We start from the raw sequence: 57,272 nt of genomic DNA, 5'->3' as shown, positions 1-57,272 counted from the left end.
CCTTCATCTTCCTGGCTCCCCTGTTCCTGGCCGGCTGCATCAGCGAAACGGCCAGCTACGCCATCGACGACCGCCAGCACGCCCTCATCGTGCGGATCGACCAGGACTATTTCTGGAGCAAGCGGGCCAGCCTGCGCCTGATCGTCTCGCGCATGCCGGACTGCCAGCGCCAGATGGAACTGGGCGAAGTGCGCCTGCCCGGCCTGGAAATCGAGCTGTTCGACAACGGCAACGGCACCTATACCCTGCGCGCCGACGACGAGGCCTGGCAGGTCGAGACGCGCGGCTGCACCCGGCTGGAAGCCCCCGAGGCCGACGCCGTCACCGGCCAGGCGCTGGGGGTGTTCCACCTCGACGCGGACAAGAAGCTGGTGTTCGAGAAGCCGGAAGAGTAAAGCAGGCCCGCGCCGCTATTGAAATTAGTTAGCTTAAAGACCGTCGCCCCGGGACTCGGCGTCCCCCTTGGCCGGGGCCCAAGTTTGGCGTCTCGGTAACTTTGCGGAACTTGGGTTCCGGCCTCCGCCGGAACGACGTGTGAATGCTAACTAAATATAGTTAGGGCACGCGTCCCGCTCAAGGCCGCAGCCAACCGCGCCCGATCGGCAGCGCCAGCACGCGCCGGTACAGCGTTTCGAGCGCCGGCAGCAGGCCTGCGCAGGCGGCGCGGGCGGCCGGCGTATGGGCCAGAAAGGCCATCGTTCCCGAGACCAGCAGCGCACCGGCCATGTCCTTCGGCCAGTGCACACCCAGGTAGATGCGCGACCAGGCCACCACCAGGGCCAGCGGCAGCAGCGCCAGGCCCAGGCGGCGCGCCAGCGGCACGGCGCTGAAGGCCAGCACCAGCGCCACCGAGAAGATGCTGGTCGCGTGGTCGCTCGGGAAGGAGCTGTCCGGGTCGTGGAACAGGAAGGTATGCCCCGCCCCGGCCACGAAAGGACGCGCGCTGTACCACAGCTGGCCGATCAATCCGTTGAGCGCCAGCGCGCACACCGCGGCCAGGCAGGCGCGCAGCGCCACTTCGCGGCCCGCGCCGCCGCCCGCCCACAGCAGCACCAGCGACAGCGGCATCAGGAAAATCAGCCACTCGGCGGCGAACACCGCGCCCAGCAATTGCCAGCCGCTCAGGCCGGCGTGCGCGTTCAGCGCGGAGTATGCGATCAGGTTCCAGTGCTCGACCATGGCTTTTGCTAACAATTTGACAAGTATCTTGTTAGCTTAGCTCAAGTGTTCCAGCGAACTTTGCGAAAAGTGCAACAGAGTGTGACAGAAATATTACATCTTCGCCGACTGCATCAAGTCACTGAATGACGCTGCAGCAGCTTGTGCAGGTGAGACAGTTCCTGCTCGCGTCCGAGTTGCATCAGCACCTTTTCCAGCAGGGTGAGCTGGCCCTCGCGCAGCATGTTCCACTGCGTGAAGTATTCATGCACGGTGCGCCAGGGCGGGAAGCCGGGCGGCAGGCTGCGCCAGGTCGCCCCGGTCTGCAGGAAATACAGCACCGCGCAGAACACGTCGTAGAGGTCGTGCTTGCGCGGCCGGGTCTTGCGCCGCGCCGCCTCGAGCATGCCGCGGATGCTGTCGAACTCGTCGCGCGAGATGTCGCTCGGGTATGCAGGGCGGTCCATGGCAGCAGCCTCCAAAACATCTTGGAGGGCCGTGATATGGAACAGGTTCCCGGTTGAGGCGGGGATGCGCCGCGGCCGGGCGGCCGGCGCCGCGGGAGGCGAAAGTGCGCCGGCAGTTCGCGATTACGCGCCGCGGTCGTCGCGCGCCAGCGACAGGAACTCGGTGCGCAGCGCCAGGTTCGGCTGCAGTTCGCCAAGCATGGCCGAGGTGATGGTTTCCTCGCCAGGGGTGCGGATGCCGCGGCTTTCCATGCACATGTGCCGGCACTTGATGACCACGCCGACCGCCTTCGGCTCCAGCACTTCCATCAGCGCGTTGGCGATCTGGATCGTCAGGCGCTCCTGCACCTGGAGGCGCTTGGCATAGATGTCGACCAGGCGGGTGAGCTTGGACAGGCCGACGATCTTCCCGTTCGGCAGATAGCCGACCGTGGCGCGGCCGAAGAAGGGCGCCAGGTGGTGTTCGCAATGGCTGTAGACCGGGATGCCGCGCACCACGATCAGCTCGTTGTACTCCTCGGCGCCGTCCTCGAAGGCCTTCAGGACTTCCACCGGGTTCTGGTCGTAGCCGGAAGTCCAGTGCTTCCAGGCTTTGGCCACGCGCGCCGGTGTTTCATGCAGGCCCGGGCGGTCGGGATCCTCGCCAAGGCTGGCGAGCAGGCGGCGCCAGTCGTGTTCGGTGAAAGCTTCTTTGTCAGACATGGTAAATCCTAGAAAATCGATTGCCGCAAGTATATAGAAAATGCGGGTAGCCGACCCGCTCCTGCCAATTTCTTGAGCACGATCAGGTCAGCAATACCACAAGCGGCGTAGCGTGGAGGACGGTTCCTTTCGGGAGAAGCGCCATGTTCGGCAGCACCGTCCTCGAAGTCGCCATCGGCCTGGCGTTTTGCTATGGCACCCTGGCCCTGGTCGTCAGTACATTGCAGGAAGCGCTCGCGGCGGCATTCAGCCTGCGTGCGGGCATGCTACAGGAAGGCGTCAAGCGCATGCTGGCCGACCCGCGCTTCGACGCGCTGGCGCGCATGCTGTACGAGCACCCGCTGGTCAATCCCCAGGGCGCCGGCACGGTGCGGCGCGGCGCGGAACACGGGAGCATGGAACCCGGACGGGCGCCCGAATCCAGGCTGGCGCGCCCCGAACCATCCTACATCGAACCCAATCACTTCGCGATCGCCCTGGTCGACAGCATCCGCCATGGCGACATGCCGGTCGGCGCCGCCATCGCCGCCGTCGACGATCCGCAGCTGCGGCGTACGCTGCAGGCCCTGTATGCGCAATCGGGCGGCGACCTGCAGCGCTTCCAGAACTGCATCGCCGGATGGTTCGTCAGCGCCATGGAAAGACTGTCGGGCGTCTACAAGCGGCGCCAGCTGCTGGTGTCCTGGCTGCTGGCGCTGCTGCTCGCGATCATGTTCAACATCGACAGCATCCACCTGTTCCGCACCCTGTGGCAGCATCCGGCGCTGGCGGCCCAGATCGGCGCGGCGCCCGGCGCGCTGGATTCCGCCGCCCTGCAGCAGCTGTGGACACTGCCGATCGGATGGAGCAGCTTCCCTCCGGTGCTCGATGCGGGCTTCGTGCTGCAAGTGGCCGGCTGGCTGGTGACCGCCAGCACCACCCTGTTCGGCGCCCCCTTCTGGTTCGACCTGCTGCAGCGCGCGATCAACCTGCGCAGCACAGGGGCCAAGCCGGCGCCCGCCACGGCGCCGGCATCCGCCGCCGGCATCGTCCGCACGCGCGAAGTGCAGGCGCAGGCGGAGACAGACCCGGTTTAGTCCTGGCGCCCTGGCGGGCGGTGGGCGTCGACCAGGACGCTCGAGATCGACACGTGCGGCACGCGTTCCGGCCACTCGTCGTCGGGGCCGAACCAGCGCGCCTCGGCGATCTCGGACGTGTCGACGCGGATCTCGCCGTCCACGTAATCGGCCGTGAAGGCCAGCATCAGCGAATGGGGGAAGGGCCAGGACTGGCTGCCGAAGTAGCGCAGGTTGGTCACCCGCAGCCCGACCTCTTCGTACACCTCGCGGTGGACCGCCTCTTCGACCGATTCGCCCGCCTCCAGGAAACCGGCCAGTGGCACGAAGCGCTTGGTGGGCGAGGCCACATGCATCGCCAGCAGCACCGCATCGCCCTTGCGGATCAGGACCATCATGGCCGGCGAGATGCGCGGGTAGGCCATGTGCCCGCAGTTCACGCACTTGAAGCAGCGTTCGCCCGCGGCCAGCACGGTGCCGCTGCCGCATGCGCCGCAAAAACGGTGCGTGCGCGCCCATTCGGCCACCTGGGCCGCGCGCGCCGCCAGGCCCACCAGCTGCTCATCCATCTCGCCGAACAGCGAACGCAGACCGCGCCAGCCATAGCCGGGCGGCGGCACGAGCTCCTCGTCAAGCCAGCCGGCCTGGCAATACCGTTCGCCCAGCAAGCCGAGCGGCTGCAGGTTCGCTTCCGGCACGCCAAGCTGCGCGAGCAGGGCGGCCTGCGGCAGCGCCAGACTGTCTTCGCGCACCAGCAGCCGTCCCTGGTAAAACAGGAAGCTCAGGGGTTCCGGATCAGGGTGCGGAGCGAACAGCGGCTGGAAGGAGACGGGTGTCTGGAGCATGATCGGTAAGGTCGGGTTGGCGATAGTCGATGATACCGTCTTTCGCCGCCGTGCTCAGGGCGCCGCCGGTATGCAAGGTTTCTCTGCCGCGAAGGCAAGAACACGCATGCCGGTGCAAGCAGGGCCGACAGGACGCAGGCCACCCGGAAACGACAACGCAGACGGTCCCTGCGGACACGTCTGCGTTGCTTGCGGCCGGGCCGGGCCGGGCGGCAGGATTACTTCAGCAGGCGGGTGCGGCTGGCCACCAGGGCAATCACCAGCGACAGGCCGCCGACGTAGCCGATGGCCGCCTGCATGCCGACGTAGTGGGCGACGGCGCCGATCACCGGCGGGCCCATCAGGCTGCCGCTGTAGGCCATGCTCGCCACACCGGCCAGGGCGATCGGGCCCTGGGCGCCGGCGGCGCTGAACACGAAGGGGAACAGCAGCGACAGGCCGAGGCCGGCGATGGCGAAGCCGCCCAGCGCGAAGTAGGCGTTCGGCGCCATCACCGCGAAGAACAGGCCGCTTGCCGAGACCAGCGCACCCAGGGTCACCAGGCGCTGGGCGCCGAAACGCACCTTCAGCTTGTCGCCGACCATGCGCGACATCAGCATCATCACCGAGAACGCGGACAGGGCCAGCGGCGCCAGGCCGTCCGACGCGCCGAAATGCTCTTTCAGGAACACGCCGCTCCAGTCGGCAATGCTGCCTTCCGACATCGAACCCAGGAAGCCCAGCAGACCCAGCAGTGCCAGCGGGCCGCGCGGCAGGGAGAACGACTTCTTCTCGACCTTTTCCACGCTGTCGTCGGCCTCGAGCATCGAGAAGCCCATCCACAGCACCACGGCCAGCGGTGCGGCCAGCATCAGGAAGTGGGTGGCCGGAGCGATCTTCATGCTTGCCATCAGGCTGCCCAGGGTCGCGCCCGCCAGGCCGCCGGCGCAGCCAAGGCCGTGCAGCCTCGACAGTTCCGACTTGCCGGTCTGCTTTTCACGCTTGGTCGCGGCCGAGTTGATCGCCACGTCGAAGGTGCTGGCGGTGATGCCCAGGCTCAGGACCGCCATCATCAGCAGCGGCACGGTCGGCGCCATGCCGATCGACACCAGCACGGCCAGCAGGGCCAGGCCCGAGACCAGCAGGGTCTTGCGGGCGCCGACGCGGCCCATCAGGAAGGACGAGATCGGATACGACACCACGGCGCCGAGGCCGCCGCACAGCAGCACCATCGACAGCGCCGAGTGGGAAACCTGGACACGCTCGGCCAGGGCCGGAATGCGGCCGGCCCAGGAACCCATGATCACGCCAAACAGGGTGAACAGGACAGGGAGTGCGTATTGCTGGAGGTGCGCAAGCGAAAAAGTGGTGTTACGCGAAATGGAGGCAGTCGTTTGCATCGGCGGAAAATTGTTAAATATTTTGAGGGTTAAAGCTTTTGCCAACTTGGCTAGGCAGCCCTAACACGGTTTAAAAATTGCCGTCAGGAAGCTGATGGACGGCAATTCTAAACACCTCAAAAGCGCTTTCGTTTTCCGCGCGGAAAAAATTTTTGGAGCGTTGTATCGTGTCGACGCAAGGATGGCAACTTCCTTGTCACGTCGTAAAAATGCGTTATCAGCCACTCAAATACATGGCAGCAAAATGCATTCAAATAGGCCCAGATCGCGTTATTTACCGCATAGATAACGCATATATGAAAACGTGATCGCTCCCCTTCAGGGAGCTTGATTTTTGGATTTGGCAAAAAAATCCCATCCCCACGAGCTGCTTTCGAAAGCACAGAAATGGCTCAGGCAACAAGAAAAAAGCCATGAAAATTGACGAACGGCCGCGCTGTGGCGGCCGTTATCTTTTTCATTACAATGTGAACTCAGCGTGCCGAAAGCAGGCACGACTGGTGCGAGCAAGCCGCCCATCGGCGGCAAGTGCCTTTAGCTGCTTATACGAGCTGCAGGGTCACGTTGATGTTGCCGCGGGTGGCGTTCGAGTACGGGCACACGATGTGGGCGCGGTCGATCAGGGTCTGGGCTTCCTCGGCCGGCACGCCCGGCAGGCTGATGTTCAGTTGCACCTCGATGCCGAAGCCGGCCGGCAGAGGGCCGATGCCGACTTGGCCTTCCACTGCGACGTCAGGAGAGATCTTCAGCTTGTCGCGGGCCGCGACGAACTTCATGGCGCCCAGGAAGCAGGCCGAATAACCGGCTGCGAACAGCTGTTCCGGGTTCGTGCCTTCCAGGCCATTGCCGCCGAGTTCCTTCGGGGTGGTCAATTTGACGTCGAGCACACCGTCCGACGAGACGGCGCGGCCTTCGCGGCCACCGGTTGCTTTGGCGCTTGCACGGTAGAGGACTTTATCGATTGCCATGGTAAGACTCCTTTTCAAATTTTCATAAAACGCTATTAGATAGCGCGCTATTTAAATGATCGCCGCTCCTGAAACGGCGCTTCCTTGCTGCAGGCCTCGCGGGATTGATTACTATCGCGCTGCCATAGAAGGCATATTAAATCGCTTGCGATTTAGTTGCAAGCGATTTGATTGAAAATCTTTGCCGCTGCGACGTCGCCCTAGTGTCTTTCATGTCGGAATTTTTTACAGTTGAGAAAACTCGTCTTTACTTAGCCATCCTAACTACTTGATTTGTCAATAAAGCATGCCTTTTGGCACAAAACATGCTTTAGGGTAACTCGGCCGGCGAAACAGCCGGCTTGGCGGACAGTTGCCGCCAGCAAAAACACTCACGCAACACTAGGGATGACGATGAAACGCTTTCACACCACGTTCGCAGCCGCCGCCGTGGCTGCGCTGTTTGCCTGCAGTGCCGCCCATGCCGGCATGGTCGGGGTATTCGGCCAATATATAAGCGCCGGCACCCTCGCAGGCGGCCTGAACGCCCATGGCCATACCGTGGTGGCGCTGGACGAGCTGAGCGATGCCTCGCTGGCCGGCATCGACACCGTGATCCTCGGCCGTGAGCGCACCGGCAACAATGCGCTCGCCGGTTTCATCCAGGGCGGCGGCAAGCTGATCACCGAATGGTCCTCCGCCGGGTACGGCATGTCGCTGCTGAACGGTTCGGCATCGGACGCCGCCAACTACTACGAAAGCAATGTGGTCTTCACCGCTGCCGGCCTGGCCGCAGGCCTCGGCGAGCAGCTGGGCAGCAACTACACCGACGGCAACGCAACCGAGTTCTTCCAGAATTTCAGCCAGCTCGGCCTCGGCACCGTCTACGCCACCCGCGACGGCGGCGCCGCTGCGATCGTCGGCGGCGCGGTGGGCGAGGGCTTCGTCTGGGTCAACGGCTACGACTGGGCCGACTTCCCCACCTCCGTGACTTACCAGCTTCTGGCCAACGAAATCGCCTACAGTGAACCTGCCGCCGTGCCGGAACCGGCCTCGGTCGCCCTGCTCGGCCTGGGCCTGCTCGGCCTGGCCAGCCTGCGCCGCCGCGCCTGAGCGGAAACCCGCGCCGCCGACATGGCGGCGTCGTGCTCAGGGGCTGCGCCGAACGAACAAACCCGGATAGCGCAGCACCACGCCCTCCTCATCCGTTGCGATCTCGGCGGAAAACGCGTGCTCCGGACTCTCGAACAGATAGCGTTCCGGCGCCAGCCGCGTGTACGCCTGGGACAAGGCGCTCAGGCTGAGCGAGGGGAACGCGACGAAGACCAGCCTGAGCTCCCGCCGCTGCCGCAGCTTCTCCCCCAGCCGGCGGATCGGCAGCGTGTTGGTGAAGGGCGTGCAGGCGAGATCGACGTCGATGCAGCCGTCCAGCGCGGGAAGCGGCAGACCATTCGCGCCGGTCCAGTGGCCCGCACCGTCGGCCCGCAGCGCCAGCGTCCTGCCGTCGGCCATCCACACCGCCAGCTCGCGGACCCGCCACTCGCCATCGCAGCTCAGCCGGTAGGCGCAGCCGAAGGGCTCGTCCTCGTACAGCGCCCCCGCGTCCGGCCCGATCACGACGCTCTCGGCCACGATCCGCGCGGCATCGGCATCGAGCGCCAGGTGTTCGCTCCCCCCGCCTTCCACGGTGTTCCAGCGATAGATGCGCTTCATCTTTCAACTCCCGCCCATGTGCGTGCCACGCACCGCCACCGCCGGCGCGTGCTGTGTCCAAAGCGCTCCTATCAACCTTTATAGGATTGCCTTCAAAGTAAGCAAAGGACATAGCGCCATTATTTAACAGCATGCTATCGTTTTCCTCGTGAAATAGTCACACCCGGCGCCGCGGTCATGGGCGCATTCCCGAAGACTCATTGGAACAAGACACACGCCATGGAATTGATCGACAAGTCGGCACCGGCCACCACCTCCCCTTTCAGCGCCCTGTTCGGCATCTTCCTTGAACCTGCCGCCACCTTCCGGCGCCTGGCATCCCGCCCTGCCGCCTGGCTGCCGGTACTGGCGATCTGCGCCGCCAATGTCGCGCTCTTCCTCTGGTATTTCCTCGGTTTCGTCGATTACACCTGGTTCCAGGAACACATGCTGGCCGCCGTCGCCGATCCCGCCGTGCGCGAGCAGCAGGCGGGGATGGGCATGAGCCGCCAGACCATGGCCTACCTCACCGCCGGCGGCGGCGTCTTCGCGGTGCTGGCCATGTATGCGGCCATCGCGCTGTACCTGCTCATCGTCGGCAAATTCACCAACCGCGAACTCAGCTTCGGCAAAGGCTTCGCACTGTCCGCCTGGTCCTCCCTGCCCAATGTGCTGGTGCTGGTACTCGGCGGCATGCAGATGCTGCTCCAATCCAACGGACAGCTGGGCATGGAAGCGCTGAACCCGACTTCGCTCAACCAGCTCTTCTTCCATTACGAACAGAGCCACCCGCTGGCGGGCCTGCTGGACAGCCTCTCGATCCTCTTCGTCTGGAACCTGGCGCTGCAAGTCATCGGCTACCAGGCCTGGACCGGCGCCTCGCGCGGCAGCGCCCTGCGGGTGATCCTGATCCCGACGGTCCTCATTTACGGCGGCTGGCTGGCGTTCAAACTGAGCCAGATGGCATGAAGCGCAAGAAACTGTTGGCAGGACTGGCGATCGCGGCGATCCTCTGCATCCCCGTGGCCGCCAAGCTGATCCGCGGCAGCGGACCGGCCAAGGCCGTGGACACCGACAAGATCGGCTACCGCGACATCCGCTCGTCGATCCTGGCCTCGGGCCACCTGCTCTACGAAGAGCAGGTCATGCTGTCGCCGGAAGTGATCGGCAAGGTCAGCGCCATCCACGTCAAGGAAGGCCAGCAGGTCGCGAAGGGCGACCTGCTGCTGCACCTGGACGACCAGACCTACCGCGCCGAAGTCGCGCAGCAGGAAGCCGTGGTGCGCCAGCAGCGCATCGCGATCGAACAGCAGCAGCTGAGTGTGCAGAACCAGGAAAACCAGTACAAGCGCAAGCTCGAGCTGCACAAGATGAAGATGCTAGCCGACTCGGCGATCGACGACGCCCGCTTCGCGCTCGAAGCGGCGAAGATCGAGCTGCGCAACAGCCGTTCGCGCCTGGAGCAGGTGGAGGCCAGCCTGAAGCTGGCCAACGAGCGCCTGTCCAAGACCACCGTGCGCGCGCCGATCGCCGGCACCATCACGGCGCTCGACATCAAGGTCGGCGAAACGGCGGTGGCCAGCCAGGTCAGCATCGCCGGCTCCACCTTGATGACCATCGCGAACACGGCGACCATGGTCACCGAAGTGAACGTCGACGAAGCCGACATCGCACGGGTGGCGGTCGGCCAGGAGGTGGAGATCCATACCGCCGCTTACCCGGACGTGGCGCTGGCCGGCAAGGTGCTGTCGATCCCGCTCTCGCCCAAGCAGAACCCGGCCGCGGCGGCCCAGGGCGCATCGAAGTCGCGCAACTACGACGTCAAGGTCGAGCTCCTGGATACCAAGCAGCTGGCCCTGCGCCCCGGCATGAGCGTGCGCGCGGAGGTGTTCGTCTCGAGCAGCGGCAAGTCGCTCGCGCTGCCGCTGCAGGCGGTCCTGTCCAACAACGAAGAGTCGACCGAAGGCCCGAAGAAAAAGGACAAGAAGAAGGCCGAGATCAAGGCCGAGAGCTGGGTCTTCGTCGCCAAGGACGGCAAGGCGGAAAAGCGCATCGTGACCACCGGCGCGGCGGACGACAGCATGCAGGAGATCCGCAGCGGCCTGGCCAATGGCGAGACCGTGATCACGGGTCCGTACAAGGTCCTGCGCCAGCTGAAGCAGGGCGACGCCGTCGAGCCGACAGCCAGGCCGGTGGTGACCGCCGAGCCTGCGGCCAAGCCTGCCTCGACATGAGCCAGGGCGCCCCACTCATCCGGCTCGAAGGCATCACCAAGCATTACCAGATGGGCGGTGAAACGATCGCGGCGCTGGCCGGCATCGACCTCCAGGTCGCGCGCAACGATTATGTCGCCTTCATCGGCTCCTCGGGCTCGGGCAAGTCGACCATGATGAACATCCTCGGCTGCCTCGACACGCCGACCAGCGGACGCTACTTCCTCAACGGCCGCGACGTGGCCGGCATGAGCGACGCCGAGCTGGCGCGCACGCGCAACGAGGAGATCGGCTTCATCTTCCAGAGCTTCAACCTGCTCACCCGCGCCACCGCCGTCCAGAACGTGATGCAGCCGCTGATCTACCGCGGCGTGCGCCCGGCCGACCGGCTGCGGCGCGCGACCGAAGCCATGGCCAGGGTCGGCCTGGAGCACCGCCTCGACCACCTGCCCAACCAGCTGTCGGGCGGCCAGCGCCAGCGCGTGGCGATCGCCCGCGCCCTGTGCAGCGAACCCTCGATCCTGCTGGCCGACGAGCCGACCGGCAACCTGGATTCGAGCACCGCGGCCGACATCATGTCCCTGTTCGACACCCTGCACGCCGAAGGCCAGACCGTGATCATCGTGACCCACGAACCCGACATCGCCGCGCACTGCGGGCGCACGGTGAGGCTGGCCGACGGCCGCGTGCAGAGCGATACCGTGAATGCCGAGCGCAGCAGCTTCCGTCCCCGGGGAGCGGCCCATGTTTAGCGTGCTGGAGAGCTTCCGCTCGGCGCTGCAGAGCATCTACGCGCACCGCTTCCGCAGCTTCCTGACTTCGCTCGGCATCATCATCGGCGTCGCCTCGGTGATCGCCGTGGTCTCGATCGTGCAGGGCCTGTCGGCCTCGATCAGCAACGAGTTCAAGGGCCTGGGCTCGAACAGCCTGACGGTGGAAGCCTATACGACCTTCGAGGAAGCGCTGCAGGGCAAGGAGAACGTGCTGGGGATCGGCGACTACGAGCGCATCGTGACCCACATCGACGACATCAGCAACGTGTCGCCCGCCTTCGCCCCCTTCGGCAACTTCGGCACCACGGTGCGCGCCGGCGCGACCTCCACCTTCACCCAGGTGATGGCCGTGACCGAGACCTATATGGAATCGGCCCAGGTGTTCCCGGCCAAGGGACGCTTCCTGCGCGCCAGCGACGACCAGTCGCGCCGCCGCGTGGCCGTGGTCGGCAGCAAGACGCTGGAGAACCTGCGCCTGACGGGCGAACCGCTGGGCCAGTTCATCGACATCGGCGGCGAGTGGTTCAAGATCATCGGCGTGACCGAGGAAAAGGGCGAGACCTTCGGCATCAGCAAGGACAACTACATCCTGATTCCTTTCGCGGTCGGCCAGGTGATCGCGGGCACGGGCACCAAGCTGAACATCTCGATCAGCTTCACCGTGAACGACATCGAGCAGATCGACGCCGTGCAGGGCCGAGTGACCTCGCTGCTGCGCCAGTCCCACCACCTCAAACCGGGCCAGCGCAACGACTTCAAGGTGCAGACCGCCCAGCAGCTGTCGGAATCCTTTGAAAGCATCATCGCGACCCTGACCCTGGTCCTGGGCGGCATCGTCAGCATCTCACTGCTGGTGGGCGGCATCGGCATCATGAACATCATGCTGGTGTCGGTGACCGAGCGCACCCGCGAGATCGGCATCTGCAAGGCCCTGGGCGCGCAGCGCCACCATATCCTGATGCAGTTCCTGATCGAGGCGACCACCCTGTCGCTGCTGGGCGGACTGGTGGGGCTGTTGCTGGGCTACCTGATCGGCTTCGGCGCGGCCAAGGCGATCCCGAACTTCCCGGACGCCTTCGTGCCCTGGTGGGCGATCGCCATGGCCTTCGGCTTCTCCAGCCTGGTGGGCATCGTGTTCGGCATCATGCCGGCGGCCAAGGCGGCCAACCTGCATCCGATCGACGCATTGCGCTACGAGTAAGGCCGCGCAGCGCGCCAATGGTGCGCTGCGCAAAATTCGACCGCAGTACGCTATCCGCTTCCTTCATTGGCCAACCGAGGAGGCCATCATGCTGTCTCATGTGGATGCGATCGCCACCGTCGCCACGCGCGACCTCGCCAGGGCAAGAGAGTTCTACACCAATGTGCTGGGACTCGAAGAGGAGGACGCCGGGGCCACCTGTCCGGGCGTCCTGACCTATCGGAGCGGCAACTCCCGGATCTTCGTCTACCAGTCCGAGTATGCGGGCAGCAACCAGGCCACGGCCATCAACTGGGATGTGGGCCTGGAGATCAGGACGGTAGTCGATACGCTCAAGGCCAAGGGCGCCCGTTTCGAGCAATACCAGATGGCAGGCATGCGGCTCGAGGACGATATCCACGTCGGCGAGCAGATGAAGGTGGCGTGGCTGAAGGACCCGGACGGGAATATCCTTAGCATCATCGGCAAATAAGCGGGCAAATAGACGGCAGCCCGATTCAGGAAATGAAAAACCCGCTCCTCGAAGAGGAAGCGGGTTCTTGTTTGCCGTTCGAAGAAACAGCTTAGAACGGGATGTCGTCGTCCATGTCCGAGAAGTTCGGAGCCGGCTTCGGCTGCGGACGGGCTGCCGGGGCCGGCGGGGCCTGGCGCGGAGCCGGACGCTGCGGCGCCGAGTAGTCGTCGTCCATGCCGCCGCCCATGCCCATGTCGTTGCCGCCCATACCCTGGCGGCCGCCCAGCATTTGCATGTTCTCGGCGATGATGTCGGTAGCGTAGCGCTCGATGCCGTCCTTGTCGGTGTACTTGCGGGTCTGCAGGCGGCCTTCGACGTAGACCGACGAACCTTTCTTCAGGTACTGTCCCACGATTTCAGCCAGGCGGCCGAAGAAGGAGATGCGGTGCCATTCGGTCAGTTCCTTCTGCTCGCCGGTGTTGCGGTCTTTCGATTTGTACGAGGTGGCCACCGCGATGTTCGCGATCGCGTCGCCGCTCGGCATGTAGCGGATTTCCGGATCGCGGCCCAGGTTGCCGACGATGATGACCTTGTTGACTGATGCCATGTTGTTACTCCAGTGAGTTATGTAGAGCCCTGACTCTGCAAATGACTAAGCGTCAGGGAACGGGTGTTGCAGCCGACTATTATGGGGCCGATGAGCCCTGAAAAAAAGGGATTTTTGCACGCCCCGGACTGCTCGAGAATTGGACGCCAGGGCCGGCGGCCGGTGCCCGGCGGCGCCTAGACCGGCGTCAAGAATCGCTTAGATCGGCACGTCGCCGGCGGCGAAGATGGCCGGCTTTCCATGCACGGCTTCGTGCTGGCGGCGGCTCTCCTTCAGGCGGGCGATGATCTCGAGCGCGCGGCCTTCGTCGGCAGTCATATCCTGCAAAAACATGTCGTTATTATCACGAATCCAGCTCATCGGCATTTCCCACCAGGCCAGGTCCAGCAAGGCGGCGCGCACGGCCTCCGGGAAGCGGAAGCGGATCAGGCGCGCCGGCGAACCGGCATAGATGCCATAGGGTTCGGAGCGGAAATTGGGCGGCAGCAGGGAGCGCGCGCCGATGATGCAGCCGTTCTCGATAATCCCGCCGCCCAGCATCATCGCTTCGTCGCCAATCCAGACATCGTTGCGGACGATCGAGTCCGCGTACTGGGGCGGCGGTGCGTTCGTCATGCTCATGCGGGCGATGGAAAACATATAGGTCGAGATCGTTTTCGACTCGTGCTGTCCGTTGAGCAGGAAGCGCAGGCGCAAGCCGCCGGAAACGAAACGGCCTACGCACAGGCTTTGCAGGCCGGCGTCGTACTTGGCGATCGAGCCGATGCCAAAACCGGAACAGCGGCCGATATAGAAGGTACCGGCCTCGGGTTCCTGCTCCAGCCAGTTGCTCAGGAAGCCATGCGGAATACAGCTGACCCCGCCCGAACTGAAGCTGAGCACGGCGGCATTGGGGGAACGCGGATGGTCGTCCAGCAGGCCCGCGTAATCGTCTTCTGTAATGATTTCCATGTCGCTCTTGAGTGGTAGTGAAGCGTTTGTGGCAGGGATTCTAAACCGGGGAATTTATTTTCGATTCCTGGACGCTTTGTCATTGAAGCGTCCCAGAAGCGGCCCACATACTGCAGACCCCGGTTGCCGCCTGTGCATTCCTGCTGAAAGTAACATGAAAACGTATCCTGGCGGCACAAAAGTGCTGGATGCATGTACAGCGTTTCGAAAAACAAGCTACACTTATGGGTTCTCTCCGATTGGCCCGCTCACTGCGCTTTTCTTCGTGCGCCGGCCCGCAAAAACTTATTGAAAGCCTGCAAACTTAATGGAAGAAATTCGTATCCGCGGCGCGCGCACGCACAATCTGAAGAATATCAACCTGGACCTGCCGCGCAACAAGCTGATCGTCATCACCGGCCTGTCGGGTTCCGGTAAATCCTCCCTTGCCTTCGATACCCTGTACGCCGAGGGCCAGCGCCGCTACGTCGAATCGCTGTCGGCCTATGCGCGCCAGTTCCTGCAGCTGATGGAAAAGCCGGACGTCGACCTGATCGAAGGCCTGTCGCCGGCGATCTCGATCGAGCAGAAGGCGACTTCGCACAACCCGCGTTCGACGGTCGGCACCGTCACCGAGATCCACGACTATCTGCGCCTGCTGTACGCGCGTGTCGGCACCCCGTATTGCCCGGACCACCCCCAGGAGCCGCTGGCGGCCCAGACCGTGTCGCAGATGGTCGACGCCGTGCTGGCCATGCCGGAAGGCACCAAGCTGATGATCCTGGCGCCCGTCGTGGCCAACCGCAAGGGCGAACACAGCGACCTGTTCCAGGCCATGCAGGCCCAGGGCTTCGTGCGCTTCCGCGTCCAGAGCGGCGTGAATGCGGGCAAGATCTACGATGTCGACGAGCTGCCCAAGCTCAAGAAGACCGAGAAGCACAGCATCGACGTCGTGATCGACCGCGTCAAGGTGAACGCGGACATCAAGCAGCGCCTGGCCGAGAGCTTCGAGACCGCCCTGCGCCTGGCCGACGGCCGCGCCGTGGCCTACGAAATGGACACCGAGAAGGAAACCATCTTCTCGAACAAGTTCGCCTGTAACGTCTGCGGCTATTCGCTGCAGGAGCTCGAGCCGCGCCTGTTCTCGTTCAACAACCCGATGGGCGCCTGCTCCGAATGCGACGGCCTGGGCCATATCGAGTTCTTCGATCCGAAGCGCATCGTCGCCTTCCCGCACCTGTCGCTGGCTTCCGGCGCCGTGAAGGGCTGGGACCGCCGCAACCAGTTCTATTTCCAGATGCTGCAGAACATCGCGGCCTTCTACGACTTCGACCTGGACACGCCTTTCGAGCAGCTGCCGCCCAAGGCCAAGGATGCGGTCCTGCATGGCTCGGGCAAGGCCACGATCCCGTTCTCGTACATCAACGAGCGCGGCCGCACCGTGATCCGCGAGCACAGCTTCGAGGGCGTGGTGAACAACCTGCAGCGCCGCTACCGCGAGACCGACTCGATGGCGGTCAAAGAAGAGCTGGCGAAGTTCATCAACGAGAAGAAGTGCCCGTCCTGCGAAGGCGCACGCCTGCGCACCGAAGCGCGCTTCGTCAAGATCGGCCATGGCCCGCAGCAGCGCGCCATCTATGAAGTGTCGGACCGTCCGCTGCGCGAGACCCTCGCCTACTTCGAATCGCTGGAACTGACCGGCGCCAAGAAGGACATCGCGGAGCGCGTGATCAAGGAGATCACCGCGCGCCTGAAGTTCCTGAACAACGTCGGCCTGGACTACCTGTCGCTCGACCGCAGCGCGGACACCCTGTCCGGCGGCGAGGCCCAGCGCATCCGCCTGGCCTCGCAGATCGGTTCGGGCCTGACCGGCGTGATGTACGTGCTGGACGAACCCTCGATCGGCCTGCACCAGCGCGACAACGACCGCCTGATCGCGACCCTGAAGCACCTGCGCGACATCGGCAACAGCGTGCTGGTGGTGGAGCACGACGAGGATGCGATCCGCACCGCCGACTACATCGTCGATATGGGCCCGGGCGCGGGCGTGCACGGCGGCGCGGTGATCGCGGCCGGCTCGCTCAAGGAAATCATGAAGAGCAAGCAGTCGCTGACTGCGCAGTACCTGGACGGCCGCCGCAAGATCGAGGTGCCGAAGAAGCGCACCAAGGCCGACCCGAACCGCCAGCTGGTGATCACTGGCGCCAAGGGCAACAACCTGAAGAACGTGAGCCTGACCCTGCCGGTAGGCCTGCTGACCTGCGTGACCGGCGTGTCCGGTTCGGGCAAGTCGACCCTGGTGAACGACACCCTGTTCCCGGCCCTGTCGCGCCACCTGTATGGTTCGCAGACCGAGCCGGCGGAGCACGAGTCGATCCACGGCCTGGAGCACTTCGACAAGGTGATCTCGGTCGACCAGGCGCCGATCGGCCGCACTCCGCGTTCGAACCCGGCGACCTATACCGGCGTGTTCACCCCGATCCGCGACCTGTTCGCGACCGTGCCGACCGCGAAGGAACGCGGCTACTCGGCGGGCCGCTTCTCGTTCAACGTCAAGGGCGGCCGCTGCGAAGCCTGCCAGGGCGACGGCGTGATCAAGGTCGAGATGCACTTCCTGCCGGACGTGTACGTGCCTTGCGACGTCTGCCACGGCAAGCGCTACAACCGCGAGACGCTGGAAGTGCAGTACAAGGGCAAGAACATCACCGAAGTGCTGGAGATGACGGTCGAGGACGCGCACGAGTTCTTCAAGCCGGTGCCGGTCATCGCGCGCAAGCTGCAGACCCTGCTGGACGTGGGCCTGGGCTACATCAAGCTGGGCCAGAGCGCGACCACCCTGTCGGGCGGCGAGGCGCAGCGCGTGAAGCTGTCGCTGGAACTGTCCAAGCGCGACACGGGCCGGACGCTGTACATCCTGGACGAGCCGACCACCGGCCTGCACTTCGCCGACATCGATTTGCTGCTGAAGGTGATCCACCGCCTGCGCGACCAGGGCAATACGCTGGCGATCATCGAGCACAACCTGGACGTGATCAAGACGGCGGACTGGATTGTGGACCTGGGGCCGGAAGGCGGCGCGGGTGGCGGTACGATCGTGGCGGCGGGTACGCCGGAAGAGGTGGCGTCGAACAAGGCTAGCGTGACGGGTAAGTATCTGAAACCGTTGTTGAAGGCGTGATTGAATCGCAGCGCTAACGATAGTCATCAGCCTTCAGACCGTCGTTCCGGCGCAGGCCGGAACCCAAGTTTGCGTGCACCGCGTTACCGTTTGAATGTAGAGCTACGCGACGAACTTGGATTCCGGCCTTCGCCGGAATGACGTGCTGAGGGTGCGGGCTGGCGGCGAACGAGGTGGCCATCGACGGCCACAATGAAACAGGGGCGATGCCACCGGCATCGCCCCTGTTCTTTTTTATATGCCGCCCGCAGGCGGCCCTCCCCCACTCAGCCGGATCAGCCGGCCAGATGTTTCTCCAGCTTGGCCTTGGTGTCCACCAGCTCTTGCGGCAGGTGGTAGGCCAGCTTCTCGAACAGCTCGCTGTGCAGCTTCAGCTCTTCGTTCCAGGCCGCCTTGTCGATCGAGGTGATCTGGGTGAATTGCTGCTCGGTGAAGTCCAGGCCGTCCCAGTTCAGGTCGCCGTAGTTCGGCGAGGTGCCGAACAGGTGCGACTGGCCGCCGGAAGCGCCGCCTTCGGCGCGGTCCAGGACCCACTTCAGCACGCGCATGTTGTCGCCGTAGCCCGGCCACACGAACTTGCCGGCTTCATCGGTACGGAACCAGTTGACGCAGTAGATCTTCGGCGCGCTGCCCTTGGCTTCGATCTTCTTGCCGAGGTTGAGCCAGTGCTGGAAGTAGTCGCTCATGTTGTAGCCGATGAAGGGCAGCATCGCGAACGGATCGCGGCGCACGATGCCCATCTGGCCGGCGGCGGCGGCGGTGGTTTCCGAGCCCATGGTCGCGGCCATGTACACGCCTTCCACCCAGTTGTTCGCTTCGGTCACCAGCGGCACCGTGGTCGAACGGCGGCCGCCGAAGATGAAGGCCGAGATCGGCACGCCGGCCGGATCGTCCCAGGCCGGGTCGATCACCGGGTTCTGGGTCGCGGCGACGGTGAAGCGCGCGTTCGGGTGGGCAGCCTTGGTGCCCGATGCCGGGGTCCAGTCCTTGCCCTGCCAGTCGACCAGGTGCGCCGGGGCTTCCTTGGTCATGCCTTCCCACCACACGTCGCCGTCGTCGGTCAGCGCCACGTTGGTGAAGATGACGTTCTCGCGCAGCGAGGCCATGCAGTTCGGGTTGGTCTTGTCGTTGGTGCCCGGGGCCACGCCGAAATAGCCGGCTTCCGGGTTGATCGCGTACAGCTTGCCGTCCTGGCCCGGCTTGATCCAGGCGATGTCGTCGCCGATGGTGGTCACCTTCCAGCCGTCGAAGGCCTTCGGCGGGATCAGCATGGCGAAGTTGGTCTTGCCGCAGGCCGACGGGAAGGCGGCGGCCACGTATTTCTTCTCACCCTTGGGCGATTCGACGCCCAGGATCAGCATGTGCTCGGCCAGCCAGCCGGTGCCGCCTGCCTGCGCTTCCTGGTAGCCCATGTTCGAGGCGATACGCAGCGCGAAGCACTTCTTGCCCAGCAGGGCGTTGCCGCCGTAGCCCGAGCCGAAGGACCAGATCTCGCGGGTTTCCGGATAGTGGACGATGTACTTGGTGGGGTTGCACGGCCACGGCACGTCCTTCTGGCCCGAGGCCAGCGGCATGCCGACGGTGTGCACGCAAGGCACGAACTCGCCATCGGCGCCCAGCACGTCGTACACGGCCTTGCCCATGCGCGTCATGATGCGCATGTTAACGGCGACGTAAGGCGAGTCGGACAGTTCGACGCCGATGTGGGCGATCGGCGAGCCCAGCGGGCCCATCGAGAACGGCACCACGTACAGGGTGCGGCCGGCCATGCAGCCATCGAACAGGCCGTTCAGGGTGCGGCGCATCTCGGCCGGGTCCATCCAGTTGTTGGTGGGGCCAGCCTGTTCCTTGGTGGCCGAGCAGATATAGGTGCGGTCTTCGACGCGCGCCACGTCCGACGGGTCGGACCAGGCGAGATAGGAATTCGGACGCTTGGCCGGGTTGAGCTTCTTCATCGTGCCGGCTTCGACCATCTGTGCGCACAGGCGGTCGTACTCTTCTTCCGAGCCGTCGCACCAGTAGATGGCGTCAGGCTTCGTCAGGGCGGCGATGTCCGCGACCCAATTGATGAGCTTTTGGTGTTTGATGTAAGCTGGAACGTTCAGTGCGGCGACGCCGCCCATCACGGGCTGGTTCATAAAGGTACCTCCAATGCCAATTAAGAATTCTTTCTGTCCCGGCACGGCAGGATCGTCGTCTGGTCGGCCTGCGGTGGCATCGAGGATGCTTGTTCCTGATGGTACGGCGGCGGTACGGCGGTCGTGTCGACAGCCTCTGGCAAGGCTGGGAACGGTACTGCTGGGGACACGCTGCAAGCATGTCAAACCCTTAAGATGCCGAAGATTGTACACCCGACAAACCCGGATTCGGGCTGTTCCACTACAAAAAAGTAGGAATAATGCCTAAGTAATGTAGTAGGCTATTTGTCCTTTTGGCATATCGTGTTATTTCTTTACGAGCGAATCATTACACTCTGACAACACTCATGAAAATTGCGATTCTCGACGATTACCAGGACGCCGTACGCGGCCTCGATTGCTTCCGCTTGCTCGACGGGCATGAGGTCAAGGTCTTCAATAACTCGGCCAGGGGCCTGGGCCAGCTGGCGATCCGCCTGGCGCCATTCGACGCCCTGGTGCTGATCCGGGAGCGCACCGTCTTGCCGCGCGCGCTGCTGGCCAAGCTGCCGAACCTCAAGCTGATTTCGCAGACCGGCAAGGTGAGCGGACACATCGACGTGGCGGCGGCCACCGAGCATGGGATCGCGATCGCCGAGGGCATCGGGTCGCCGGTGGCGCCTTCCGAGCTGACCTGGGCGCTGATCATGGCGGCCAGCCGCAAGATCCTGCCCTACGCGAATAACCTCAAGGAAGGCTTGTGGCAGACGGCCTCGATCAATCCCCAGCTCAATGGACTGGGCCGCTCGCTGCGCGGGCGGGTGCTGGGGCTCTGGGGCTACGGCAAGATCGGCAAGCTGGTGGCGGGGTATGCGCGCGTCTTCGGCATGCGCGCGATCGTGTGGGGGAGCGAGAACAGCCGGCAAGTGGCGGTGGCCGACGGCTTCGAGGCGGCCGCCTCGCGCGAAGCCTTGTTCGAAGGGTCGGATGTGCTGAGCCTGCATTTGCGGCTGGCGGACAGCACGCGCGGGATCGTCACCGCGGAGGACCTGGCGCGCATGAAGCCGGATGCCTTGTTCGTCAACACGAGCCGGGCGGAGCTGGTGGCCGAGGGAGCGCTGGAAGAAGCGCTGCGCAAGGGGAAGCCGGGAGCGGCGGCGCTGGATGTGTTCACCAGCGAGCCGCTGGCTGCGGATGCGCCTTTGCTGAAGATTCCAACCGTGCTGGCGACGCCGCACCTGGGGTATGTGGAGAAGGACAGTTACGAGATCTATTTCCAGATCGCGTTCGAGAATGTGCTGAAGTTTGCGGAGGGGAAGCCGGATAACATCTTGAATCCGGAGGCCTTGGGTAAAAGGTAAGGCTGCAGGTTTGCAAATGACTTGGGTTCCGGCCTTCGCCGGAACGACGTGCCAAGGCAGCGTCTGAGAATAGTGTTACTAGTCTTCTAAGCGATAGCTTAAGCACGTCGTTCCGGCGAAGGCCGGAACCTAAATTCGCACCGCAGCGGTAACGCGTGAGTGCACCGAAAACTCAGCGCAGCTCCGGCTCCCCCGTCAGATTCACCTTACGCGCCGGCATGACATGCGTCCCGGTCCACAAGCCAGCCCAGCCCGGCGGCCAGCCGATATCCGGCCCCGAGTATGCCTTCAAGCCCGCCTTCACCGGCACCACCGGCACCGGCGGCGCCTCGATCAACCCGCCACCCGCCGGCCGCTCCATGTTAAGGCTGTACATGTACCCCGGCAGCAGCAGGTCGCAGGCCTGCGCGAACCACGCCGTGTGATCCTCGTCCCTGCCCAGCGCCTGCGCCAGCCCCTGCGGATCGAACCTGGCCAGCGCATGGATCAGCTCGTCCGTCGTCGCCCCCGGCACATCGCCCCAGCCCATCACCGGATTGTTGTTGTAATCCGCCCCCGAGCCATACCAGCCTTCGCGCCAGGTGCGCTGCATCCAGTTGCGCGGACCGGTGAACAGATGCCAGCGCCAGTGCAGCCCCGAGGGCTTGGGCCAGGAATACAGGTAGAGCTTCTGGTAGCCCGCCTTGTGCAGCTCGCGCACCACGGCCATCAGGCGCGCATGCGGCATGCGGTCCGGCGGCGTGCGGCGGAACAGGATGGGCTCGCCGTCCGCATGCTGCACCTCGTCGCTCGACAAATTGAGGTCCAGCGGACGCGATTCGCTGCCGAAGCGCGCCGTGATCCAGCCCGTCAGGAGGTTGACGTGGGTGATCACGCCATAGCCCCGATGGCGGTGGAAAATGACGGTTCCTGGTGCGACGGCTTTCATGGGAGAAATAGGTAAGAAGGGGGAAAAGGAAGCAGTGTACTCATCCGATCCGGACGATTCTAGCGCAGTCACACACAGATACATACCCGTTTGCGGCTATCATGAACGACCTTTTTTCACCGCATTGATAAACCTTCATTAACCGATATGACTCTCCGACTCATCGCCACCGGCGGCACCTTCGACAAGCATTACAACGAACTGAACGGCGTGCTCGGCTTCTCCGACAGCCATTTGCCCGAAGTGATCAAGCGCAGCCGCATGACGGTGCCCGTCGCGCTCGACGTGCTGCCGCTGCTCGATTCGCTCGACATGCAGGACGCCGACCGCCAGCGCGTGCTGGCCGCCTGCCAGGGTGCGCAAGAGAAAGCCATCGTCATCATCCACGGCACCGACACCATGCGCGAAACCGCGGCGGTGCTGGGCGCGGCCAATCTCGGCCAGACCATCGTGCTGACCGGCGCCATGATCCCCTACGAAATCGCCAACTCGGACGCCCTGTTCAACCTGGGCTTCGCCTGCGGCGTCGCCCAGACCCTGCCGGCCGGCGTCTACGTCGCCATGAACGGCCAGGTCTTCCCATGGGATAACGTCCAGAAGAACCGCGCCGCCGGCGTGTTCCAGCAGCTCTAAGCCAGCCTTTTCCCTAGGGCAGCCGCGCGCTGCCCTTCGCTTGCCCTTCCTATACTGCCCTCTTCCACCGTCCGAGAAAGAGGAGAGCGCAATGAGCGAGCAGCGACCTACGCTGACCACCCGCCAGGGACACCCGGTCCGCGACAACCAGTCCATGCGTTCCGTCGGCGAACGCGGGCCGGCCACGCTCGAGAACTACCAGTTCATCGAAAAGATCACGCACTTCGACCGCGAGCGGATTCCGGAACGCGTGGTGCACGCGCGCGGCACCGGCGCCCACGGCGTGTTCGAAGCCTACGGCACGATCGGCGGCGAACCCGCCGGCAAGTACACGCGCGCCCGCGTGCTCATCGAGGCCGGCGTGCAGACCCCGGTGTTCGTGCGCTTCTCCACCGTGATCGGCGCGAAGGAATCGCCCGAGACGGCGCGCGATCCGCGCGGCTTCGCCATCAAGTTCAAGACCGTCGAGGGCAACTGGGACCTGGTGGGCAACAACCTGAAGGTCTTCTTCATCCGCGACGCGATCAAGTTTCCGGACATGATCCACGCCTTCAAGCCCGACCCCGTCACCAACCAGCAGGAGCCCTGGCGCTTCTACGACTTCATCTGCAGCCACCCGGAAGCCCTGCACATGGTCACCTGGGTCAAGAGCCCCTGGGGCATCCCGGCCAACTACCGCGAGATGGAAGGCTCGGGCGTGAACACCTACAAGCTGGTCAACGACCAGGGCGTGGCCCACCTGGTCAAGTTCCACTTCGAGCCCAAGCAAGGCGTGCGCAACCTCACGGCAGCCCAAGCCGCCGAGATCCAGGCCCACGACACCAGCCATGCCACGCGCGACCTCTACGAGGCGATCGAACGCGGCGACTTTCCGGAATGGGAATTCTGCGTGCAGATCATGAGCGACGGCGAACATCCCGAGCTCGACTTCGATCCGCTCGACGACACCAAGCGCTGGCCGGAGGACAAGTTCCCGCTGCTGCCGGTGGGCCGCCTGGTGCTGAACAAGAATCCGGACAACGTGTTCGCGGAGACCGAGCAGTCGGCCTTCGGCACCGGAGTGCTGGTGGACGGCGTCGATTTTTCCGACGACAAGATGCTGCAGGGACGCACCCTGTCCTATTCGGACACCCAGCGCTACCGCGTGGGCGCGAACTACCTCCAGCTGCCGATCAACGCACCCCAGGAAAACGCGATGGCGCGCACCAACCAGCGCGACGGCCAGATGGCCTACTACGTCGACAACCGCGGCGAGGACAAGCACATCAACTACGAGCCCAGCATCATGGGCGGCTACCGGGAAGCGCCGCAGCCGGCCCACGATTACCACCAGTACGTCGAGGGGCACCTGGGCCGCTACCAGACCAGCCGCACGGCCGACGACTACCGGCAGGCGGGCGAACGCTACCGGACCTTCCAGGACTGGGAGCGCGACGAACTGGTGAACAACGTCGGGGGCGATCTCAAGAAATGTCCTCAGCCGATACAGCTGCGCATGGTCTGGCACCTGTGGCATTGCGACGAGGATTACGGACGCCGGGTGGCGGAGATCGCGGGGATAGACCTGGAGCAGGCCAGGGCCTTGCCGCCTCTGGAGGGCAAGCCGGCTCCGCACAAGCACCGGCAAGGGCCGACTTATTCGGATGGACAGCCGGAAGGCGCGGGCAAGGAACCGGCCACGAGCGACGAGGTCGCGGCGGAGAAGTGAGCGCGCCGGCGGCAGGAGCGCCGGCGCAGCAATGGCGATGGGCGCTTAGGCCTTGGCTTCGCCGCCGAGGGCTTCCACCACGTCGGCCAGCAGCTTGGCCATCTCGCCCGTCATCAGCACGATGTCGTTGTCGAAACGCTCGTCGTCGCTGTAGGTCGGCGCTTCGCCTTCCTTGATCACGTCCAGCGGCTTGACGCCCTTGATCGCCAGCGACTCGGTCAGCACGAAGCTGATGCGGTCGTTCCAGGTCATGGCCAGGCGGGTGCACTGCTTGCCGGCGGCGATGTGGCGGCGGATGTCGTCCGGCTCCAGGGTGTGCTTCACGTAGCGCACCGCGGCGCGGCTTTCGCCGGTGGCGCGCAGTTCGGTGTCCTGGTCGATGGTGAAGCCATACGGCGCTTCGTCGGCTTCCAGCCAGCCGGTCATCACGGCCACCGGCGAGCGCTGCACGCGCAGCGATTCCAGCGGCATGCGGTCGACCGCCTTGAGCAGCAGCTTGACCACGTCGTCGGCCTTGGCCGGGCTGGCGGCGTCGACCACCAGCCAGCCGTTGACCGGGTCGATCCAGACCCAGACGTTGCTGCGGATCGAGAAGGCGCGCGGCAGCAGTTCGTCGGCCACGCGTTCCTTCAGTTCCTTCATCGCCTTCTTACCCGGCGGGAAGCCCTGCTGCTCTTCCAGCTCGGCCGCCTTGGCCTTGGCCACCTGGTTGATGACCGACGAAGGCAGCAGCTTCTTCTCGGTGCCCAGCATCATCAGCATCTGCTTGTTGACCACGTGGACCAGCTTGCCGTTGCCGCGCGGCGAATCCCAGCCCTGGCGCAGCAGCTCGTTGCTGCTGGCAGGCGTGAACGCCTGCGGCTGGAGCGCTTCTTCCATCTGTTCCGGGTTGAATGCCCAGGGAGCGGGCAGGCGATAAATCTGGAGATTCTTGAACCACATACGCTGTTATCCGATTGTTTCAGTATTTCAAGGGAACGACATTCTACGCCGATGCCAAGCGTCAATGCCGGAAAAAATTTTTATGTTGTCAGGTCGTCAAACAGGCGCAGCTGCTCGACGATTTCCGCGTCGCTCAGCCGGACGCCGACGCCGAGGAGGCGCACCGGCTTGGCGGCGCGCAGCCAGCCGGTTTCCATCAGGTGGGCGTAGGTCGGAATATGTGGCGCATAGCCAACACACTCCACCGTGGTCTGCTGGAAGTCCGCGAACTTGATCTTCACGAACAGCTTGTTGATGAATTTTTCGGCGCCGGCGCGCTTGATGCGGCCGAGCAAATGCTCGACCAGCTCGGGCAGCAGCTTCAGGCAGGCCGGCAGGTCGGGCACGTCCGGGGTATAGGTTTCCTCGGTGCTGATCGACTTGCGCTCGCGCGAGGTGTTCACCGGGCGGTGGTCGACGCCGCGCGACAGGTCGTACAGGCGCGCGCCGAAGCTGCCGAAGTGCTCGTGCAGGCGGTCCATGCTCCAGCCGCGCAGGTCGGCGCAGGTCTGCAGGCCCAGGCGGTTCATCTTTTCCGCCGTCACCTTGCCCACGCCATAGAGCTTCTTGACGGGCAGCGCGGCCACGAAGGCGTCCACCTCCTCCGGGCGCACCAGGAACAGGCCGTCCGGCTTGTTCCAGTCGCTGGCGATCTTGGCCACGAACTTGTTGGGCGCCACGCCGGCCGAGGCGGTGATGCCGACGGTCTCGAGGATGCGGCGCCGGATCTCTTGCGCGATCAGGGTGGCGCTGCCCTTGCAGTGGGGGGAATCGCTGACGTCGAGATAGGCTTCGTCGAGCGAGAGCGGCTCCACCAGCTCGGTGTAGTCGCGGTAGATGTCCATGATCTGGCGCGAGGCGATGCGGTACTTCTCCATCGCAGGCGGAATCACCAGCAGGTCCGGGCACAGCTTCATGGCCTGGGCGGTGGCCATGGCCGAATGGATGCCGAAGCGCCGCGCTTCGTAGTTGCAGGTGGCGATCACGCCGCGCTGGTCGGGCCGCCCGCCGACCGCCAGGGGCCGGCCGCGCAGGGACGGATCATCCCGCATCTCGACGGATGCGTAGAAACAATCGCAGTCGCAATGGATGATTTTTCGGACCGGGGCGTTCATCGAGGCCGCCCCAGACCGGGGCACACTACTGTAATTGCATACAGTATCGACTGAAAATTAAATTGTTGCAAGCTAAGCTGTCACGGAAGAACCAGGTCCTTCGGGCGCAAAAAAAGCGCGGCCGAAGCCGCGCTCCATGCGCACTGCCGTGCCGGCAAGCCGGCGGAAGGCTTACCAGGTGAGCTTCAGTGTGTACTTGCCGCCGCTGGTGGCGGCGCCGGTGGTACCGGTGTAGTACACGACCCGCACATAGCGAATCGACGTGGTGGTGCCGGTGTTCGCCGAGTGCACGGTGTCGGTCATGCCGATGCCGTTCACGCTCTGGCCCATCAGGGCGCCTGCGCTGTTGTACACGTACAGGTTGTAGTTCGCCGTGCTGTTCGGGGCCAGGTAGGAAGACAGGGTCTTGCCTGCCGGCAGATCGACACGGAAGTAATCGGTGTCGGCGCCATTGCCGATATAGCCGGTCACGGTGCTGCCGCTGGCGGTGACCTGGTTGGCGGTGGACATCATGTTGTTCCCCTCGGTTTCCGCCATAGCCGTGCCGACGCTTGCGCCCTGCGCCGCAGCGACCGCGGCGGTGGCATCGACGATGCCGGCGCCGCAGCCCGAGCAGGCCACCGGGAAGGCGCGCGCGCTCGACTTCAGCTTGGACTCGATGCCGTCCGGGGTCAGCGCCGGGTTCACGGCCAGCATCAGGGCCGCGGTGCCGGCCACGTGCGGGGTCGCCATCGAGGTGCCCTGGTAGCCGGCGTAGTTGTCCGATGCCGGTGCGCCGGTGCCCGAGTTCAGGGTCGAGATCACCGGATAGCCGCCGTCGCCGCCAGGCGCCGCCACGTCGATCAAAGTGCCATAGTTCGAGTAGGAAGCACGGCCGCCGGTCTTGCCGGTCGCCGCCACGGCGATCACGCCTGCACAGTTGGCCGGGTTCGAATTGCTGACGTTCATCGCGCTGTTACCGGCGGCCACGACCACCACCGCGCCGCGCGAGCGGGCGCCGTTGATCGCGGTCTGGGTAGTCGAGTCGCAGGCGCCGCTGCCGCCCAGCGACAGGTTCAGGACCTTGGCCTTGTTGGCGTTGGCCGGCACGCCGGTCACGCTGCCGCCCGAGGTCCAGGTGATCGCGTCGGCGATGTCCGAGGTGTAGCCGCCGCACTTGCCCAGCACGCGGGCCGGGACGATCTTGGCGTTGTAGGCCACGCCGGCAACGCCGGTGCCGTTGTTGGTGCGCGCGGCGATGGTGCCGGCCACGTGGGTGCCGTGCCAGCTCGAGGTCCTGTTCTGGGTCGGCTGGCCATTGCCGCATTCGCCGATCGCGATGGCGTCGCCCGGGTCGCTCGCATCGCTGTCGCGGCCGTTGCCGTCGTTGGCGATGAAGGTGTCGCGGATGAAGTCATAGCCTTGCAGGAACTGGCCGCTCAGGTCGGCGTGCGGACGGTAGCCGGTATCGATCACGGCCACGACGACGCCCGTGCCGGTCGACTTGTCCCAGGCGGTCGGCAGGCGCAGGCCGCCGGTGGCGTCGGTGTAGTGCCACTGCTGGGTGTAGAGCGGATCGTTGGCGGTCGCCATGTGGGTCATGATGCGGTCCGGCTCCGCGTACTCGATGTTCGGATCGCGGGCCATCATTTCGGCCGCCAGCGCCTGCACGTCCTTGAGGCCGCGCTTGCCGTTCAGCTTGAACACGTGGGCGCCGGTCGAGATGGTGTGGCTTTCGCTCACGGTCATGCCGAACTGCTGGCCTGCACGGTCCAGCTTGGCCTTGCGGTCGCCGCTCATGGCTGCGGCCCTGGCCAGGCCTTTGGCGGCGTCGGCCGGCATCGAATCCTTGTATTTGACGATGATGCGGTCGGTTTCCATCGAGCCCGGAACCACATTACCGTTGCCGGCGCCTGCCACGGCCGAGACCGAGGCTGCGGCCAGCGAGACTGCTGCGCAGAGTTTCAACATTGCCGGATGCATTGCACGCTTCATCTTCTTCCTTACCTTGAGTTTCGTCAGCGATGACGCTGTACGTCTGGATGAGAACGGTGCAGGTTATCGCGAAAGGAAGAGGTAACGCAGCCGAAATCGTAGCGAATTCGGTTGTTTCACCACACCAAAAATCACAAATTTTTGAAAAACATCGTTTCTTCGGACGAACGTTAATTTCACAAAATATTTCCCGTAACAATCAGCCATCGTCGCTTTGGCCCCATGTGAAGCGCACAATAAAAAACGCGCGGCCGAGGCCGCGCGTTGGTCGTCGCATCGCCGTTGCCGGCGCGGCGAGCAGGACTTACCAGCTCAGTTTCAGGGTGTAGGCGCCGCTGGTCGAGCCGGTGCCGCCGCTGTAGTACACCACGCGCACATAGCGGGCCAGGGTGCCGGTGCCGGTGTTGGTCGTGTTGTAGCTGTCGATCGAGCCGGTGCCGTTCTCGCTCTTGCCCAGCAGGGTGCCGGCGCTGTTGTACACGTACAGGTCGTAGTCCGAGCTGCCGTTCGGGGTCAGGACCGAGCTCAGGGTCTTGCCTGCCGGCAGATCGACACGGAAGTAGTCGGTGTCGGTCGAGCTGCCCATGTTGGCGTTGACGGTGGTGCCGCTGACGGTCACGAGGTCGGCGGTGCCGGTCGTGTTGTTCGACTCGCTTTCAGCCAGGGTAGTGCCGGTGCCGCCGCCGCCCAGCGCCGAGTTGACCGCAGCGGTCGCGTCGACGATGCCGGTGCCGCAGCCCGAGCAGGTGGCCGGGAAGGCGCGTGCGGTCGACTTCAGCTTGGACTCGATGTCGTCCGGAGTCAGCGCCGAGTTCACGGCGAACATCAGCGCAGCGGTACCAGCGACGTGCGGGGTCGCCATCGAGGTGCCCTGGTAGCCTGCGTAGTTGTCCGATGCCGGCGAGGTGGTGCCCGAGTTCAGGGTCGACAGCACGCTGTAGCTGCCGTCGCCGCCAGGAGCGGCCACGTCGACCAGGGTGCCGTAGTTCGAGTACGAGGCACGGCCGCCGGTCTTGCCGGTCGCCGCCACGGCGATCACGCCCGAGCAGTTGGCCGGGCTGGCGTTGCTGACGTTCATCGCGTCGTTACCGGCCGCGACGACGACCACGGCGCCGCGCGAGCGGGCGCCATTGATCGCGCTCTGGGTGGTGGCATCGCAGGCGCCGCTGCCGCCCAGCGACAGGTTCAGGACCTTGGCCTTGTTGGCGTTGGTCGGCACGCCCGAGACGGCGCCGCCCGAGGTCCAGGTGATCGCATCGGCGATGTCCGAGGTGTAGCCGCCGCACTTGCCCAGCACGCGGGCCGGAACGATCTTGGCGTTGTAGGCGACGCCGGCGACGCCCAGGCTGTTGTTGGTGCGGGCGGCGATGGTGCCGGCCACGTGGGTGCCGTGCCAGCTGGAGTTCTGGGCGCGGGTCGGCTGGCCGCCGCCGCATTCGCCGATGGCGATCGCATCGCCCGGGTCGCTGGCGTCGGTGTCGCGGCCGTTGCCGTCGTTCGACACGAAGGTGTCGCCGATGAAGTCGTAGCCCTGCAGGATCTGGCCGCTCAGGTCGGCGTGCGGACGGTAGCCGGTGTCGATCACGGCGACGACGACGCCGGTGCCGGTCGACTTGTCCCAGGCGGTCGGCAGGCGCAGGCCGCCGGTGGCGTCGGTGTAGTGCCACTGCTGGGTATACATCGGATCGTTGGCGGTGGCCATGTGGGTCATGATGCGGTCCGGCTCGGCGTACTCGATGTTCGAGTCGCGGGCCATCATTTCGGCGGCCAGGGCCTGTACGTCCTTCAGGCCACGCTTGCCGTTCAGCTTGAACACATGGGCGCCCGTCGAAATCGTGTGGCTTTCGCGAACGGTCATACCGAACTGCTGGCCTGCACGGTCCAGCTTGGCCTTGCGGTCGCCGCTCATGGCGGCCGCCTTGGCCATGCCCTTGGCGGCCGGCATCGAATCCTTGTACTTGACGATGATGCGGTCGGTTTCCATCAGGCCCGGGACCACATTACCGTTGCCGGCGCCTGCCACGGCCGAGGCCGAGGCAACCGCCAGCGAGACTGCTGCGCAGAGTTTCAACATTGCCGGATGAATCGAATGCGAGTGCTTCATGGTTCTTCCTTATGTTTGGTTTTCCGTCAAGCGATTGCTCGCCTGTATAGTTGGTTTAACCGGTCATGCCGGTGCCGTCTGGATGCGGCGAAGCCAGCGTATCGCGAACGGAAGAGGTAGCGCTGGGAAATTCGAATTGAATTCGGCGATTTCACAACACCTATACGTACATATTTTTCAAAAACATAATTTCTTCGGACGAAAGTTAAATAAGCAAAATTTTTGATGCCAACTTTGTGCTTACTGCACGTGCGTGCGGCGCGAACGGGGTAATTCTCGGATAAGTATTCACATGACACTGTTGGTTTTCAAAGGGCAGAAATGTCGGCAATCCCTCTGAAACGGCATTGATCAGCATCAAACCAGGAAATAAAAAACGCGCGGCCGAGGCCGCGCGTTTCGCTATGGATTTGCCGTTGCCGGCAGAGCGAGAAGGACTTACCAGGTCATCTTGAGGGTGTACTTGCCGCTGACCGAGCCGGTGCCGCCGCTGTAGTACACGACGCGCACATAGCGGGTCGAGGTGGTGGTGCCGGTGTTGGCCGAGTTGTAGCTGTCGACCGCGCCGGTGCCGTTCTCGCTCTTGCCCAGCAGGGTGCCGGCGCTGTTGTACACGTGCAGGTCGTAGTCCGAGCTGCTGTTCGGGGTCAGGACCGCGCTCAGGGTCTTGCCTGCCGGCAGATCGACACGGAAGTAGTCGGTGTCGGTGCTGCTGCCCATGTTGCCGCTCATGGTGGTGCCGCTGGTGCTCACCATGTTGGCGGTGCCCATCGTGTTGTTCGACTCGGTTTCGGTGCTTGGCGGCGGATCGATGATCACCGCCGAGTTGACCGCGGCGGTCGCGTCGACGATGCCGGTGCCGCAGCCCGAGCACGAAGCCGGGAAGGCGCGCGCGGTCGACTTCAGCTTGGATTCGATGTCGTCCGGGGTCAGCGACGAGTTCACTGCCAGCATCAGCGCAGCCACGCCGGCGACGTGCGGGGTCGCCATCGAGGTGCCCTGATAGCCGGCGTAGTTGTCCGATGCCGGTGCGCCGGTGCCCGAGTTCAGGGTCGACAGCACGCTGTAGCTGCCGTCGCCGCCCGGTCCGGCCACGTCGACCAGGGTGCCGTAGTTCGAGTACGAGGCACGGCCGCCGGTCTTGCCGGTTGCGGCCACGGCGATCACGCCCGAGCAGTTCGCCGGGCTGGCGTTGCTGACGTTCATCGCATCGTTACCAGCCGCGACGACAACGACTGCGCCGCGCGAACGGGCGCCGTTGATCGCAGCCTGGGTGGTCGAATCGCAAGCACCGCCGCCGCCCAGCGACAGGTTCAGCACGCGCGCCTTGTTGGCGTTGGCCGGCACGCCGGTCACGGTACCACCGGAGGTCCAGGTGATCGCGTCGGCGATGTCCGAGGTGTAGCCGCCGCACTTGCCCAGCACGCGGGCCGGAACGATCTTGGCGTTGTAGGCAACGCCGGCGACGCCCAGGCTGTTGTTGGTGCGCGCGGCCACGGTGCCGGCCACGTGGGTGCCGTGCCAGCTCGAGGTCTGGGCGCGGGTCGGTTCGCCATTGCCGCACTCGCCGATGGCGATCGCATCGCCCGGGTCGCTCGCATCGCTGTCGCGGCCGTTACCGTCGTTCGACACGAAGGTGTCGCCGATGAAGTCGTAGCCCTGCAGGATCTGGCCGCTCAGGTCGGCGTGCGGACGGTAGCCGGTGTCGATCACGGCGACGACCACGCCGGTGCCGGTCGACTTGTCCCAGGCGGTCGGCAGGCGCAGGCCGCCGGTGGCGTCGGTGTAATGCCACTGCTGGCTGTACATCGGGTCGTTGGCGGTGGCCATGTGGGTCATGATGCGGTCCGGCTCGGCGTACTCGATGTTCGAGTCGCGGGCCATCATTTCGGCGGCCAGGGCTTGCACGTCCTTCAGGCCGCGCTTGCCGTTCAGCTTGAACACATGGGCGCCCGTCGAAATCGTGTGGCTTTCACGGACGGTCATACCGAACTGCTGGCCTGCGCGGTCCAGCTTGGCCTTGCGGTCGCTGGTCATGCCGGCAACCTTCGCCACGCCCTTCATGGCGGCGGCCGAATCCTTGTATTTCACGATGATGCGGTCGGTTTCCATCAGGCCCGGGACCGGCTTGCCGTTGCCGGCGCCTGCGCTGGCCGAGACCGAGACGACTGCCAGCGAGACCGCTGCGCAGAGTTTCAACATTGCTGGATGAATCGAATGCGAGTGCTTCATGCTTCTTCCTTATGTTTGGTTTTCCGTCAAGCGATTGCTCGCCTGTATAGTTGCTGTAACCGGCAGGACCGGTGCCATCTGAAGTGGCGAGAGCAGCGTATCCGGAAAGGAAGAATCACCGAGCAGAAATTTTTAGCGAATGAGTTGTATTTACAACATCTGCACGGACGTCTGCGACAGAAACATGATTTATTCTGTCGTTTTCAAGAAAGGCAAAATTTTCAATGCCAAAATCGCCTATGCCGCGCGCATATGTGTGCATCCAAGCATTAACTCCCGATAAATAATCATCCTATACTTTTGATCGCCGGCCAGGCCGCGCGGCCGTTCATGACACAAACAAGGCCATGTCCTAGGGCAAGTAAATATCTGCCACCGGAAACTTGCTTACGACGCATGCGAACATTGGATGGCGAAGAGTGAAAAGCCTTTTTAACTTTTTTTCGAAAAACCCTTGCACACACCGAATTCCAACCTCTATAATTCGGGCCTCTTCGGACGTGATGACAAACGTCAGACAGAAACCTCTGATAGAGAGAACGGGCGCTTAGCTCAGTTGGTAGAGCGGATCCCTTACAAGGATTAGGTCGGGAGTTCGACCCTCTCAGCGCCCACCAAGCATCAGATGGTTGATCGAAGTAATGATCAGAGTAAACGGAGCGGTAGTTCAGTTGGTTAGAATACCGGCCTGTCACGCCGGGGGTCGCGGGTTCGAGCCCCGTCCGCTCCGCCAGCATCAAAGAAAAAGGTTCGCTTCGGCGGACCTTTTTCTTTTTCCTTTTCCTTTTTCTTCATGCGCGGCGCAGTTCCGGATGGCCGATCTCGACGCGATCACGTCCGTCGCGTTTTGCCGCATACAGTGCATGATCGGCGCGCGCCAAGGCCGCGCTCAAGTCCTCGTTCGGATCCAGCACCACCACGCCGATACTCACCGTCATCGTGTACGACGGACCGCTCGTGATCACGGTCGCATTGCGCACCGCCACGCGCAGGCGCTGGGCCGCCTGCACCGCGCCGTCGAGGTCGGCGCCCGGCATGATCATCGCGAACTCTTCCCCGCCCAGGCGGCCGATGGTCTCGTGCTCGCGCAGCACGGCGCGCGCGGTGCGGGCGAACACCATCAGCGCCTCGTCGCCGCTCGCATGGCCCCAGCGGTCGTTGAGCTGCTTGAAGTGGTCGATGTCGATCATCATCAGGGCGAGCGGACGGCGCTGGCGCTGGGCCGCCAGGCGCGCCTGCTCGGCGCGCTCGAGGAAGGCGTGGCGGTTGGGCAGTCCGGTCAGGAAATCGGTGGTGGCCAGGCGCGCCATCTCGGCATCGTCCTTCTGCTTGCACAGCAGCAGGAAGCCGAAGCCGTTCACGATCATCAGGAGGTAGCCCATCAGGTAGGCGAATTCATAAGAATCGCCCTGGCTAAACAGCGCGCCCCCCTGGATGCCGGACCAGGCCGACCAGCCGACAGCCAGCGCGAACAGCGCATCGTTGACGCCGATGATCAGCTGCAGCGGCGAGGCGCTGCGCAGGCCGGCGGCGAAGCGCGTGCTGAAGCGGCGCGGGCGCAGCAGGATCCAGGCCATGGTCGCGGCGAACAGCGCCACTACGCAGGCCACCATGGTCCCCAGCTGGCCGTGGCTGGCGCCCATGCTGCCGGCGGCCAGCACGATGGCCGAGGACAGCGCGGTGATCGGCAGCAGCAAGCGGCCCCAGCGCGTAAATTCGAAGAACAGGCAATAGGCCGCCACTTCGGCCGATACGGCGAGAATCCAGGCCACGCCCTCGACGCCGGGCGGCAGCGCCAGGCCCAGTTGCGGACGCATCCAGCCGAGGAGCTGGCTCGCCCCCATGCCGAGCCGCGCCCACATCCACAGGCGCAGGCCGGGGTTCGGCTTGGCGCCGAAGGTATAGCCTGCCATCAGGACGGCAAAGGCGATGTTGCCGATGCCGAGCGCGAGCAGAAAAGTGTGGGTGTCGATCACGGCCCATCCTTCATGGGTGAAGCGACAACTATGTTATTCACATAACATATATTGCCGCAAAGAATTATGGTACACGCTTTTGCCGTGTGCGGCGCGCACGTTTGAAGTCTTTTGGACAAGCTGCGACACCCCACCTCGCAGGGGGCGCTTTTTTGATGCGCGGCAGCATGCGTTAGGGGATAATCAACAGACAACATTAATTCTTGACCGCACTGGAGCGTTCGTGATTTTCGGTTTCCTCAAGCCCCCTCAGATGTCGCCGCGCCTGCACCGCCTGAAGAACACGGCGCTGTTCAGCACACTGACACCGCTGGAACTGAAGATCGTCGACGGCCTGCTGCACGAACGGCGCTACCTGAAGGACGAAATCATCTTCGACGAGGGCGAGGAAGGCCAGGCGCTCTACCTCCTGATGAGCGGCCGGGTGCGCATCACCCGCCTGCACGAGGGCACGGTCCAGGTCGTGGCCGAGCTGGAGCCGGGCGGCTTCTTCGGCGACCTGGCCCTGCTCGACAACTCGCCCCGCAACGCCCAGGCGCGCGCCATCGAGCCCTGCGAAATGGCGGTGTTTTTCCGCGCCGACTTCCTCGGCCTGATGGAAACCGACACCGTGATCGGCTACAAGATCTCGCTGGCGCTGGCGCGCCACATCGGCCGCCGCCTGCGCGAATGGATGGGCACAGGGCGTCCGCAGCTGGAAGCGCTATGAACGAGAGCGAACGCGCCGGCCCCATCGTCTGGACCGGCATCATCGCCGTCACCTGCGTGCTGCTGCTGGTGGTGAACAAGCTGCTGTGGCTGGCCCTGCCCTTCATCTTCGGCACCGTGCTGCACTACATCCTGCTGGGGCCGATGCAGCGCATGGTGCGCGCCGGCTATGGCCGCAACGCCGCCGCGATGTGGGTCTGCCTGCTGTTCTTCTCGCTTGCCTCGTTGGCGCTGGCGGCGATCCTGAGCTGGAGCCACGGCCCGGAAGAAGACTCTTGGGAAAAGACCATCGGCCTCTACCTGGATGGCGGCGTGGCCTTCGTGCACAACACCATGACCCTGCTGGAAGCGCGCTTCCCGGTGCTGGCGGAGATGCGCCTGACCTCGACCGTCAACAAGGCCTTCCGCACCTACACCGACAACTTCGCGCAGGAGCACCTGGGCGAGATCCTGGTCGGCGTGGCGACCTGGGTGCCGCTGATGCTGCTGGTGCCCTTCCTCACCTTCTTCTTCCTGCGCGACGGCCTGCGCTTCAAGAAATTCCTGGCGCGCGCGGTGCCCAACGCCTACTTCGAACGCTCGCTCTACCTGCTGCACGAAGTCGACCAGACCGCGCGCCGCTACTTCGAAGGCCTGCTCAAGCTGACCGTGCTCGACACCGCCGTGCTGGCGCTGGGCCTGTACACCATCGGCGTGTCCTCGCCCCTGCTGCTGGGCCTGATCTCGGCGGTGCTGGCCTGGGTGCCTTTCGTGGGCTCGGTGGCCGGCTGCGTGCTGGTGGTGATCGTGGCCTCGACCGATGCGCCCAACAATCCCCTCGTGGCCTACGGCGCGATCGGCGTATTCGTGCTGGTGCGCCTGCTGGACGACTTCGTGTTCATGCCGCTCACCCTGGGACGCAGCCTGCGCGTGCATCCGCTGGTGACGGTGCTGATGATCTTCGTGGGCGGCGCGCTGGCCGGCGTGGTGGGGCTGATGCTGGTGCTGCCGCTGCTGGGGGTGGTGATGGTGATCGGCGAAACCCTGGGGCGCCTGGTCACCAATCCGCGCCTGCGGGCACGGCACCGCTATGCGCGGGCGCTGCGCACGCGCCAGGCCAGCGTGGACCTGGACATCGCGCGCGAACGGCGCGGGGCGCCCACGCCCAATGCGAAATGATCCGGGCGCTGTAAATATACAAAAAACAAGCCCATTTGAACAAATGAAATATTGGCTTATACTTGAGCCAGGTCGTCGCTCGCCCAGCGACCCGGCAGGCGCATCCGCCGCCGCTTGACCACCCCACCGATGCGCAGGCGCGACCGCCGCGCATCCCCGCCAAGCTGGCGTAGACCAGCTTCCCGATCATCCTCAGACCGGGTTTTGCCCGGGATCGACACGTCCATGATTCCACGACCAGCCATATCATTCACCCGCCCTTCCCGGCTGCTCCTGCTGGCCGGCGCCCTGGCCTTGCCTTCCGTGCACGCGGCCGCGACTAAACAGGAAACGGCGCCCGCCGCGGCCGAATTCAAGGAACTCAGCGGCTCCTACCCGCGCGAGTGCAGCGCGCCCGTGAGCGCCAGCCTGGCGCCCCTGGGCCAGCCCTCGGTGCGCCAGTGCGCCTGGAGCGGGCATGTGGAGATGCTCTACTGGGCCTCGGTGCCCGCCCCCGCCGCTGGCTGCCTGACGCCGGCCGCCCTGGCCTGGCATCAGCTGGCCCGTTCGGTCACGACGGCGGTCCCGCCCTGGAACAACGCGGCTGCCGGCCAGGCCCTGCTCACCAATCCGGGTACCGCCGGCATGCAGCAGGCGGCTGCGGTCTGGCGCCAGCCCGACGGACAGTGGTCCGCCGTGCTGTGGCGCTGGGAACCATCGAGCCGGGCCGCCACGCGCGCCTGGCAGGCCGGGCACTGGAACGATGTCGCCAACGCCGTGCGCGCGCTGGACGCCGGCAAGCTGGCGGCGCCTTCCGCCCTGCTCCAGGCCTGGCTGGCGTCGTCGAAGGACAAGCCGCGCCTGCTCGACGGCGGCACCTGGCGCTGGCTGGCGGATGGCGCCTGCCTGAACCTGCAGACCGCGGTCAACGCCCAGGCCCGCCTGCACCTGCCCCATTCGCGCGACGACGCGCGCCAGGAACAGCGCAGCGCCATGCAGGTCCAGCTGGCGCGCCGCTTCCCGAATGCCGAATGGCTGCAGCCCTTTACCCTGCTCGAACCGGGCGTACCGGGGGCGCGCACCGGCGCCAAGTTCGTCGCCGTGTGGAAGGAGGCCAATGCCGTGCAGGGCCGCCTGTGGATTCCCCTGCCCAAAGACGGCGGCATCGTGCGCGCCCACGTCACCACCGCCGCGCCGGTGGGGAACTCGGAACGCGCGCAGGAAATCACGAAGCAGCGCGCGGCCCTGATCGAGCGCGAGCTGAGCGCGCTGGCCCACGCCTGGGAGGCAAGCCATGAATGACGAACTGTCCACGCCGCTCTGGCTGCTGTCCCCGCTGGCCGTGCTGGGCGCGGGCCTGATGCTGGCCCTGGTGCTCGGCCTGCTGCTGCAGCGCTTCAAGGTGCCCAAGCTGTATGGCGCGGTGATCGCCGGCCTGCTGCTCGGCGCCACGGGCCTGGACGTGATCGACCGCGCCCTGCTGACCCAGTTCCAGGAACTGCTTAACGCCGCCGCCGCCCTGGTGCTATTCGAGGTCGGGCGCAAGATGGACCTGGCCTGGCTGCTGCGCAGCGGCCGCCAAGGCGCCAGCCTGCTGCTGGCCACCGTCCTGCGCGGCGCGGCCACCGCCATCATCCTGGCCCTGCTCGGCCTGCCCTGGAGCGCGGCCATCTTCATCGGCTCGATCCTGATCGCGGTGAACCCGGTGATCGTCAGCTCCATGGTGGCCGACGAAAACGCCAGCGGCACCTCGACCTTCGCCACCAACAACATGGTCGGCATCAGCAACCTGGTGGCCCTGCTGGCGCTGGGCCTGACCCTGGCATGGACCCGCAGCCACGGCGTCGACGCCACCGCCGGTTTCGGCGAAGAACTGGTGCGCCAGGGCGGCAAGCTGGTGCTGGGCGCGCTGATCGCCGTGTTCTCCTACGGCGTGTATGCGCTCGCCACCCGCCTGTGCAAGGTGCCCGCCACCATGCGCCCCGGCATGCTGCTGGCCGCGCTGCTGATCGACCTCGGCCTGTGTTCGATATCGGCCGCCAGCGCCCTGCTCTCGCTGCTGCTGATGGGCGTCCTGCTGCGCAACGTCGAGAAGCGCGACAACGTGTTCCAGGCCCAGCTCAAGACGGCCCAGGACATCGGCTACGTGCTGCTGTTCCTGATGTCGGCCGCCCTGGTCGACCTGCGCCTGGTGCTGGAAGGCTGGATCTGGGTCTCGGCCTGCGTGGTGTTCGCGGTGCGCATCGCCGCCACCCGCGTCGCGCTGTGGCCGGCCACTGCCTGGAGCGAGCGCAAGAAGCATGCGATGGCCTTGTCGATGTGCTCCCTGGTGAGCTACGGCGGGCTGGTGGTCGACAACTCGCTGAACGCCTATACCGGCCTGGATCCGTCGTCCACCGCCGTCATGAACATCCTGCTGGCGCTGAACGTGCTGCTGGCGCCCGGCCTGACCTGGCTGGGCCTGCGCCTGGCGGGCGAAACCTACCGAGGAGGTGCCCAATGAATGGACCAACGACTGGACTCTTGATCAACGAAGAAGCGATCGGCGCGCCGAGCGCCGACGAACAGGCGCGTGCCGTGTCTGGAGAAGGCCCGGCCTTCCTGCCCGACTTCAAGCCCTCGACCCTGGGCACCATGGGCATCGAGCTCGAGCTGATGGTGCTCGACCGCCTGACCTTCGACCTGTTCCCGGCCGCGCCGGACATCCTGCGCCTGCTCGACAAGCAGGACAAGCCCTGGGTCCACACGCCGGAGATCACCACCTCGATGCTGGAGGTGGCGACCTCGATCCTGCAGTCCTTCGACGAGGCGGCGGGGCAGCTGGAGCACATCCGCAGCACGGTGCAGCGCGCGGCCTTCGAAGTCGGCGCCTCGATCTCGGGCGGCGGCGCGCATCCCTTCCAGAAGTGGAACGAGCAGCGCATCTATCCCAAGGAACGCTACTTCGCCTCGGAGCGCAAGTTCGGCTACCTGGCCAAGCTGTTCACCGTGTTCGGCATGCATGTGCACATCGGCGCCGGCACCGCGGACGAGGCGACCCGGCTGTGCGCCTGGCTGACCCAGCGCGCGCCCCTGTTCATCGCGCTGTCGAGCAATTCGCCCTGCTGGCAGGGCGAAAGCTCGGGCTTCTGCAGCTCGCGCAGCAATGTGGTGAGCGCCTTCCCGATGAGCGGCATCCAGCCCGAGCACATCCGCAGCTGGCAGGACTTCCGCGAGCATTTCGACCGCCTGGCCGCGCACGGCATCGTCAAGAGCATCAAGGATTTCTACTGGGACGTGCGGCCCAAGCCGGAATACGGCACCATCGAACTGCGCGTGCTGGACACGCCGCTCAAGCCGATCTACGCGGCGGCGCTGGCCTGCTATGCGCGCGAGCTGTGCCTGGAGTTCGCCGCCCAGCCGGGGCGCTGGCCGTCGAACGGCAGCCGCGAGTTGTACACCTGGAACCGCTTCATCGCGGCGCGCGACGGCGTGGGCGGGGAGTGGATCGATCCGGAGAACGACAAGGCGGTGCCGATCGCCGAGGCGGTGCGGGCCGACCTGACGCGCCTGAAGCTGCGCTCGCAAGATCCGGGCTTCGGCAAGGCCTGCGAAGTGATCGAGCAGCTGATGAAGGATGGTGGCCAGGCAGGCTGGCTGCGCGCCCACCTGGACGCGGGCGGCGGGATGAACGACCTGGCGCGCATGGCCAGCGAGCTGTTCGAGAGCGCCAGCGTATAAACACCGTCGCCCCGGCGGAGGCCGGGGCCCAAGTTCTGCATAAGCTAACCAAACGCTCAACTTGGACCCCGGCCTCCGCCGGGGCGACGTTCTACTGCTAACTGAAGAATTACTTGCGTCCGGCTTTTGGCTTGCTCTTGATGGTCGACAGGATCGACGGCTTGGACTTGGACGACGCGGCAACCACCGCCGCCGGCGCACGCTCGACGCGCACCTGCACTTTGTCGCGGCCGCGCTTGCCCATCTCGCGCTCCGGCATCGGCGCACCCGGCATGCGCTTGCGGTCGCGCGTGACGACATGCTCGGGCGCGAACTCGGCGCCCGCCGGCGGAATCAGGTGGCGTTCGCCGGTGCCGATCAGGTCCGAACGGCCCATGCGCTTCAGGGCGTCGCGCAGGATCGGCCAGTTCTCCGGATCGTAGTAGCGCAGGAAGGCCTTGTGCAGCTTGCGCACCTTGCCGCTCTTGGCCGTCTCGACCACTTCCGATTCTTCCGTCACCTTGGCCAGCGGGTTCTTGCCCGAGTGGTACATGGTGGTCGCCATCGCCATCGGCGTCGGCGTGAAGGTCTGCACCTGGTCCAGCTTGAAGTTGTTCTTCTTCAGCCACAGGGCCAGGTTCAGCATGTCCTCGTCGGTGCAGCCCGGGTGGGCGGCGATGAAGTAAGGGATCAGGTACTGCTTCTTGCCCGCCTCCAGCGAATACTTGTCGAACAGGCGCTTGAATTCGTCGTAGGCGCCGATGCCCGGCTTCATCATCTTCGACAGCGTGCCCTGCTCGGTATGCTCCGGCGCGATCTTCAGCAGGCCGCCCACGTGGTGGGTCACCAGCTCCTTGACGTATTCCGGCGAACGCACCGCCAGGTCGTAGCGCAGGCCCGAGCCGATCAGGATCTTCTTGATGCCGGGGATCGCGCGCGCCTTGCGGTACAGCGAGATCAGCTTGCTGTGGTCGGTGCCCAGGTTGCTGCAGATGGTCGGATAGACGCAGGACAGGCGGCGACAGGATTCCTCGATCTTCTTGTCCTTGCAGGCCAGCCGGTACATGTTCGCGGTCGGGCCGCCCAGGTCGGTGATGGTGCCGGCGAAGTTCTTGGTGGTGTCGCGGATCAGTTCGATCTCGCGCAGGATCGAGGGCTCCGAGCGGCTCTGGATGATACGGCCTTCGTGCTCGGTGATCGAACAGAAGGTGCAGCCGCCGAAGCAGCCGCGCATGATGTTGACCGAATAGCGGATCATTTCCCAGGCCGGGATATGGGCCTTGCCATAGCTCGGGTGCGGGGCGCGCGCGTACGGCAGGTCGTAGACGTTGTCCATCTCGTCCATGGCCAGGGGCAGCGGCGGCGCGTTCAGCCACACGTCGCGGTCGCCGTGCTGCTGCACCAGCGCGCGCGCATTGCCGGGGTTCGACTCCAGGTGGAACACGCGCGAGGTGTGCGCGTACATCACCGGGTCTTCGCTCACGGTCTCGAAGGACGGCAGGCGCACCACGGTCTTGCGCGCCTTTTCGCGGGCGGCGGCCTGGCGCTCCTCGCGCGTCATGATGACCACCGGCTTCACTTCCGGTTCCGGCTTGGCGTTCTCGGTGGCGCAGGCCTTGGTGTCTTCCTGGGCCATCGCATACGGATTCGGATGCGTGTCGACGCGGCCCGGCACGTCGACACGGGTCGAATTGTGCACGCTCCACTCTTCGTCCGGCAGCCAGCCGTGCGGCACCAGGAAGGCGGTGCCGCGCAGGTCGCGGATGGTCTTGATGTTCTCGCCCGCGGCAATGCGGCGGGTGAGGTCGACCAGCGCGCGCTCGGCATTGCCGAAGATGAGCAGGTCGGCCTTCGATTCGAACAGCACCGAGCGGCGCACCTTGTCCGACCAGTAGTCGTAATGGGCGATACGGCGCAGCGAGGCCTCGATGCTGCCGGCGATCACCGGCACGCCCGGGAAGGCTTCGCGGGCGCGCTGGCAATAGACCGTCACGGCGCGGTCGGGGCGTTTGTTCGGCTCGGCGTTCGGGGTATAGGCGTCGTCGGAACGGATCTTGCGGTCGGCCGTGTAGCGGTTGACCATCGAGTCCATGTTGCCGGCGGTAACGCCCCAGTACAGGTTGGGCTTGCCCAGTGCGCGGAAGGGCTCGACCGAGGTCCAGTCCGGCTGGCTGATGATGCCCACGCGATAGCCCTGCGCTTCCAGCAGGCGGCCGACCAGCGCCATCCCGAAGCTCGGGTGGTCGATGTAGGCGTCGCCCGTGATCAGGATGATGTCGCACGAATCCCACCCGAGCTTGTCCATTTCGGCACGGGACATCGGGAGGAAAGGCGCGGCGGGAGCGCGGCTGGAACGCTTGGGAACGCTCGCGAAAAGATTGGCTGGGGAGTTCATTGGCCGGTATTTTACCGGAAAACCGTCTCCGGGACGCCGATCGCCCCGGAAAATGGCTTAACTATCAATGACTTGTGGCATTAATGCCAGCTTAGATGCCCATGTTCGACAGAATATTGCCGAGCTCGCGCAGGCCGCTCGCGACGTTCGGATGGCGCACATTGAAGCGGGCCGCCAGCTCCTGGGTGCGCGAGGAAAGGCCGAAGGTATTGTGGTCGAGTTCCTGCTCGGCGCGGCGTTCCAGCACCTTGTCGATGTCGCCGTCGAGCTGGCGCAGCAGGGTTTCCAGTTCCGGGTCGACGTCGTCGGTTTCCTGCAGGTGGCGATGCAGGGTGCGCAGGTGCGCTTTCAGGATTTCGTCGTTGTCGTTTTGCATCGTGTCCTCCGGTGGTGAGCACGATTCATTGTACGGCAAGGTGGGCCGGGGCCGTACACGACTGCGGTTGAGTGTGTGGTGTTTATAGAAACTTGGGTCCCCGCCTGCGCGGTGACCCAAGTTTGCCAGCAGGCTACAAACGCCTTACTTGGCCGTCAACCCGCGACGCTCCAGCAGCGGCTCCACCTTCGCATCACGCCCGCTGAAGTTGCGGTACATCTGCATCGCATCGATGGTGCCGCCACGCGACAGCAGGGTCTTGCGGAAGTGGTCGCCGTTCTTGCGGGTCAGGCCGCCGTTTTCCTTGAACCAGTTGACGGTGTCCGCGTCCAGCTTCTCGGCCCACAGGTAGCCGTAGTAGCCGGCCGAGTAGCCGCCCGAGAAGGTGTGCGAGAAGTAGGTGCTGCGGTAGCGCGGCGGCACCAGGGCGAAGTCGACACCGGCCTTCTTCAGCGCCTCGGCTTCAAAAGCCAGAACGTCGGTCGGGATCTGGTCGGGCGACAGCTGGTGCCAGGCCTGGTCCAGCAGCGAAGCCGCCAGGTACTCGGTGGTGCGGAAGCCTTCGTTGAACTGCTGCGAGGCTTGCACCTTGTCCAGCAGTTCCTTCGGCATCGGCTCGCCGGTCTGGTAATGCCTCGCGTAGTTGGAGAGGACCTCCGGCCAGGCCATCCACATCTCGTTCACCTGCGACGGGAACTCGACATAGTCGCGCGGCACGCGCGAACCCGAGAAGCGCGGGTACTTCACGTCCGAGAACATGCCGTGCAGGGCGTGGCCGAATTCGTGGAAGGTGGTGCGCACTTCGTCATAGGTCAGCAGGGTCGGCTCGCCCGCAGCCGGCTTGGCCACGTTCAGGTTGTTGGCGATGACCGGCTTGGTGCCCAGCAGGTGGCTCTGGCCCACCCAGGCATTGGCCCAGGCGCCGCCGCGCTTGTTCGAGCGCGCATACGGGTCGAAGGTGAAGATCGCCAGCTGCTTGCCATCGTGGTCGAACACGTCGAACACGCGCACGTCCTCGTTATAGGTCGGCAGGTCCTTGCGCTCCTTGAAGCTGATGCCGAATTCCTTGTTGGCGGCGAAGAACACGCCGTCCTGCAGCACGCGGTTCAGCTCGAAGTAAGGCTTGAGCTGGCTGGCGTCGAAGGCGTAGCGCTGGGCGCGCACCTTGTCGCTGTAGAAGCCCCAGTCCTGCGCGGCGGCCTGGAAACCGCCTTTCTCGGCGTCGATCACCTTCTGGATTTCAAGCGCTTCCTTGCGTGCGTTGTTCACGGCCGGCTTGGCGAATTCGGCCAGCAGGCTGTTGACGGCCTTGGTGTTCTTGGCGGTCTGGTCTTCCAGGTTGTAGGCCGCGTGGTTCGGATAGCCCAGCAGCACGGCGCGCTCGGCGCGCAGCTTGGCGATCTTCAGCACGGTGTCGCGGGTGTCGAACTCGCCGCCGCGGTTGCCGCGCGCCAGCGAGGCGGCCAGCAGCTTCTCGCGGGTGGCGCGGTTGGTCAGTACCGACAAGCCGGCCTGCTGGGTGGTGTTCACGACCGGGATCACGAACTTGCCATCCAGGCCGCGCTTCTTGGCTTCAAGAGCGGCGGCGTCGATCGCCTTGTCCGACAGGCCGGCCAGCTCTTCGCGGGTGTCGACCACCAGCGCCGACGCATTCGCTTCCTTCAGGGTGAACTGCGCGAACTGGGTCTGCAGGGCGGCCAGCTGGGCGTTGTAGTCCTTCAGCTTGACCTTGTCGGCGTCGGAGAGCTTGGCGCCGGCGCGCACGAAGTCGGTGTGGTAGCGCTCGAGCAGGTACTTCGACTCGGCGTCCAGTTTCAGGCTGTTGCGCTTGTCGTACAGGGTCTTGATACGCTGGTAGAGCTTCGGGTTCAGGCGGATCGCGTCGCCGTGGGCGGCCAGCTTGGGCGCCAGTTCCTTGCTCAGTGCGATGATGCTGTCGTTGGTGTAGGAGCCCGACAGGGTGCCGAAGGCGGCGCTCACGCGGTCCAGCAGGCGGCCCGAGCGCTCCATGGCGACGATGGTGTTCTCGAAGGTCGGCGCGGCCTTGTTGTTGGCGATCGCCTCGACCTCGAGGGCCTCCACGCGCATGCCCTCGGCGAAGGCCGGCGCGAAGTGCTCGTTGCGGATCTTGTCCCAGGCCGGGTAGTTGAACGGCAGGCTGCTTTCCTTGGCGAAGGGATTCGACGCCTCCAGCTGGGAAGCGGGGGCGGCCCAGGCGGGAGCCAGTGCGGCGGCGCCGGCAGCGGCGGCGGCAACGAGCAGGATGTGTGGACGGTTCATGGTGTCTCTATGTGATATGGGTAGGACGAACGACACGCCGCCCCGGCGCCGCTTGTGGCGGCGCAGGGGCGGTGCGAAGGATTAGTTGCCGGTCAGGCCGCGGCGCTCCAGCAGCGGCTCGATGATCGGGTCGCGGCCGCGGAAGTTGCGGAACAGGTCCATCGCGTCGGCGGTGCCGCCGCGCGACAGCAGGGTCTTGCGGAAGTGGTCGCCGTTCTTGCGCGACAGGCCGCCGTTCTGCTTGAACCACTCGACGGTGTCGGCGTCCAGCTTTTCGCTCCACAGGTAGGCGTAGTAGCCGGCCGAGTAGCCGCCGTTCATCGAGTGCGAGAAGTAGGTCGTGCGGTAGCGCGGCGGCACCGGCGCGAAGTCGGCGCCCGCATCCTTCAGCGCCTTGGCTTCGAAGGCCAGCACGTCGGTCGGGATCTCGCTCGGCGTGAGCTGGTGCCAGCGCTGGTCGATCAGCGAGGCGGCCAGGTATTCGGTGGTCAGGTAGCCCTGGTTAAACTTCTTCGAGGCGACCACCTTGTCCAGCAGTTCTTTCGGCATCGCGGCGCCGGTCTTGTGGTGCCTGGCGTAGTTGCTGAGAACCTCAGGCCAGATCGCCCACATCTCGTTGACCTGGGACGGATACTCGACGAAGTCGCGCGGCACGCTGGTGCCCGAGAAGTGCGGGTACTTCACGTTCGAGAACATGCCGTGCAGCGCGTGGCCGAACTCGTGGAAGGCGGTGCGCACTTCGTCGTAGGTCAGCAGGGTCGGCTCGCCGGCGGGCGGCTTCGGGATGTTCAGGTGGTTGCCCACCACCGGGCGGCGGTTCAGCAGGGTCGACTGCGACACGTATTCGTTCATCCAGGCGCCGCCCTGCTTGTTGGCGCGCGCATAGGGGTCGAACAGGAAGATCGCCAGCTGCTTGCCGTCGTGGTCGAACACGTCGAACACGCGCACGTCCGGGTCGTACACCGGCAGGTCCTTGCGTTCCTTGAAGGTGATGCCGAATTCCTTGGTGGCGGCGAAGAACACGCCGTCGACCAGCACGCGGTTCAGTTCAAAATAGGGACGCAGCTGGTTCTCGTCGAAGTTGTAGCGGGCGGCGCGCACCTTGTCCTGGTAGATCGGCCAGTCCCAGGAGGCGATCTGGAAACCGCCTTTCTCGGCGTCGATGACCTTCTGGATCTCGGCCGCTTCCTTCTTCGCGTTGTTCACGGCCGGGCCGGCCAGTTCGCCCAGCAGCTTGTTGACGGCGGCCGGATTCTTGGCGGTTTCCAGTTCCTGCGAATAGGCCGCGTAGTTCGGGTAGCCCAGCAGCGCGGCGCGCTCGGCGCGCAGCTTGACCAGGCGCAGCACCAGCTCGCGCGCATCGAATTCGCCGCCGCGGCTGCCGCGGTTGAGCGATGCCTGCATCAGGCGCTCGCGGGTGGCGCGGTTGGTCAGCGTGGCCAGCGCAGGCTGGCTGCTGGTGTTGACGATGGCGATGGCGTACTTGCCCTTCTGGCCGCGCTTTTCCGCTTCGGCGGCGGCGGCGGCGATCTCGGCTTCCGACATGCCGGCCAGCTCCTCGCGGCTGCCCACGACCAGCGCCGAGGCATTGGCTTCCTTCAGCACGCGCTGCGAGAATTCCGACTGCAGCGAGGCGATCTCGCCGTTGTAGGCCTTCAGCTTCTGCTTGTCGGCATCCGACAGATTGGCGCCGGCGCGCACGAATTCCTTGTACACGCGCTCGAGCAGGTGGTTCGACTCGGCGTCCAGCTTGAGGCTGGCGCGCTTGTCATGCAGGGTCTTCACGCGCTGGAACAGCTTCGGGTTCAGGTAGATGGCGTCGTTGTGCGCCGCCAGCTTGGGCGACATCTCGCGGTCGATGGCGTCCAGGCGGTCGTTGGTGTTGGCGGTCTGCAGGTTCGAGAACACGGCCGACACGCGGCCCAGCAGCTGGCCGGAACGCTCCATGGCGACGATGGTGTTGGCGAAGCTCGGCGCGGCCTTGCTGTTGGCGATCACGTCCACTTCGCGCAGCTGCTCGCGCATGCCGGCGGCGTAGGCGGGCAGGAAATGCTCGTCCTTGATCTTGTCGAAAGCCGGGTAGTTCAGCGGCAGGCTGCTTTGCTTGGCGAACGGGTTGGAGGCGTCGAGGGCGGCTGCGCTGGGAGCGGCGACCGCCGCGTGCGCCAGTGCGATGCTGGCTGCAAGGATGAGCAGTTGTGGACGGTTCATGAGATCTTTCTCGGACTCTTAGGGAAGGAGCTGCCGGGCAAGCTCGACAGCTGTGCGCGGAGATCATAGCAGGCTTATATGCAGGTCGTCACATGAAAAGAGGTATGCACACGACATGTCCGGACATCCCGTATTTACGGGCGTAATGACGCGTATGGACAGCGCGAATACGCGCCGTGTTAGCATCCGCCGGCCTCCCATTTTTTTGATTCCATGGACGCTGACAACCACTCCTACGACGCCATCGTGGTCGGCACCGGCCCCGGCGGCGCCAGCGTGGCGCGCGAACTGGCGCGCGCCGGCAGCCGCATCCTGATCCTCGAACAGGGCGGCGCTGCGCCGCTGGCCGGCACCTTGACCCAGATGGCGGCCATGGCGGCCGTCCCCGGACGCGGCGCCTTCGTGCACCGCGACGCCTCGCTGCTGGTCGGCGGCGCCACCCTGGGCGGCAGCACGGCGGTGAATTTCGCCACCGCCGCCCCGCCGCCCGGCGCCATGTTCGCGGCCCACGGCATCGACCTGGACCCATACATCGCCGCGCTGCGCGCCGAGCTGCCGATGGCGCCCCTGCCGGACCACCTGGTGGGCCCGATGGCCGCGCGTATCGCCGAGGCCGCGCGTGCCGCCGGCTTCGCATGGCGCAAGCTGGACAAGATGATCCGGCCGCAGTCCTGCCGCAGCGGCTGCTGGCGCTGCGTCTACGGCTGTCCCTTCGGCGCCAAGTGGACGGCGCGCGACTTCGTCGAGGAAGCCCGGCGCGACGGCGCGGTACTGGCGTCCGGCAGCCGGGTGCTGCGCGTGCTGGTGGAGGAAGGCCGGGCGCGCGGCGTGGAATTCGTGCGCGGCGGCCAGGCGCAGGTGGCCAGGGCGCCGCTGGTGGTGCTGGCCGGGGGCGGCATCGGCAGCCCGCGTATCCTGCACCGGTCCGGCCTGGGGCCGCGCCATGCGCCCTTCTTCAGCGATCCGGTGGTGGCGGTGATGGGCAGCGTGGAGGATCTCGACGGCGGCGCCGAGGTGCCGATGGCGGCCGGGGCGCACTTCGCGGAACAAGGCATCGCGCTGGCCGACCTGACCCTGCCGCGCCCGATGTACCAGGCCTTCGCGGCCCAGGTGGGCCGCTTCGACCGCCTGCTGGCGCACCGGCGCACGCTGTCGGTGATGGTCAAGATCCGCGACGAGATCGGCGGCGCGGTCGGCCAGCGCTGGGCGGACAAGCGGCTGGCGCCGGCCGACAAGGACAAGCTGCGGCGCGGAACGGAAATGGCGCGCGCCATCCTGCGCCAGGCGGGGGCGCGCAATGTGTTCAGTACCTGGCATTTCGCGGCGCATCCGGGCGGCAGCGTGCGTATCGGCGCGGGGGTGGATGCGGGGCTGGAAACGGGAACGCCGGGGCTGTTCGTGTGCGATGCCTCGGTGATTCCGGAACCGTGGGGCTTGCCGCCGACGCTGACTTTGCTGGCGTTGGGGAAGCGATTAGGACAGCAGCTGGCGGCACGCTGACAATCTTTTTGCCGTTAGCAGAGAGACCGTCGTTCCGGCGAAGGCCGGAACCTAAGTTTGCATGCAAAACGGCTGCGCGACGAACTTGGGTTCGGCCTTCGCCGGAACGACGTGCTGGCGGCACGGGCTGACGACCACAGATCAGTAATGCGGCGGTCTTTCGTTCAGGGGAGTCTGCCGCCCATCCTGCAAGCTGCGGACATGTTCGGCGAGCTTGGCCACCATCACTTCGAGCTGGTCGATGCGGCGGCCCTGCTGGTAGATGGTCTGGTTCAGCGTCTCCACCAGGTCTTCCTGGTGGGCGAGCTTGATTTCGATATCGACGAAACGGTCTTCGTGGTCCATGGCGCCTCCGGCGGCAAAGCCGGCATTATGCCAGCCCTGCCGCCGGGCAGTGCTTAACCGAAGGGGATGTAGTCCATGCCCTTGGCGACGATGTCGATCACGTTGCCCTGGTTTTCCGGGCTTTCGCTGAAGGCCATCAGGATCTGCGCGCGGCTGTGATGCTTGATCACGTCGACCCAGTAGGCCTTGCCGCCGGCGTCCGGTTCGCGGTTCAGGACGTTGTCGTAGAGCTCGATGACGAACTGTTCGTCGGTCAGGTTCTTGCCGTACAGGGTCTCGAACTCGACGGTGCCGTCCGGGGCCTTGATGGTCATGAACTCGTTGGCCATGCGCATCAGGTCGGTGCCGCTTTCCATGCGCTGGATCCAGTAGCCCATGCCGCCGATGTCGGGAGCGCGGTCGAACACCGCCTGGTAGAGGCGGAAGATCTGGCCGGCGACGCCGTCGTCGTCGATCGCCTTCCAGCCGTCGGCGAACTGCAGGCGCTCGACGCCGATCACGGTGTCGGTGCCGCCGCCGCCGACATTGTCGGTCACGGTATAGCCCCAGGCGGCCTTGGCGACGGTGTAGTTGGCCTTGTTGCCGCTGAAGACGGCGACGTCGGTGCCGGCGCCGCCGGTCGCGGCGGTGCTGCCGTCGCCCATGGTGAAGACGTCCTTGCCCGCGGTGCCGTTCTGGTAGCCGGCGTTCGCGATCGCCACATTCAGGTAGCTGCCGGCCGCAGTGGAGTTGTCGGCCTGGTCCTTCGACACCACGCTCACCTGGAAGTTACCGTTCGGCAGAGGGGCCGCGGTGTGGCTCCAGGTGCCGTCGGCGCCGACGGTCGCGCTGCCGAAGCGCTGGACCGTGGTGTCGTCGACGATGTAGAGCTGCATGGTGGTGCCGACTTCGCCGGTGCCGCTGAACACGGGGCGGTTGTCGCCGCTGACCTGGACCACGCTGCCGGTCGGGACGGTCGGCGCGGTCGCGTCGACGTTGAAGTCCACGGTGGCGCTCGGCGCCGAGGTGTTGCCGGCGGCATCGGTCGCGGTCGCGTGGACGGTGTAGCCCATGCCATCCGGGAAGTCGATCGAGGATTCGGCCTTCCACAGCCCGTTCTGGTCGGCCACCACGGTGGCGATCAGGGTGGTGCCGGAATAAACCTTCACCGTCGAGCCAGCCTCGGCCGCGCCGGTCATGCCGGGCTTGCTGCCGCGGGCGTAGTTGAACTGGTTATGCGTCACCACGAAGGTCGGGGCCGCCGGCGCGACCGTATCGACCACGGCCGCGCGCTGGACCGTCATGTCCGAGAACTTCAGCTGCTCCACCGAGCGCAGCGTGTCCACGCCCTCGGCGCTGCTGCTCACCTGCAGGGCGCCGTCCGCCAGGTTGGCGAACGTATAAGCGCCGCGTGCGCCGCCAAAGACCATCGTATCCGTACCTTCTCCGCCGTCGATCATGTCATTGCCTCCGTTTCCTTGTAAGGTGTCGTCGTAACGCGTTCCCGTGAGGGTGTCCGCGCGATTGGTTCCAGTGATGTAGCGGGCGCCGGTGACGCTGTTGACGCCGAGCGCGCCGCGCAAGCCGTCTCCGCCATACAGCCAGTTCAGGGCTGCGATGTCGTAGGGGCTGAACGTCGAATGAGCACCGCCGGTCATGTTGTAGGACAGCAGGGTGTTGTTGGTGTTGTCCTCGGAACTGGGCAGGACGGTGCTGTTTTCGGGTTCGGTTTCGAACGGGTGCTTGAGGCCGAGCGCGTGACCCAGCTCGTGCAGCAGGGTCTCGTAGCCGGCGCCGCCCGGGGTCAGGTTCTGGTTCTGCGCCCGGAATTCCACATTGTCGAGATAGACGTAGGCATCGACGTTATATTCGCTCAGGGTCGTGCCGCTGTAGCTGTACGGCGAAGTCCAGCTGCACAGGCCCGTGGTGCGGTAGTCCGCGATGTCGATATTGCAGAGATGGATGTGCGCACTGTCGCCGGATGCCGTCTCGACGAAGGAAATACCGGTCGTCTGCTGCAGGTAGCTGAACGCGTCGCGCGCGGCAGCCTGCTGGGATGCCGAGAACGCTTCCTGTCCGCTCTTGCCGCTCTCGTTGCCGGAGGCAATCGAGAAGGTGTAGTAGATCGTGTTCGCCGTGCCCGTCAGATAGTTCCAGTCGGGTCCTTTGTCGAGCAAGGCATCGATGTGCTGCAGGCCCGACAAGGGGGTGGTCAGTATTTCCGAAACGGTTGCCATCTTGACTCTCTTTGACTGTCGATTTGACTGTCGTTTTAACTATCTCTCAATGTTGAAACAGTGCAATAATCTTGCACCAATTCGCTAAGAGAAAGTATTTCCTGCTCAACAGTTGAAGTCAAATGGGAATTTCAATCGTGCGCACCCCTTGCCACCTCATCAAGGCTGGCGCACAACGTTCTCGAGGGCTTTTATTTTCTTGTCAACTAGGCACGGGCTTAGGTGTTGTCAATAATGCCTTCAAGTTCGCCAGGCGTTCCTTGGGACTGAGCACTTCAGTTTCTTTCGGCGGGGCGTCGCCGACGTCGAGCTGCATCTCCTTGATGAAGCGCGAAGGGTCGCAATTGACCAGTTCGCCGGCGCGCTTGCGGCGCTTGCACCAGGTGACGTGCAGGGTGCGCTGGGCGCGCGTGATGCCGACGTACATCAGGCGCCGCTCCTCCTGGATGCGGGCCGCGATCGACTCGACCGAATCGTCCGGATCGCCCTTGTGCGGCAGGATGCCTTCCTCGCAGCCGACCAGGTACACATGCGGATACTCCAATCCTTTGGAGGCGTGCAGGGTCGACATGCGCACCGCGTCCTGCTCCTCGTCCTGGCCTTCGAGCATCGACATCAGGGCCACCATCTGGGTTAGTTCCAGCAGGTTCTTTTCTTCGCCATCGCGGTCGCGTCCGCCGCGGCCGCGTTCCTTCAGCCAGTTGGTGAACTCGAGCACGTTCTGCCACTTGGCCTGGGCCGCGCGGTCGTCGAAGTTCTCGTACAGGTAGTGCTCGTAGTTCATCTCCTTCATCATGTCGTCGAGCACCTCGGCCGCGTTGTCGCCGCTGCCCGAGGGGCCGGGGCGGGTGGCGCGGTCTTCCAGCTCCAGCATGAAGCGGCAGAAGTCGCGCAGCGGCGCCAGCTGGCGCTCGGCCAGCTTGGCTTCCAGGCCGCCCTTGCGCGCGGCCTCGAACAGCGAGCAGTTCCACTGCTTGGAGAATTCGCCCAGGGTTTCGAGCGTGGCCATGCCGACCCCGCGCTTCGGGGTCGTGACGGCGCGGATGAAGGCCGGGTCGTCGTCCTGGTTCGCGATCAGGCGCAGGTAGGCGATGATGTCCTTGATCTCGGCCTTGTCGAAGAAGCTCTGGCCGCCCGACATGGTGTAGGGGATGCGTTCCTTGCGCAGGGCCTGCTCGATCACGCGCGCCTGGTGGTTGCCGCGGTACAGGATCGCGTAGTCGGACCACTTGTTCTTGCGCTGGAAGTGGTCGGCCGAGATCATGATCGCCACCTGGTCGGCTTCCTGGTCGTCGTTCTGCATGCCCAGCACATTGATCGGCTCGCCCAGGCCGTGCTCGGACCACAGCGACTTCTCGAACAGCTTCGGGTTGTTGCCGATGACGGCGTTGGCCGCCTGCAGAATGCGGGTGGTGGAGCGGTAGTTCTGCTCCAGCTTGATGACGCGCAGGTCGGGGAAGTCGACCTGCAGGGTCTTCAGGTTTTCCACCGAGGCGCCGCGCCAGGCGTAGATGGCCTGGTCGTCGTCGCCGACGGCGGTGAACATCGGCTTCTTGCCCAGGCCCGTCACCAGCAGCTTGACCAGCTCGTACTGGCAGGTATTGGTGTCCTGGTACTCGTCCATTAGAAGATAGCGCAGGCGGCGCTGCCAGCGGTCGCGGATCGGTTCGTTATTGCGGAACAGTTCCACCGGCAGGCGGATCAGGTCGTCGAAGTCGACCGCCTGGTAGGCCTGCAGGGTCGCCAGGTAGCTGCGGTAGACGCGCCCGGCCATGGCCTCGTCCTCGTCGCGCGCGTTGCGGATCGCGTCCTCGGGGTCGACCAGGCCGTTCTTCCACAGCGAGATCGCGTTCTGGATGCGGCGGATTTCCTGCTTGTCGGTGGTCAGCGCCAGGTCGGAGACGATGGTGTAGCAGTCGTCGCTGTCCATGATCGAAAACTTGTCCTTCAGGCCGACTCCGGCCGCTTCCTGGCGCAGGATCTTGACGCCCAGCGAGTGGAAGGTCGAGACGGTGAGCTGCTTGGCCTGCTTGGGCTGCTTGAGCAGCTTGGCGATGCGCTCCTGCATCTCGAGCGCGGCCTTGTTGGTGAAGGTGAGCGCGGCGATGGTGCGCGGATCGTAGCCGCGGTCTTCGATCATGTATGCGATCTTCTGGGTGATCACGCGGGTCTTGCCCGAGCCGGCGCCGGCCAGCACCAGGCATGGGCCGTCGAGATAGAGCACGGCTTCGCTCTGCGGCCCGTTGAGGCCGAATTTTGGTGCGTTGGACATGGGAAAGTTTCAGGAAGGCAGGCCGATATTTTAACGATCCGGCTGTCATGTGGAGCGATGCACAAAAGAAAAAATCTCGAGCTAGACAGGAATGCAACACTCTCGGTCCGGCGGCGGTGCGCGCGATGGAGTACCATTCGGTCTTTGGGGCGGCCGGGAGCCGGGCGCCCGCGCTTTTGAGGACGCTTTCACATGAAATTCGAACATCTTGTCGAGATCAACGATCCGATGAATCCGCTGGTGGACACCCTGACGCGCGAGCAGCTGTGGCGCGGCCTGGTGCTGCGCGCCGAATCGCCGATGATGTTCATGCCGCATCTGGACGAGTGCCAGATCCTGGACCGCGAAGCCGGCAGCTTCGGCCGCCGCCTGCGCTACGGCGAGCTGGTGATCGAGGACCGCGTGCACCTGACGCCGCTGCAGGAAGTGCGGGTCGACGTGCCGGCGCAGGGCGAAATCGCCGCTTCCAGCCTGCGCATGATCATCGAGTCGCCGACCAACGCGATGCTGCTGGTGCGCTTCTGCTACGACGACGGCACGGGCGAGCACACGGACGAAGCCAATGCGATGTACGACGAGTTCAAGAAGTCGGCGTACCAGGAGGCGGATATCGATACGGTGCGGATCGTGCGGCAGCTGGCGTCGGAGGGGAAGCTGGATGCGAGTTTGCTGAACTGAAGCTTCTGATCAACTGCTAGCCGTAAAACCGTCGTTCCGGCGAAGGCCGGAACCCAAGTTCTGCTTGCGTTCACACTGCTCAACGAACTTGGACCCCGGCCTTCGCCGGGGCGACGGTTTTAGGGCTAACGACGGAGTGTTACCGGACCTAGGTGCCCGGCTCCGTATCCGCCGGATCCGTCTCGCTTTCGCCTTTGGACAAGCAAGCCGCCAGGTCCCGCAGCGCCGTGCGCACGCCCTCCTCGATCACCGGGTGATAAAACGGCATCTCCAGCATCTTGTCGACCGTCAGCCGCATCTGCGCCGCCCACGACAGCGTATGCGCCAGGTGCTCCGCGCGCGGCCCGATCATCTCGGCGCCCAGGAACAGCCGGGTGCCGTATTCCCCGTACACCCTGAGCATTCCCTTGTTTTGCAACATGACGCGGCTGCGGCCCTGGTTCGTGAACGACACCTTGCCGATCGCGAACTTGCGCCGCCCGCCTGCGCACAAGGTCCGGTAGTCCTTGCCCAAGGTGGCGATATTCGGCTCCGTGAACGCGACCGCGATCGGCGTGCGGCGCAGCCCCGGACGCACGTCCGGATAGCGGCCCGCGTTGTCGCCGGCGATCTTGCCGTGGTCGGCCGCGTCGTGCAGCAGCGGGCGCTCGTTGTTGGCGTCGCCGGCGATGAAGATGTGGCTGTTCCCGCACTGCATTGTGCGCGCGTCGAACAAGGGAATGCCATCCTCGCCGCGCTCCAGGCCCGTGTGCTCGAGGCCGATGCCGTGCACATTGGGCGTGCGCCCCGCCGCCATCAGCACATACTGGAAGCGCTCCGTGGCTTCCTTGCCGAAGGCGTCGCTGACCGTCAGCGCCACCTCGCCCTCTTCCTGCACCGCCCTGACCACCTTCGACTGGAACTGGATGTCGAGCTCCTCGTTCAGCACCCGGCCAGCTTCGCGCAGCACTTCGGGGTCGGTGATGTGGGCGATGCTGCCGCCGCGCGCATAGAATTTGACGCGCACGCCCAGGCGGTGCAGGGCCTGGCCCAGTTCCAGGCCGATCACGCCGGTGCCGATCACGGCCACCGAGCGCGGCAGGTCGTCCCAATAGAACACATCGTCGCTGGTGACCACGCCCGGACCAACGTTCTCCAGCGCCGGCAGGCGCAGCGGGGCGGAACCGGTGGCGATCACGACGCGCGCCGCGTGGATCTCGGTATGCTCGTCCACCATCAGCGTATGCGGCCCCGTGAAGCGGGCATGGCCGCGCAGCTTGTCTTCGTCGGGGATGGCGTCCACGCCTTCCAGCACGAAGCCGACGAAGCGGTCGCGCTCGCGCTTGACACGGTCCATCACGGCCGGCCCGTCGATGCGCACCTCGCCCGCGTGCACGCCGAATGGCGCGGAGTGCTGCATCGCGTGCGCCGCCTCGGCGGCCGCGATCAGGAGCTTGCTCGGCATGCAGCCCACGCGCGCGCAGGTGGTGCCGTACACGCCGCTTTCGATCACCACGGTGCGCGCGCCCTGCGCCGTCGCCGCCCGGTAGGCCGTCATGCCGGCGGTACCGGTGCCGATGATGGCGACGTCCACTTCCAGTTTGTTCATCCTGCCTCCGCTATGGTCGGGTCATGAGCGTGACGATACGCCATTTTCGCGGAGCCGGCAGGCGGCCTACTTGTAGAGGACCTCGAAGGTGTAATTCAGTTCGATCACGCTGTCCGCCGGGATGCCCTGCGGTTGCGGATAGCGCTTCAGGGCGCGGTCGCCGAGCTGGGTGACCGCCTTTTCGATGCTGCCGGCGATCTCCTTGCTGTCGCGGTCGCGCTTCCAGTTTCCGTTGATCAGGCCGACCATCGCAAATTCCTGCGAATCGTTCTTCTGGAGTTCGATGCGCGGTACGCCCGGCAGGAAGCGCAGGGTCAGTTTGCCGCCCATGGAATAGGCGGCCGCCATGTCGGGATACCGCAATTCGGAGGCGATGGTCATGATCACGCCGGCCGTGTAGTTGCAATAGGCGAGCCGCTCGGGCTTCCACGCGGACAGCTCGGCGACGAAGCGGTCGGGATCGTTGACGGCCTCCTTGGCGATGCGGCAGGCCGGGTCCCGGAACGAACGGGTTTTCGACGCCCACCACAGCGCGGCGGCCACGTCCGGGCCGTTGGCGGGATCGGCGTAGCCGGCGGCCAGGCGCTCGGCGCCGCGCGCCATCCCGGCCGCATGGGCCTGCGTGTAGAAGCCCACGGCGCGCGCCCAGTCGCGGCGTACGCAAATGCCATGGTCGTACATGGTCCCAGCCATCAGCGCGACCTCGCGGTATTCCTGTTTCAGCCCGTACTTGAGCCATTCCACTGCCTCGGTGCAGTCGCGCTCTTCGATCTTGAGGGTGATGTTGGTGACGACGCTCTCGCCCGGCGTCTCGACCACCGCCGCTACCGGCAGGGAGATCAAGGACAGCAGCAGGGGAAGGACGGCGCGGGCGGGACGATTGGGCATGGCTTATTCCGGTGTTGTATGTATTCCAGGCCGGCACTCTAGCAGCTTGTTGCGCCTGGATTCTCACACATCGTCACGGCGCCTCGCTTCCCGGCTACTTGTATTCGATCTCGAAGCTGTACTTCACCTGGACCAGGGCGCCCGCCGGAATGCCCTGCGGCTGCGGATAGCGCTTCAGGGCGCGGGGGGGGGGGGGGGCCCCCCCCCGGGGGGGGGGGGCGGGGGGCGGGGGGGGGTTTGGGGGGGGCG

Annotated in this window: 44 protein-coding genes, 2 tRNA genes and 1 pseudogene (1 of these 47 running past the window's edge); 21 read left to right on the top strand and 26 right to left on the bottom strand. The window is 65.1% G+C overall.

Annotated features, from left to right (window positions below):
* Positions 1–395, top strand: the 3' portion of a protein-coding gene (locus KBW95_RS12460) for a hypothetical protein (RefSeq protein ID WP_229429715.1). Its footprint begins 10 nt before the window's first position; the window shows 395 of its 405 coding nt (coding positions 11–405); its start codon lies off the left edge, out of view; its stop codon occupies positions 393–395.
* A 178-nt stretch (positions 396–573) separates the two neighbouring features.
* On the opposite strand, the gene KBW95_RS12455 is transcribed toward KBW95_RS12460, so the two are convergent.
* The 3 genes and pseudogenes from KBW95_RS12455 to folE all read right to left on the bottom strand — a co-directional run bounded on the left by KBW95_RS12455 (position 574) and on the right by folE (position 2,327).
* Positions 574–1,179, bottom strand: coding sequence for a phosphatase PAP2 family protein (locus KBW95_RS12455; RefSeq protein ID WP_211528381.1), 606 nt, complete (start codon positions 1,177–1,179; stop codon positions 574–576).
* A gap of 170 nt (positions 1,180–1,349) precedes the next feature.
* A pseudogene (locus KBW95_RS12450) lies at positions 1,350–1,625 on the bottom strand (transposase); the annotation flags it as partial.
* Positions 1,626–1,748: 123 nt separating this feature from the next.
* The gene (gene folE, locus KBW95_RS12445) at positions 1,749–2,327 is read right to left on the bottom strand and encodes a GTP cyclohydrolase I FolE (RefSeq protein WP_211525187.1); all 579 of its coding nucleotides are present in this window, start codon (positions 2,325–2,327) and stop codon (positions 1,749–1,751) included.
* 143 nt (positions 2,328–2,470) lie between these two features.
* Between folE and KBW95_RS12440 the strand changes: the two genes are divergently transcribed.
* Positions 2,471–3,403 carry a hypothetical protein gene (locus tag KBW95_RS12440; RefSeq protein WP_229429714.1) on the top strand — a complete coding sequence of 311 codons (933 nt, stop codon included), beginning with the start codon at positions 2,471–2,473 and terminating at the stop codon, positions 3,401–3,403.
* Here the strand turns inward: KBW95_RS12440 and nudC are convergent.
* The 3 genes from nudC to KBW95_RS12425 form a co-directional block, all read right to left on the bottom strand.
* Positions 3,400–4,227, bottom strand: a complete 828-nt coding sequence (gene nudC, locus KBW95_RS12435; protein WP_211525186.1) for an NAD(+) diphosphatase — start codon at positions 4,225–4,227, stop codon at positions 3,400–3,402. The two genes, KBW95_RS12440 and nudC, sit on opposite strands and share 4 nt — an antisense overlap.
* A 218-nt stretch (positions 4,228–4,445) precedes the next feature.
* Entirely contained in the window at positions 4,446–5,507 is a 1,062-nt protein-coding gene (locus KBW95_RS12430; protein WP_229429713.1) for an MFS transporter, read from the bottom strand.
* Between the two features lie 641 nt (positions 5,508–6,148).
* Complete coding sequence (locus tag KBW95_RS12425) at positions 6,149–6,574, bottom strand: organic hydroperoxide resistance protein (RefSeq protein ID WP_211525184.1); 426 nt, start codon at positions 6,572–6,574, stop codon at positions 6,149–6,151.
* A 393-nt stretch (positions 6,575–6,967) separates the two neighbouring features.
* Between KBW95_RS12425 and KBW95_RS12420 the strand changes: the two genes are divergently transcribed.
* A complete protein-coding gene (locus KBW95_RS12420) occupies positions 6,968–7,666 on the top strand; it encodes a PEP-CTERM sorting domain-containing protein (protein WP_211525183.1) in 699 nt (232 codons plus the stop codon).
* 36 nt (positions 7,667–7,702) lie between these two features.
* On the opposite strand, the gene KBW95_RS12415 is transcribed toward KBW95_RS12420, so the two are convergent.
* On the bottom strand, positions 7,703–8,266 hold the full coding sequence (locus tag KBW95_RS12415; RefSeq protein ID WP_211525182.1) for a putative glycolipid-binding domain-containing protein: 564 nt from the start codon (positions 8,264–8,266) through the stop codon (positions 7,703–7,705).
* A 219-nt stretch (positions 8,267–8,485) separates the two neighbouring features.
* Between KBW95_RS12415 and KBW95_RS12410 the strand changes: the two genes are divergently transcribed.
* The 5 genes from KBW95_RS12410 (at position 8,486) to KBW95_RS12390 (ending at position 12,904) form a co-directional block, all read left to right on the top strand.
* On the top strand, positions 8,486–9,214 hold the full coding sequence (locus KBW95_RS12410) for a YIP1 family protein (protein WP_211525181.1): 729 nt from the start codon (positions 8,486–8,488) through the stop codon (positions 9,212–9,214).
* Positions 9,211–10,479 (top strand): efflux RND transporter periplasmic adaptor subunit, encoded by a 1,269-nt coding sequence (locus KBW95_RS12405; RefSeq protein ID WP_211528380.1) that lies wholly within the window; start codon positions 9,211–9,213, stop codon positions 10,477–10,479. Before KBW95_RS12410 ends, KBW95_RS12405 begins: the two co-directional genes overlap by 4 nt.
* The gene (locus KBW95_RS12400) at positions 10,476–11,210 is read left to right on the top strand and encodes an ABC transporter ATP-binding protein (RefSeq protein WP_211525179.1); all 735 of its coding nucleotides are present in this window, start codon (positions 10,476–10,478) and stop codon (positions 11,208–11,210) included. The genes KBW95_RS12405 and KBW95_RS12400 overlap by 4 nt, the downstream gene beginning before the upstream one ends.
* On the top strand, positions 11,203–12,432 hold the full coding sequence (locus tag KBW95_RS12395) for an ABC transporter permease (RefSeq protein WP_211525178.1): 1,230 nt from the start codon (positions 11,203–11,205) through the stop codon (positions 12,430–12,432). Before KBW95_RS12400 ends, KBW95_RS12395 begins: the two co-directional genes overlap by 8 nt.
* Before the next feature lie 88 nt (positions 12,433–12,520).
* Positions 12,521–12,904, top strand: a complete 384-nt coding sequence (locus KBW95_RS12390) for a VOC family protein (protein ID WP_211528379.1) — start codon at positions 12,521–12,523, stop codon at positions 12,902–12,904.
* Positions 12,905–12,995: 91 nt separating this feature from the next.
* Here the strand turns inward: KBW95_RS12390 and ssb are convergent, their stop codons facing one another.
* Both ssb and KBW95_RS12380 read right to left on the bottom strand, forming a co-directional pair.
* Positions 12,996–13,493: a single-stranded DNA-binding protein gene (ssb, locus tag KBW95_RS12385; RefSeq protein WP_211525176.1), complete on the bottom strand. Its 498-nt coding sequence runs from the start codon at positions 13,491–13,493 to the stop codon at positions 12,996–12,998.
* A gap of 198 nt (positions 13,494–13,691) precedes the next feature.
* On the bottom strand, positions 13,692–14,444 hold the full coding sequence (locus tag KBW95_RS12380; protein ID WP_211528378.1) for an acetyltransferase: 753 nt from the start codon (positions 14,442–14,444) through the stop codon (positions 13,692–13,694).
* Between the two features lie 307 nt (positions 14,445–14,751).
* On the opposite strand from KBW95_RS12380, the gene uvrA reads away from it, so the two are divergent.
* A complete protein-coding gene (gene uvrA, locus KBW95_RS12375; protein WP_211525174.1) occupies positions 14,752–17,601 on the top strand; it encodes an excinuclease ABC subunit UvrA in 2,850 nt (949 codons plus the stop codon).
* A 275-nt stretch (positions 17,602–17,876) separates the two neighbouring features.
* Here the strand turns inward: uvrA and KBW95_RS12370 are convergent, their stop codons facing one another.
* Positions 17,877–19,739, bottom strand: a complete 1,863-nt coding sequence (locus KBW95_RS12370) for a phosphoenolpyruvate carboxykinase (GTP) (protein WP_211525173.1) — start codon at positions 19,737–19,739, stop codon at positions 17,877–17,879.
* Positions 19,740–20,086: 347 nt separating this feature from the next.
* On the opposite strand from KBW95_RS12370, the gene KBW95_RS12365 reads away from it, so the two are divergent.
* Positions 20,087–21,079, top strand: a complete 993-nt coding sequence (locus KBW95_RS12365; RefSeq protein WP_211528377.1) for a D-2-hydroxyacid dehydrogenase family protein — start codon at positions 20,087–20,089, stop codon at positions 21,077–21,079.
* A 172-nt stretch (positions 21,080–21,251) separates the two neighbouring features.
* Here KBW95_RS12365 and KBW95_RS12360 read toward each other — a convergent pair whose 3' ends face one another.
* Positions 21,252–22,007 carry an L-asparaginase gene (locus KBW95_RS12360; protein ID WP_211525171.1) on the bottom strand — a complete coding sequence of 252 codons (756 nt, stop codon included), beginning with the start codon at positions 22,005–22,007 and terminating at the stop codon, positions 21,252–21,254.
* 147 nt (positions 22,008–22,154) lie between these two features.
* On the opposite strand from KBW95_RS12360, the gene KBW95_RS12355 reads away from it, so the two are divergent.
* Both KBW95_RS12355 and KBW95_RS12350 read left to right on the top strand, forming a co-directional pair.
* Positions 22,155–22,640, top strand: coding sequence for an asparaginase domain-containing protein (locus tag KBW95_RS12355; protein WP_211525170.1), 486 nt, complete (start codon positions 22,155–22,157; stop codon positions 22,638–22,640).
* A gap of 91 nt (positions 22,641–22,731) precedes the next feature.
* Entirely contained in the window at positions 22,732–24,348 is a 1,617-nt protein-coding gene (locus tag KBW95_RS12350; RefSeq protein WP_211528376.1) for a catalase, read from the top strand.
* Positions 24,349–24,393: 45 nt separating this feature from the next.
* Here the strand turns inward: KBW95_RS12350 and KBW95_RS12345 are convergent, their stop codons facing one another.
* The 5 genes from KBW95_RS12345 to KBW95_RS12325 all read right to left on the bottom strand — a co-directional run bounded on the left by KBW95_RS12345 (position 24,394) and on the right by KBW95_RS12325 (position 32,754).
* On the bottom strand, positions 24,394–25,290 hold the full coding sequence (locus tag KBW95_RS12345) for a recombination-associated protein RdgC (protein ID WP_211522478.1): 897 nt from the start codon (positions 25,288–25,290) through the stop codon (positions 24,394–24,396).
* An 80-nt stretch (positions 25,291–25,370) separates the two neighbouring features.
* Positions 25,371–26,444, bottom strand: coding sequence for a DNA polymerase IV (gene dinB, locus KBW95_RS12340; RefSeq protein WP_211525168.1), 1,074 nt, complete (start codon positions 26,442–26,444; stop codon positions 25,371–25,373).
* Positions 26,445–26,615: 171 nt separating this feature from the next.
* Positions 26,616–28,394 carry a S8 family peptidase gene (locus KBW95_RS12335; RefSeq protein ID WP_211528375.1) on the bottom strand — a complete coding sequence of 593 codons (1,779 nt, stop codon included), beginning with the start codon at positions 28,392–28,394 and terminating at the stop codon, positions 26,616–26,618.
* Positions 28,395–28,722: 328 nt separating this feature from the next.
* Positions 28,723–30,522, bottom strand: a complete 1,800-nt coding sequence (locus KBW95_RS12330; RefSeq protein WP_229429712.1) for a S8 family peptidase — start codon at positions 30,520–30,522, stop codon at positions 28,723–28,725.
* Positions 30,523–30,960: 438 nt separating this feature from the next.
* On the bottom strand, positions 30,961–32,754 hold the full coding sequence (locus KBW95_RS12325) for a S8 family peptidase (protein WP_229429711.1): 1,794 nt from the start codon (positions 32,752–32,754) through the stop codon (positions 30,961–30,963).
* Positions 32,755–33,295: 541 nt separating this feature from the next.
* Between KBW95_RS12325 and KBW95_RS12320 the strand changes: the two genes are divergently transcribed.
* Positions 33,296–33,371, top strand: a tRNA-Val gene (locus KBW95_RS12320).
* 39 nt (positions 33,372–33,410) lie between these two features.
* Positions 33,411–33,487 (top strand) — tRNA-Asp (locus tag KBW95_RS12315).
* A gap of 58 nt (positions 33,488–33,545) precedes the next feature.
* Here the strand turns inward: KBW95_RS12315 and KBW95_RS12310 are convergent.
* Entirely contained in the window at positions 33,546–34,730 is a 1,185-nt protein-coding gene (locus tag KBW95_RS12310) for a GGDEF domain-containing protein (protein ID WP_211528374.1), read from the bottom strand.
* Positions 34,731–34,953: 223 nt separating this feature from the next.
* On the opposite strand from KBW95_RS12310, the gene KBW95_RS12305 reads away from it, so the two are divergent.
* The 5 genes from KBW95_RS12305 (at position 34,954) to KBW95_RS12285 (ending at position 40,295) form a co-directional block, all read left to right on the top strand.
* Complete coding sequence (locus tag KBW95_RS12305) at positions 34,954–35,439, top strand: cyclic nucleotide-binding domain-containing protein (RefSeq protein ID WP_211525165.1); 486 nt, start codon at positions 34,954–34,956, stop codon at positions 35,437–35,439.
* Complete coding sequence (locus KBW95_RS12300) at positions 35,436–36,596, top strand: AI-2E family transporter (protein WP_211525164.1); 1,161 nt, start codon at positions 35,436–35,438, stop codon at positions 36,594–36,596. The genes KBW95_RS12305 and KBW95_RS12300 overlap by 4 nt, the downstream gene beginning before the upstream one ends.
* A gap of 225 nt (positions 36,597–36,821) precedes the next feature.
* A complete protein-coding gene (locus KBW95_RS12295) occupies positions 36,822–37,877 on the top strand; it encodes a hypothetical protein (RefSeq protein WP_211528373.1) in 1,056 nt (351 codons plus the stop codon).
* Positions 37,870–39,078, top strand: a complete 1,209-nt coding sequence (locus tag KBW95_RS12290; protein WP_211525162.1) for a cation:proton antiporter — start codon at positions 37,870–37,872, stop codon at positions 39,076–39,078. The genes KBW95_RS12295 and KBW95_RS12290 overlap by 8 nt, the downstream gene beginning before the upstream one ends.
* A complete protein-coding gene (locus tag KBW95_RS12285; RefSeq protein WP_211525161.1) occupies positions 39,075–40,295 on the top strand; it encodes a YbdK family carboxylate-amine ligase in 1,221 nt (406 codons plus the stop codon). Before KBW95_RS12290 ends, KBW95_RS12285 begins: the two co-directional genes overlap by 4 nt.
* 109 nt (positions 40,296–40,404) lie before the next feature.
* Here KBW95_RS12285 and KBW95_RS12280 read toward each other — a convergent pair whose 3' ends face one another.
* From KBW95_RS12280 to KBW95_RS12265, 4 genes are all read right to left on the bottom strand, one after another.
* A complete protein-coding gene (locus KBW95_RS12280) occupies positions 40,405–42,594 on the bottom strand; it encodes a YgiQ family radical SAM protein (protein WP_211528372.1) in 2,190 nt (729 codons plus the stop codon).
* Positions 42,595–42,760: 166 nt separating this feature from the next.
* The gene (locus KBW95_RS12275; RefSeq protein ID WP_211525159.1) at positions 42,761–43,045 is read right to left on the bottom strand and encodes a DUF4404 family protein; all 285 of its coding nucleotides are present in this window, start codon (positions 43,043–43,045) and stop codon (positions 42,761–42,763) included.
* Between the two features lie 144 nt (positions 43,046–43,189).
* Positions 43,190–45,325, bottom strand: coding sequence for a M3 family metallopeptidase (locus KBW95_RS12270; protein ID WP_211525158.1), 2,136 nt, complete (start codon positions 45,323–45,325; stop codon positions 43,190–43,192).
* An 81-nt stretch (positions 45,326–45,406) separates the two neighbouring features.
* Positions 45,407–47,536: a M3 family metallopeptidase gene (locus KBW95_RS12265; RefSeq protein ID WP_211525157.1), complete on the bottom strand. Its 2,130-nt coding sequence runs from the start codon at positions 47,534–47,536 to the stop codon at positions 45,407–45,409.
* Between the two features lie 213 nt (positions 47,537–47,749).
* On the opposite strand from KBW95_RS12265, the gene KBW95_RS12260 reads away from it, so the two are divergent.
* A complete protein-coding gene (locus tag KBW95_RS12260) occupies positions 47,750–49,036 on the top strand; it encodes a GMC family oxidoreductase N-terminal domain-containing protein (RefSeq protein ID WP_211525156.1) in 1,287 nt (428 codons plus the stop codon).
* 141 nt (positions 49,037–49,177) lie between these two features.
* Here KBW95_RS12260 and KBW95_RS12255 read toward each other — a convergent pair whose 3' ends face one another.
* The 3 genes from KBW95_RS12255 to KBW95_RS12245 all read right to left on the bottom strand — a co-directional run bounded on the left by KBW95_RS12255 (position 49,178) and on the right by KBW95_RS12245 (position 53,869).
* Complete coding sequence (locus tag KBW95_RS12255) at positions 49,178–49,381, bottom strand: SlyX family protein (RefSeq protein ID WP_211525155.1); 204 nt, start codon at positions 49,379–49,381, stop codon at positions 49,178–49,180.
* A gap of 53 nt (positions 49,382–49,434) precedes the next feature.
* Positions 49,435–51,597 carry a DUF4214 domain-containing protein gene (locus KBW95_RS12250; protein WP_211528371.1) on the bottom strand — a complete coding sequence of 721 codons (2,163 nt, stop codon included), beginning with the start codon at positions 51,595–51,597 and terminating at the stop codon, positions 49,435–49,437.
* A gap of 202 nt (positions 51,598–51,799) precedes the next feature.
* Positions 51,800–53,869: a UvrD-helicase domain-containing protein gene (locus KBW95_RS12245; RefSeq protein WP_211528370.1), complete on the bottom strand. Its 2,070-nt coding sequence runs from the start codon at positions 53,867–53,869 to the stop codon at positions 51,800–51,802.
* Positions 53,870–54,061: 192 nt separating this feature from the next.
* Between KBW95_RS12245 and KBW95_RS12240 the strand changes: the two genes are divergently transcribed.
* Positions 54,062–54,547, top strand: coding sequence for an SRPBCC family protein (locus KBW95_RS12240; protein ID WP_211525152.1), 486 nt, complete (start codon positions 54,062–54,064; stop codon positions 54,545–54,547).
* Positions 54,548–54,695: 148 nt separating this feature from the next.
* Here KBW95_RS12240 and KBW95_RS12235 read toward each other — a convergent pair whose 3' ends face one another.
* Positions 54,696–56,135: a dihydrolipoyl dehydrogenase gene (locus KBW95_RS12235; RefSeq protein ID WP_211525151.1), complete on the bottom strand. Its 1,440-nt coding sequence runs from the start codon at positions 56,133–56,135 to the stop codon at positions 54,696–54,698.
* A 66-nt stretch (positions 56,136–56,201) separates the two neighbouring features.
* The gene (locus KBW95_RS12230; RefSeq protein ID WP_211528369.1) at positions 56,202–57,023 is read right to left on the bottom strand and encodes a sel1 repeat family protein; all 822 of its coding nucleotides are present in this window, start codon (positions 57,021–57,023) and stop codon (positions 56,202–56,204) included.
* Positions 57,024–57,272 lie beyond the last annotated feature (249 nt).

This window comes from Massilia sp. ZL223 (assembly GCF_018119395.1).
Lineage (GTDB): Bacteria > Pseudomonadota > Gammaproteobacteria > Burkholderiales > Burkholderiaceae_D > Telluria.
This window is presented reverse-complemented; position numbering and strand designations above follow the sequence as displayed.

Coding starts and splice junctions, on each gene's coding strand:
- KBW95_RS12455 (WP_211528381.1), bottom strand. CDS start 1,179: ATGGTCGAGCACTGGAACCTGATCGCATACTCCGCGCTGAACGCGCAC.
- folE (WP_211525187.1), bottom strand. CDS start 2,327: ATGTCTGACAAAGAAGCTTTCACCGAACACGACTGGCGCCGCCTGCTC.
- KBW95_RS12440 (WP_229429714.1), top strand. CDS start 2,471: ATGTTCGGCAGCACCGTCCTCGAAGTCGCCATCGGCCTGGCGTTTTGC.
- nudC (WP_211525186.1), bottom strand. CDS start 4,227: ATGCTCCAGACACCCGTCTCCTTCCAGCCGCTGTTCGCTCCGCACCCT.
- KBW95_RS12430 (WP_229429713.1), bottom strand. CDS start 5,507: ATGGGTTCCTGGGCCGGCCGCATTCCGGCCCTGGCCGAGCGTGTCCAG.
- KBW95_RS12425 (WP_211525184.1), bottom strand. CDS start 6,574: ATGGCAATCGATAAAGTCCTCTACCGTGCAAGCGCCAAAGCAACCGGT.
- KBW95_RS12420 (WP_211525183.1), top strand. CDS start 6,968: ATGAAACGCTTTCACACCACGTTCGCAGCCGCCGCCGTGGCTGCGCTG.
- KBW95_RS12415 (WP_211525182.1), bottom strand. CDS start 8,266: ATGAAGCGCATCTATCGCTGGAACACCGTGGAAGGCGGGGGGAGCGAA.
- KBW95_RS12410 (WP_211525181.1), top strand. CDS start 8,486: ATGGAATTGATCGACAAGTCGGCACCGGCCACCACCTCCCCTTTCAGC.
- KBW95_RS12405 (WP_211528380.1), top strand. CDS start 9,211: ATGAAGCGCAAGAAACTGTTGGCAGGACTGGCGATCGCGGCGATCCTC.
- KBW95_RS12400 (WP_211525179.1), top strand. CDS start 10,476: ATGAGCCAGGGCGCCCCACTCATCCGGCTCGAAGGCATCACCAAGCAT.
- KBW95_RS12395 (WP_211525178.1), top strand. CDS start 11,203: ATGTTTAGCGTGCTGGAGAGCTTCCGCTCGGCGCTGCAGAGCATCTAC.
- KBW95_RS12390 (WP_211528379.1), top strand. CDS start 12,521: ATGCTGTCTCATGTGGATGCGATCGCCACCGTCGCCACGCGCGACCTC.
- ssb (WP_211525176.1), bottom strand. CDS start 13,493: ATGGCATCAGTCAACAAGGTCATCATCGTCGGCAACCTGGGCCGCGAT.
- KBW95_RS12380 (WP_211528378.1), bottom strand. CDS start 14,444: ATGGAAATCATTACAGAAGACGATTACGCGGGCCTGCTGGACGACCAT.
- uvrA (WP_211525174.1), top strand. CDS start 14,752: ATGGAAGAAATTCGTATCCGCGGCGCGCGCACGCACAATCTGAAGAAT.
- KBW95_RS12370 (WP_211525173.1), bottom strand. CDS start 19,739: ATGAACCAGCCCGTGATGGGCGGCGTCGCCGCACTGAACGTTCCAGCT.
- KBW95_RS12365 (WP_211528377.1), top strand. CDS start 20,087: ATGAAAATTGCGATTCTCGACGATTACCAGGACGCCGTACGCGGCCTC.
- KBW95_RS12360 (WP_211525171.1), bottom strand. CDS start 22,007: ATGAAAGCCGTCGCACCAGGAACCGTCATTTTCCACCGCCATCGGGGC.
- KBW95_RS12355 (WP_211525170.1), top strand. CDS start 22,155: ATGACTCTCCGACTCATCGCCACCGGCGGCACCTTCGACAAGCATTAC.
- KBW95_RS12350 (WP_211528376.1), top strand. CDS start 22,732: ATGAGCGAGCAGCGACCTACGCTGACCACCCGCCAGGGACACCCGGTC.
- KBW95_RS12345 (WP_211522478.1), bottom strand. CDS start 25,290: ATGTGGTTCAAGAATCTCCAGATTTATCGCCTGCCCGCTCCCTGGGCA.
- dinB (WP_211525168.1), bottom strand. CDS start 26,444: ATGAACGCCCCGGTCCGAAAAATCATCCATTGCGACTGCGATTGTTTC.
- KBW95_RS12335 (WP_211528375.1), bottom strand. CDS start 28,394: ATGTTGAAACTCTGCGCAGCAGTCTCGCTGGCCGCAGCCTCGGTCTCG.
- KBW95_RS12330 (WP_229429712.1), bottom strand. CDS start 30,522: ATGAAGCACTCGCATTCGATTCATCCGGCAATGTTGAAACTCTGCGCA.
- KBW95_RS12325 (WP_229429711.1), bottom strand. CDS start 32,754: ATGAAGCACTCGCATTCGATTCATCCAGCAATGTTGAAACTCTGCGCA.
- KBW95_RS12300 (WP_211525164.1), top strand. CDS start 35,436: ATGAACGAGAGCGAACGCGCCGGCCCCATCGTCTGGACCGGCATCATC.
- KBW95_RS12295 (WP_211528373.1), top strand. CDS start 36,822: ATGATTCCACGACCAGCCATATCATTCACCCGCCCTTCCCGGCTGCTC.
- KBW95_RS12290 (WP_211525162.1), top strand. CDS start 37,870: ATGAATGACGAACTGTCCACGCCGCTCTGGCTGCTGTCCCCGCTGGCC.
- KBW95_RS12285 (WP_211525161.1), top strand. CDS start 39,075: ATGAATGGACCAACGACTGGACTCTTGATCAACGAAGAAGCGATCGGC.
- KBW95_RS12280 (WP_211528372.1), bottom strand. CDS start 42,594: ATGTCCCGTGCCGAAATGGACAAGCTCGGGTGGGATTCGTGCGACATC.
- KBW95_RS12275 (WP_211525159.1), bottom strand. CDS start 43,045: ATGCAAAACGACAACGACGAAATCCTGAAAGCGCACCTGCGCACCCTG.
- KBW95_RS12270 (WP_211525158.1), bottom strand. CDS start 45,325: ATGAACCGTCCACACATCCTGCTCGTTGCCGCCGCCGCTGCCGGCGCC.
- KBW95_RS12265 (WP_211525157.1), bottom strand. CDS start 47,536: ATGAACCGTCCACAACTGCTCATCCTTGCAGCCAGCATCGCACTGGCG.
- KBW95_RS12260 (WP_211525156.1), top strand. CDS start 47,750: ATGGACGCTGACAACCACTCCTACGACGCCATCGTGGTCGGCACCGGC.
- KBW95_RS12255 (WP_211525155.1), bottom strand. CDS start 49,381: ATGGACCACGAAGACCGTTTCGTCGATATCGAAATCAAGCTCGCCCAC.
- KBW95_RS12250 (WP_211528371.1), bottom strand. CDS start 51,597: ATGGCAACCGTTTCGGAAATACTGACCACCCCCTTGTCGGGCCTGCAG.
- KBW95_RS12245 (WP_211528370.1), bottom strand. CDS start 53,869: ATGTCCAACGCACCAAAATTCGGCCTCAACGGGCCGCAGAGCGAAGCC.
- KBW95_RS12240 (WP_211525152.1), top strand. CDS start 54,062: ATGAAATTCGAACATCTTGTCGAGATCAACGATCCGATGAATCCGCTG.
- KBW95_RS12235 (WP_211525151.1), bottom strand. CDS start 56,135: ATGAACAAACTGGAAGTGGACGTCGCCATCATCGGCACCGGTACCGCC.
- KBW95_RS12230 (WP_211528369.1), bottom strand. CDS start 57,023: ATGCCCAATCGTCCCGCCCGCGCCGTCCTTCCCCTGCTGCTGTCCTTG.